Origin of the sequence: Streptomyces sp. P17 (genome assembly GCF_032436805.1) — a bacterium.
Classification (GTDB): Bacteria; Actinomycetota; Actinomycetes; order Streptomycetales; family Streptomycetaceae; genus Streptomyces.
This window is the reverse complement of record NZ_JAVRBF010000017.1, coordinates 1-57,277: the sequence shown is the minus strand read 5'-3', so window position 1 is coordinate 57,277 and position 57,277 is coordinate 1. Positions and strand designations below refer to the sequence as shown.

Below are 57,277 nucleotides of genomic sequence, written 5' to 3'. Positions count from 1 at the left end.
TTCGCCGCCCGCGCGCAACTGGACCGGGCACGCACCGAAGCGGACACCGCGCAGGCCCTCGCCGATGAGCAGGAGGCCGTGGTACGGCGGCTACGGGCGCACATCCAGGCCGGCCTGCCCGATCCCCCCTTCCCACCCACCGCCGCCGAGGCGCTCGCCGCGGCCGAGGCGGCCCTGCCGGAACTCCAGAGCAGGGCCGAGGAGCTGAACCGCCTGGCCGCCGGGGCCCAGGAGGAGCTGACCCGGGCGCTGGCCGAGGGCGAGGCACTGTTCCCCGAGAACAACACCGCGCCCATCGCGCTGCTGCCGGTGCGGGTCGAGACCATCTGGTGGGAGCCGAGGACCCTGCGGGTGCGGATCTACCCGGACGACATCCTGCTGTCCCGCTTCGAGGCCGCGCTCACCCCCGCCGAGGTCGCCGCCGGTACCGCGTACTGGCAGAACCCCGGCCCCGAGGCCTGGCATGACGTGCTCACGAAGCTGCGCCCGGCCCGCGCCTCCTGGGCGGTCCGCGCCTGCCGTCCCGGCGCCCCCGCGCCCGCCCTGCGGGCCGACGACCCGCAGGAGCAGCGTCCGCACGCGCTGGCGATGCCGAGGCGCTGGCGCTTCCTCGGGCTGTTCGAGGGCCAGGTGGTGGTCGACAAGCTGGGCCGACCGGTGCCCGACCCGCTGCCGATCGGCCTGCTGCGCGCCGAGGAGGAGGGCTGGGAGACCGACTGGTTCGAAGCGGTCAAGGCCGGCATGGGCATCGAGCTGATCGTCCCGCCCGAGAACACCGAGAACCTGGACCAGTTGCTGGTGGTCGGCGTACGCGACGACGCGCCCGTGGACGGCGCCGCCCGGCTTCGCGACCTGCTGCACGGCCACCGCTACGGCGGCGGCCTCGGCCTGCTGCCCTCCGGCACCGCCACCAACAACACCCCACGCTCCCGCTCGGGTTGGTCCTCGGCCCCCGCCTACCCCGGCCCGGACCCCGACCCGGAGGCGGGGGAACGGCCGGTCGCCGACACCCTCGCGACCGCGCTGGGCCTGCCGGACGCCGGGTTCCTGCGCGGCTGCCCCGGCGCCGACGATGCCGCGCCGTCCGCCGTCGCCGCCCTGACCCTGCTCACCTGGCCCACGCTCGGCAAGGGCTTCGCCGAGGCCGCGCTGACCACGATCGACCTGGGCACCAGACAGCCGAGCGGTGTCTCCCCCGAGGGGCCTTGGCGGGCTGTCCGTGAGCACATCGCCGAACACGTGCGCGGCCGCGGACCACTGCCGATGCTGCGCGTCGGCCGTCAGCCGTACGGCGTCCTGCCCGTGACCGCGCTGGACGACTGGCGCGCCGAACGCGCCGACGACGTCGACGGAGTGATCGCGCCCTGGCTGATGCGGATGCGGGCACGCTGGCGGGCCGTGGTGGAGCATCGGGTGCTGCACGACAACGGCGAGGAGGAGGTGACCATCCCGCGCGTCGAACCGGGCAAGCCCGTGGACCGGGTCGCGGTGGAGGCGTTGCAGCGGCTGCCCGTGGCCACCGGCCTGGCCATGATCCGGATGAGCGGGCCGGACCGCGCCGTGCCGTTCACCCCGCTCGACGCACCCCCCGCTGCACTCGGCCTGCCCGGTCTGCCGCCCGACGGCCTCGCCCGCTGGACGACGACCAGCAACGGCTGGACCTCGCTCGGCTGGAGCCTGGACGACGCGACCGGCGTCCCCGAGTTCGTCACCCGGCTGTCCCCGGACCCCGAGGCCTTTCCGGCCCGCGCGGCGGCCACGGCGGACTACCTGGGTGCCGTACGGGCCTTCCTGGCCGGGGAGTTGGCGGCCGAGGCGTACGACACGGAGTGGCCGGTGGAGCTGTTAACCGGCCGCGAGACGCCGCCTCGGCGCAGTACGTTCTTCGATCTTCCGGCCCTGGCCGAAGAGCCGGTCGGCGAGGAGCAGCAGCCTGGCGAGGGTGAGGAACCGGTCGAAGGTGAGGAACCGGCCGAGGGCGAGGGTGGATCCGGGGAAGTCCCCGATGACGAACGGGACATGAGCGGGGTGCTCGACGCGCTGCTGTTCCTGCCCAACTGGTCCACCTTCCTGGGCGACTTCGAGCCCGCCGGCGACCCCCTGCGTCAGGCCCTGGCCGTCACCGGCGACGTCGACCAGCTGGTCGCCGATGTGCTGGAGGGCCTGGACGAGAGCGAGCGCGCGGAACGCGTCGCGGCCGCCACCCGGGCCGCGGCCGCGCTGCCCCGGCTGGAGCAGGCCCTGCGGACCCTGGCCGCCGTACCGGTGTCCCGGCTCCCCGAGCTGCTGCTGGAGGTCATCGACGTCCACTCGCACCGCCTGGACGCCTGGATCACCTCACTGGCGTCGAAACGGCTGACCGAGCTGCGGGCGTCCGGCACGCGGGGCGTGCGCTTCGGCTGCTACGGGTGGGTGGAGGACCTGCGTCCCCCGGTGCCGAGGGAGCAGCTGGAGATCGAGCTGGACGACGTGGCCACGACCGTGGAGCTGTCCGCGAAGGACGGCTACATCCACGCGCCGTCGCTGCACCACGCGGCCACGGCGGCCGTCCTGCGGTCCGGCTTCCTCGGCAACCCCGACGAGCAGAGCTACGCGGTCAACCTCACCTCCCGCCGTGCCCGCGTCGCCCGCTGGCTGCTCGGCGGCGTACGGCAGGGGCAGAACCTGGGCTCCCTGCTGGGCTACCGGTTCGAACGCGCCCTGCACGAGGCCGAGTTGGACCACCTCATCGAGCGCTTCCGCCGCCAGTTCCCGCTGCCCGTCGTTCCCGAGACGGCGCCCGAGGGGACCGACGCGGACCTGTGGGCGCGCAGCGCGGAGGCGGTCTCCGCGCGCAACGTCGTCGACGGCATGGCCCTCGCCCGGGCCGGGGCCGGCGCCCCCGACCTGGCCAGCGTCATCGACCAGGCACCGGTGGTCGGCTCGGAGAGCGACCGGGCGGCGGTGACCCCGCTGCTGGACGACCTCGCCGACGCGCTCGACGCGGTGGGGGACCTCGTACTGGCCGAGAGCGTCCACCAGTTGGTGGGCGGGAACCCGATCCGCGCGGGCCTGACCGCCGACACCCTCGGGCGCGGTGAGGACGTGCCGGACACCTTCCGCGTCCTGCGCACCCCGCACCGGGCCCGCGCCCTGACCCACCGCACGGCCGCGCTGCTCCCGGCCGAACCGACCGCCCCGACCGGCTGGCCCGCCGACCCGCTCGCCGCGCTGCAACCCGCGCTGGAGGGCTGGGTCGCCCATCTCCTCGGCCCCGCAGCGGGCTGGACCCTCGCCGGCCGACTCGGCGACGGTCAGGCCGAGCCCCGCCCCTTCGAACTCACCGCCGACCGGCTGGGTCTGGGGGCCCTGAGCGCCGTACTGGACGCGGCTGCCGCCGAACCGGCCGCGCTGCGCAGGGCGGTTCAGGGCGCGATGGGCGTCCCGCCGGAGGCCCCCGTCGTGTTCACCGGACCCGGCTGGAGCGGACTGCACGGCAGGGCGGCCCGGATCCGGTCCTTGCTGTCGACCGCAGAGCCACTGCTGCCGTCGCACCTGCCCGACGGCGCGGGCGGCCGCTCGGTCGACACGACGAACCTGCGCACCCGCCTTGCCGCCTTCGCCGCGAGCCCGCTGCTCGCCGGGCACCCCGCCAAGGCCGAGGTGCTGCAGTTGGCAGGGGAGTCGGTCACACCGGAGACGACCGGCGCCTGGCTCGCGCGGGCCCGCACGGCGCTGTCCCCGGTGCTCGGCGCGGACCTCCCGCTGCTGCCCGCGCTCACCGCGACGACCCCGCCACCGGCGGGCCGCGACAACCTGCCCGGCGCCGACATCGAGGACTGGCTGCGGCGCAACGCGGCCGTACGCCCCACGGTGCGCACCCTGCACGAGACGCTGCTGCTGGCCGGGAACCGGGCCGGACGGGTGGAGCGACTGCGCGCTGCCCAGCATCCGACCACCGACGGCGACGCCTGGATCGGCGGTCCCTTCCCCGCCGGGCAGCGCCCGCCCGCCACGACCCACCTGGTCTGGCACGCACCGCAGGACATCGCGGCGGACACGGCCGTCACCGGAGTCGTCCTGGACGAGTGGATCGAACTCCTGCCCGGCTCCGACCAGCCGCCGCCGGGACCCGAGCCTGCGCCGGAGACCCAACTGACGGGCGTCGCCTTCCACTACGACCGCCCGGACGCCAAGGCCCCGCACAGTGTGCTCCTCGCGGTCCCCCCGGACCTGGACCGCGGGTGGACCTCCGACGGGCTGATGCAGGTGCTGCGGGAGACCCTGGAGCTGGCGAAGCTGCGCGCCGTCGACCACCAGGACCTGGGGGCGCTGAACTCGCTCCTGCCCGGCATCCGCATCGCCCAGCAGAGCGCGACCGGCCGGGCCCTGTCCCGGATCGAGACGAAACGGGACGACACCGACCCGGAGGGTCCCTTCCAGCTGGAGCCCCGGCACCGGGCAACCGACGTCGACGCGGGCCTCGCCGCCCGGGTGCACGACCCGCTGTGGCTGCTCACCCGGCAGTGGCAGTTCGGGGAGTTCGCTGCCCAGGACGCCGGATCCCCGGCCGTGGTGCGGATGAGCGGCAGCAGCGCGCCGGTCGACGCCTGGCGCCCGGGCGGGGCCACCGACTGGGTGCCGTACGACCTCGGCCAGGGCCCGCTGGACACCCAGATCGAGGACGAGCCCGTCCAGGTCGACGAGCGGTTGCGCGCCGAGGGCGGCGCGGCGTTGCTGCGCATGTCCGACGACGCCGGACTGCTCGCCGCCGCCCTGACGGCCCTGGCCCCGCACCGACTTCGGACCGGTCAGGAGCCGGACCTCGGCCTGATCGGCCTGCTCGACGGCGCTCTGCCCGACGCGGCATCGGTGGCGGCCGCGCTGGACGCGGGCACCTTCGACGCCGGCCCCGACCCGCGCCTCGGCGAGGTGGCCGCCCGCTGGCGGAACTGGTGGGCCGCCCAACTGGCCGAGCGCGGCCCGGACTGCTTCGACCCGCATCGCGGCGAGTACGCGGCCGAACTGTCCACCGGCGGCACGGTCCTGCGGGCCGAGGAGTACCAGGGCGACGGCCTGGACTGGTACTCCCTCGACGTGCACCCCGACCCTGACGCCGAGGCGGCACCGCCGGGACAGAGCCGGGCGTTCGCGGAGGAGGGCCTGCCCTCGACCGTGCGGTACGGCGGGCTGCCGGCCGACCGGTTCTGGGAGATGGAGGACGCCCGCGTCGACCTCAGCGCGGCGGACGTGTCCGCGCTGGACACCGGGCGGCTGCTGCTGATCTCGTTCGCCACGGTCTTCGGCAATGACTGGTTCCTGGTGCCGCTGGAGGTGCCGACCGCGTCACTGACCGTCCTGGACCGGCTCCTCGTACGGGACGTCTTCGGCCGCCACCACCTGGTCGAGCGGGCCGGCCGCGACGACCCGTCCTGGACGATGTTCACCCTGAGCAGCCCCAACCCGGATCACCCCGCCGCGTCCGGGCTGCTGATCCTGCCCTCCGAACGCGGCCAGCCGGGACAGCCCCTCGAACGGGTCCTCCTCGCCCGCGACGAACTGGCCAACCTCGCCTGGGCGGTTCAGCACCACTACACCGACCGCCGCGGCGAACCGGTCGACCGCCGCGACCGCTGGGCCCGCAACGCACCGCCCGAAACGGCCGTACCCGGACCCGATGCCGTGCCCGCGTACGCGGTCCAGTCCATCGTCCCCGACTACTGGTTCCCCCTGGTCCCCGAACCGGTGCGAGCCGGCCAGATCCGGTTCCGCCTGGCCACCCTCACCGGCCCCGGCCTCGACTCGCGCCCCGAGGGCCGTCTCATCACCCCCGGGCTGTGGCTGCACGAGGAGGAAGTACCGCGCGAGGGAGTCCTGGTGGCCCGCCGCCCCGTCCTGGCCCGCTGGTCCGACGGCACCTGGCACAGCTGGGTACGCAGGGAGAAGACCCCTGGCACGGGGGAGAGCGCGAGCGGCCTGGCGTTCGACACGGTACGGCCTACGGAGCCGTGGCCGTGACGAACGCACAGATGGTGGCTGGGGTCGCTCGGGCAAGTCGTTGATGCCGGTTGAGGCGTTGGGCGGTGGCAGCATCTTCGTGCGCGTGGCGATGATCCCGGTCACCGTCAACTGACATGCTCCCTCCGCGGCTTCCGACATTGGTTGCGCGCGGGGACGCACGACTCAAGTCGCGGCGGCAACGCAGCAAGGGCCCATCGCCCAGTACGGCCTAGGTGTGGGCGTTCGAGAATATGGCTCTCCACTGAGAGCCACCGCCGGCTGTCCACCGTGCGGGGCGCCGACTGGATCGTGGTGATGGCCGACGGCGCGGTCGAGGAGATCGGCACGCACGAGGAACTGCTGCAGCGCGGCGGCGCCTATACGGCGCTGCACAGCGGCCAGGTAGCCTGACGGACCGTTTCCGCCCGTTCGTTCGCAGCCTCGGTCAGGCCGCGCTGCTGCGCGGGACGCGGTGCGGGCAGCTGCGGTCGTGGTCGCTGCCGAGGCTCGTCCACCAGCGCTCGCAGCAGGCGCCGTCGAGTTCGGCGCGGACGATGTCCTCGGCGGCGTCCGGTTCTGGTCCGGAGGTCGCCGCCGCCCGCCCCGCCCACTCGGCCAGGGCCCGGCGCTGGTCGCCGATCACGCTCTCGCGCACCACGCCGATGACGGGGACGACGCCGGCGGCCGCGAACAGACACGCGGCCCACATCGGCCCGTACCGGTATTCGAGGACCGCGGTCCAGGAGAGCCCGGCGCTGGTGGCGACGTAGAGGCCGGCGAGGAGGCGGCTTGAGCAGTTCATGGGCGTACACCGTCCGTGCTGAAGGGGGATGCCCCTTGTCCAACGGCGCGCGGCGCCCGGGGACGCGGGTGATTTTCCACCCCGCCCCTTCGAACTGACGTCAGGAACCCGCCCCGGCGCCCGCCGCCTTGGTGTGGAAGGCCGCGCGATAGGCGTACGGGGTGGTGCCCGCCACCTTGCGGAAGCGCTCCCGGAACGCGGTGGGCGAGCCGAAACCGGACTGTTGTGCGATCCGTTCGACGGAGTGGTCGCTGTTCTCCAGCAGATACTGGGCCCGCCGCACCCGGGCCCGGAGCAGCCACTGCAGTGGAGTCGTGCCGGTCTGCTCGCGGAAGCGGCGGCTGAAGGTGCGCTCGCTCATCCCCGAGCGGGAGGCCATGGCCGCCAGGGTGATCTCGTCGGACAGATGGTCCTCGATCCAGTCCAGCAGCGGCTCCAGGGTCGAGCCCCGCGGCACGGGCGGATGCTCGTGCACGATGAACTGGGCCTGTCCGCCCTCCCGTTCGAGCGGCATCACGGACATCCGGGCCGCGTTCGCGGCGACGGCCGAGCCCAGGTCCCGGCGGATCATGTGCAGGCACATGTCCAGGGCGGCCGCGGCCCCGGCCGAGGTGAGGATCTGGCCGTTGTCGACGTACAGCACATCCGGTTCCACCTCGATCTGCGGATAGCTGCGGGCCAGCAGGCCGGCGGCGACCCAGTGGGTGGTGGCGCGCAGCCCGTCCAGCAGTCCGGCCTCCGCCAGCACGAACGCGCCCACGCACACCGACGCGATCCGGGTGCCGGCCTCGGCTGCCTGCCGCAGCGCGGCCACGACCCGGTCGGAGAGCGCCGGGGCTCCCTCGGCCCGGCCCGGCACGATGATCGTGTCCGCGTCCGCCAGGGCCTCCAGGCCCCGGTCCACCCTGAGGGCGAAGCCGCAGTCGGCGCGCACCTCCGGGGTCTCGGCGCACAGGCGGACCCGGTAGGCGGGGCGGCCGTCCGGCAGCCGCGTCCAGTCGAACACCTGCATGGGTGCCGCCATGTCGAACGGCACCACGTCGTCGAGGACCAGGATCGCCACCGTGTGCATGACGGCCACCATAGGCGGATTCCCGCCGATGGCACGAGCCCAGGTCAGCGGCCTGTCGTACGGGTACACGCAGGGCAGTGCTGTTGGCGAGAATCCGTTGGAAGCTGTCACTTCCGCCTCTGTGCGATCACCCGGGCGCCTCCTAGCGTGGCCGCGTACCCCGCACACCCGTGGACCAGAGGCGGACGCCCCCTGATGACGAAGTTCCTGCTGACCCTGCATGTCCTGGCCGCGATCGTGGCCATCGGCCCGGTCACCGTCGCGGCCAGCATGTTCCCGCCCGCGGCGCGCACCGCCCAGGAGGGCGGACTGAACACCGTCCGGCTGCTGCACCGGATCTGCCGGGTCTACTCCGGCATCGGGCTTACGGTGCCGCTGTTCGGCTTCGCCACCGCCGCCGCGATGGGTGTCCTCGGCGACGCATGGCTCACCACCTCCATCACCCTGACGGCTGTGGCGGCCGGCGTCCTGGTCGCGTTCGTCCTCCCCCGTCAGGATGAAATCCTTGAGCAGCTCGCCGCGGACCAGGCCGTGGAGCGGTCCGGGACGGTCCAACTCGCCATGTTCACCGGCATTTTCAACCTGTTGTGGGCGACCGTCACCGTCCTCATGATCGTGCGTCCGGGTTCCACGACAGGCGCCTGACCGTCGTCAAGCCCGATCCCGGAATTAGCACCCGCGTGTGCCCGGGCGCCTACACTCGGCGGTCGTGCCCATGTGGATGGGCCACGACACGAAAGGCGCGTTGACGGGTGTTCCAGGATTCCCCCATTTACGACCGACTGATCTCGGAGCGCGGCGACGTTCCCCTGCAGGTGCGCCGGGAGGCCGAACGCGTCAGCAGGGAACTGGAGTTCGTCATGCAGCCGCTGAACTCCTTCGGTGCCCCGCCCGTCGAGCGGCAGCCCCACCCGGGCGCCGGCTGGCAGCGCTCCGCCCTGCCGCCCGGAGGGCGGCTCTGACTCAGGAGACCGCCGAGTTCGCGCCGTTCAGCCGCGCGGGCCGGGGCGCGAGGGGCCGGGACAGCCACTCGGCGATGGTCCGCGCGATCGGCTGGCCCGTGTCCACCTCGATGAACCCGAACTGCCCCGACTGGTTGCACTCCAGGAACCACCAGGTGCCGTCGGCGTCCTCGACGAAGTCGAAGGCGCCGTAGGCCAGTTCGGCGCCCCGCAGGTAGGAGCGCACACTCTCGGCGATGCGCGGCGGCACCTCGGCCGGCTGCCAGGGCGCGGTGGTCGAGGCGAACCGGACGTCCACCTCGTCCGGGGGCGCGTCCGCCGGCACCGGCTTGCGAGCCGCCAGCAGCCGCTCGCCCACGACGGTGAGCCGGATGTCCGCCCGCTTGGCGACGCGCCGCTGAAGCAGGGTGGGTCCGAAGGCCACGGCGGAGAAGTCGGCGTCGGGGGCGACTCTGCTGGTCGGCACCGCCCGGGGCGGGTCCTGCGGATGGGCGCCGGAGACCGGCTTGACGACCAGGTCCGGGTAGCGGTCGGCGAACTCCCGGGCGGCCTGCGGAAACGTCGTGATCAGCGTGGCCGGCACCGGCAGCCCGCAGCTCTGGGCGAGACGCAGCTGCCAGGGCTTGTGCCGGGCCCGGTGTGCGGCGTCCGGGTCGTTCATCCACCGGGCGCCACTGGAACGGAGCATGCCGTACAGCGCGTGCGCGGACTCCTCCGTCAGCCAGGGGGACGGGCGCGCCGCACGGGACGCCGGGATCCCCGGCCGGCGCACCCACACCGAACGCAGCCCGTCGAGGCCCACCAGCCGCCCCCCGGACGACAGATGGCCGCGGAAGCCGCCGTGCACATACTCGCCGGACAATGCGGCCACACCGGTCAGGTCGGCGGGGTCGAGCCGGACCACCGGCACCGCGCAGGCGTTGAGGTGCGCCACCACCATGTCGGCGGTGACGTCCTCTTCAGTGGTCAGAATCAACACGGTCATCGTGGCGGGTTCCGCGTTCAGTCGTCGAAGTGCGTCTTCGACCCCGCCGTGGACGTGGTCGTCCCCAGCTCTCTGAGCAGAGCGTGGTCGCTGGCGGCGATCCGCCCGTCCAGGAGCACGTTCAACTGCAGTCCGGAATCGTAGGCATAGACAGCGGTGACCTCCGCATCCGCCGCCGGACGTGCGTAGTTGAGCGCGAACGGTTGCATCGTCTCTCCCTCGCCGGTGCTGCTTCGATCAAGCGGGACACCCACCCGGGGACGTCGCTTGGTCCGCCGACTTCCTTCGGCTTCCACTCACTTATACGAATCGAACGGGTGATTGGTTTCCTTACTCTGTGTAACCACCGCCGGGGCGAGGCCCCGACTGCCGCTCCCAGCAGGCCCGTTGGCCGACACCGGGATCAGGCGGCATCACCGCGTCGACCGACGCCCGAAGGCCCGGAAAGGGTTCCGGGACCACGCCGGTCGACGGACCCGCGCAGGGCGCGCAGGGCGAGCAGAAGTACGCCGATGTCGTCCAGGTACACCGGATCGGGCACTAGGGGGTGTTTTGAAAGTCCTGTGCGGTGCCCGCGGTGTTCGGTGCGTGCCCTCGGCGTGCCGGACGAAGGCCCTCGTACTGGACGTACTTGGGTCTTTGGCCGGTGCGGCGAGGGTGCGTGCCGGGCGCCGTGGGTGCTGTGCGGGACTTTCAAAACACCCCCTAGATCGGCCGGCAGTACGAAGTACGCCAGGGCGCCCCAGAACACCCAGCGCGGCCCGGTCGGCAGGCCCGCGCGACGCAGTGCGCGCCGGGTCCGCACCAGCCGGACCAGCACCGCTACGGTCACGGCCAGCAGGGCGGCCGCGAGGACCGCGGCGACGAGGATCACCGCTGTGGTCGAGTCCACCGACCCCTCCTCACCTCTCGGGCGTGCGCCGGGGGGTGCCCGCGCACACGCGTCTCTTGACGGATTCCCTGCTCCGGCGCGCGTATGGCCCGGGCGCGGCAACCGGAGCAATCGAACATCCGTCAGAACGGGGAAGGGGCGGGGTCTCATACCCCTGGCCCACCCGGGTGGCGGCCCGGGGCGGCAACGCCTAGTAATGGTCTCCGTACAGTCGCGTGTCGCTTCGGGGGCGCAGGAGCGGCCGCGCACCCTTCCCTGGAGCCGAGGATGACCACCCGCTCTTCATCACCCAGTTCGAACGACCCCGGCATACCCGCCACCGCAGGCGAGGAGCCCGAGCCCACGTACGACGACCCGGTCGGCGGCCTGGTGCACGCCGCCGTGGCCGACCGGCCCGTGGAGGAAGTCGCCCAGCTCATCACCTTGTTGGAACGCTCGCCCGAACACGCCCGGGCCACGGTCGAAGCCCTCCGGGCCGTCGGCGTGGACCGGACCGTGGAGGACGTCACCCGGCTGGTCGATCTGCTGACCCGGCCGCCGCGCACCGCCGACAGCGCGGACGAGACGATCCGCGCCGCAGCCGAACAGCGCTCGCTGGACGACGTGTCCCGGCTGGTCGCCCTGCTGCACCGCACCGACCTGGAGCCCCACTGCGGCCAGGAGGCGGTCCGCGCGGCCGCCACCGGACGTCCGGTGGAGGAGCTCGTCGAGCTGATCCGGCGGCTGTCCGAGGAGCGCGACCGCCCGCCGGCGACCGAGCCGCTTCCGGAGCCCGCCGGCGACGGCCTGGCCCCGGGGAGCGTGCCGGGCAAACAGGCGGCCCGCCCGCCCACCTGGCCCGGCCGGCTCACCGTCACCGCCCTCGTGGTCTGCGCGGTGGCCTACTTCCCGCTGCACCGGGACGGAGCCTCCCTGCGCGTCTACGGCCTCGCCCTCGGCATGTCGGTGGTGTGTCTCGCGGTGGCGCTGCTGCTGACGCTGCGGATCACCGCACCGGTCCTGGCGGGCGCGGTCCTGGTGCCGGCGGTGCTGGCGGCGGCCCAGCTCCTCGAAGGCCGGGTGCCCTCGGCGGGCCTGTCCCGGGCCCTGGACCTCACCCTCGCCCCGGCCTGGGCGGCCGGGCCCGCCGCCGTCTGCGCGTCCCTGGCGGCGCTGACGGCCCTGCTGGTGCATCTGGCGACGCCGACGCCGGTCAGGACACAGGCGGCGGCACCGGAACCGGAACCGGCCGCGGTCGGCCCCGCGACGGAGTGACCGTCAGCCGACGTCGGTCCGCCCCGAGGGCTGGTCGGGGTCGGTCCGGCGTCCCGGTGCCACGTCGGCGTCGGTCCGTCGCGAGGGTTCGTCGGGGTCGGTCCGGCGTCCCGGTGCCGCATCGGGGCCGGTCGGGGGCGGGGGTCCATCGGGGTCGGTCCGCCCCGAGGGCTGGTCGGGGTCGGTCCGGCGTGCCGACGGCTTCTCCTCCCGTGCGGCGTCCGTGCCCGGGCGCAGGGCCAGGGCGGTGTCCTTGAGCCGGCCGAACGTCCGGGTCAGATGCTGCAGTGGGGACTCGGGCTGCGGCCGGCGCTCGGGCAGGGCGCCGGCCGACTCGCGGTAGGCGGCCAGCGCCTCGTGGGCCTGCTCGGCGGCCTCCCGGTACAGGTCGCGGGACTTCGTCATCGCCTCCAGCGCGTCCGCGTACATGGCCACCAGGGCGCGCTCGCGGGCGAGTTCCTCTTCGAGGGTGAGCAGACGCCACTGCTCGCGCAGCGCGGTCACGGCCTCGTCGGCGCCCTCCGGCAGCGGTCGCGTCAGCGCCGCGAAACGGGTCACGGCGGCGATGAGCTCGGCCGGCTCGGAACCGTCGAGGAAGACGCTGCGCACGGAGAACCCGCTCGCGTCATAGTCCGCCGGGGCCGGGGAGCCCGGCAGCACCACGGCGCCGCCCCTCGGCACCTCCACACCGCAGTCCCGCAGCGCCCAGTTCACCACCCGCAGCTGCTGGGGGGCGGCGCGATGCTCCACCACCCGGTGCCGCAGGCTCGGCGGCAGCATCGTCGCGAGCGGCTTGCGCCCGCGCTGGTCGGTGGTCATCGCCTCGTGGACGACGACATGGATGGTCCAGCCGTCGCGGGCGGCGTCCTTGAGCAGGCGCCGTACCGCCTTGTCGTCCTCGGGGAGGGGGTTGAGGTCGCGCAGGCGTCCTTCCGTGACCGGTTCACGGTCCCAGTCGGCGTCCGCGTCCTGCGGCCAGAACACCGCGGCGGGCGACGGCCACCGGGGATCCCAGGGGCGTTCGGCCTCCGCCGCCAGCACCCACGCCCGTCCGTCGGAGACGGTCATCCTGGCCCGTACGGTCACCGTGTCCTCGACCCGCCAGCGGGCTTCGAACACCCGCGCGGTCTCGGTCTGGGCCTCGGCCGGTTCGTGGAAGTCGTCGATGCCGCCGTCGTCCCTGTGCCGTGTCAGACACTGCCGGACCACCTCCTCGGCGGCGGATCCGGCGTGGTGGCCGCGGGCCAGCCACACCGTGGGCGGAGTCGTGGAGCGGTCGGTCGGCGAGGTCGGCATGAGTCCCTGGGTGCGACGGGGGCAGGTGCTCGTCCCAGTATCGACGCCGCAGGCAGCCACGTGTCACCGGGGGGTCCGCACACGGGGTGTGCGCCGACCGCTCCGCACGAGTGCCGTTCACTCGTGGTCCGATCCGGCTCCGGTCATGAAAATGGCGGTGCGCAGGGCCCGCCCACCATCCGCATCGGGGCGGGCCCTGCGCACTTCGCGTCAGCCGTGGTACTTGATGTACCCGTTGCCGTCCGGGTCCGAGCCGCTCTTGGTGTAGGAGTGCGAGTCGGCCCCGGCGCCCGTGGGCTTGTACAGGTAGATCGAGTCCTTGTCGTTGTTCCAGATGAAGTTGCAGTTGTCGCGGTAGACGACGTTGTTCGCGTCGGAGTCGCTGCCGTGGCCGCCGCGCAGCTTTATCTGGTCACCGGGCTGCAGGTAGTGGTTGGAGGTGAACGTGAACCTGTTCCCGGCCTTGTCCTTGACGACGTACCCCTTGAGGTTGACCGTCCTGCTGGACGAGTAGTTCTTGATCTCCAGGTACTCGGCCTTGGTGTTCCCGGTGGTGCAGTTGTTGGAGTCGCTGCCCGGGGCGTCGTACTGGACGCCGCGGATCTTCAGTGCCGACGAGTACTCGGTGGCGTGGGCCGGCACGGCGGCGAGCGCGCCCAGGGCGCCCGCGGCGGTGGCCGTCGCGATGAGCAGGCGTATACGCATGACGAAGTCCCCCCTTGTGAAGGTTCGGTGAAGAGACCCGATCATATGCATGGGAGAGGGGAGTTGCGTGCCGCGGGGATTCGGCGCACTCGTCGAGGTCGGCGGGGCGCGCGCCGGGGACACGGTCGTCCTGACCGCCGCCTCCAGCGGCGTGGGCCTGGCGGCGATCCAGGTGGCCCGCCGTGTGGGCGCGGTGCCCGTCGCGACGACCCGCACCTCGGCCAAGCGGGAGGCGCTGCTGAAGGCGGGGGCTGCCGAGGTGATCGTCACCGAGGAGGAGGACGTCGTCGACCGGGTGCTCGCCGTCACCGGCGGCCGGGGCGCCGAGTTCGTCCTCGACGCCGTGGCCGGCCCCGGCATCATGGACCTGGCCCGGGTGGTCGCCCCCGGCGGGACCCTCTTCGTCTACGGCGCACCGAGCGGCGAGGCGACCCCGTACCCAGGGATCGAACTCGGCCTGCCCGCGCTGAACATGCGTACCTACACCGTCCTGGAGACGACCAGGGACCCGCTGCGGCTGCGGCTGCGCCGGGCCGAGGCGTTCGTCTCCTCCGGCCTGAGCGGCGGTGCCTTCTCTCCGGCCGTCGACCGGGTCTTTCCCCTGGACGAGGTCGTCGAGGCGCACCGCTATCTGGAGGCCGGCCACCAGGTCGGCAAGATCGTCGTCACGGTCGACCACTGACCGGCGCCGGGGCCGCCACCGGCCGTCGGCGTCGGGCGACGAGGCCGAGGCCGGCCGCGCCGAGCGCCCCGGCGGCCGCGAGGACGCCCATGGCGTCGGCCAGGGTGCCGACGGCCGCGGTGAGCGCCAGGACGACGAGCGGGCAGATGAACTGGCCGATGAAGAAGGAGCCGGTCCACAGTCCGGTGCCGCGGCCGCGGTCGGCGTAGTCGAGCCGGGACATGGCGAGGGTGAGCAGGCTCGGCAGCATGATGCCGCCGCCGAAGCAGTTGATGACGGCGCCGAGGGTCAGGACGACGGGGTCGGCGGCGAGCCAGATCACCGCGAACCCCAGTCCGCACAGGGCGAAGACGCCGGGCAGCCAGGCCTCCGGGCCGCGGCCGGACTTGGTGAAGACCCCGGCGCCCAGCACGGTGGCGGCGCTGGACGCGGCGATGGCCAGACCGATGGTGCCGGAGTCCTCCACGCCCATGTCGTCCAGGAGGAACGCCATCTCCACCTGGACGGTGTAGAAGAGGACGGCGCCGAAGACGGTCAGCGCGCACGTTCCGGCCAGCGGACGCCAGGGGAAGGGCCGCCGCACCGGGCCCGGCTCGCCGGACTTCGCGCCGGCCGGGGACTGCGGCAGGAAGGCCGCCATCGCGGGGGCGAGCAGCAGGGTCACCGCGTACGCCCAGAACGGCGCGCGCCATCCCGCCGAACCGGCCGCGCCGCCCAGCACGAAGAACGCCGTCGCCGAGATCGAGGCGCACATCGTCTGCAGGGCCAGGTAGCGGTCGCGCTGCCGGCCGGAGGAGTAGTCGCCGATCAGCGTGGTGCAGCAGGTCATGATTGCGGCCTCGACCACACCGACCAGCGCGCGGCTGGCGACGATGGCACCGAGGGAGTCCAGCCACAGCGGGGCCGTGCCGAGAAACGCGTACAGCACGGTGGCGATGACGAGGAGGCGTTTGCGGCCCAGCCGGTCGACGACCACGCCCGCGAAGGGGGCCAGCAACGCGAGTGACAGGGCGGGGATCGTCAGGGCCATCGGCACCAGCGCGTCGGCGCCGGGGACGTCGGAGAAGTGGTCGCGCATCTGCGGCAGGACCGGGGCGATGAGCACGGCGCCGAGGATGGGCAGACAGCTGCCGGCCATGAGCAGGGTGATGCGCAGACGGTGGCCGGGGACGGATTCGGTTGCGGGCATGCGGGAACTCCACCTGGCGGAGGGGGGATGGCACAGACACGGCGCACACGTCGAGCGGAACGGCTCCGGCGCCTGGTGGAGACGACTATCGGCCACCCGCCGGGTGCTGCCTAGCCCCCGCCCGATCGCGATCGCGGATGCCGATCATTCATCCCCTGGATGCCCCAGGCCCGCGCCCACGCGCGCCGCGGTTTCCCGCAGCCAGATGTGCGCCGCGTCATGCGTGTGCACGGGATGCCACCACATCGCCTCCTGGAGGGGCACCGCCTCGTACGGCGGATCCATGACGCGTACGGCGGCCACCCCGCTCAGCAGATCGGCCAGGCTCCGCTGCACCAGGGCGATCCGGTGGGTGCCCGCGACCAGGAAGGGCAGCACCTGGAAGCTGTCGACGGAGACCTCGGCATGCGGGTCGATGCCCAGCATGCTCAACTGCCGTGCGGCGGGCGCGTCGTAGGTGCGCTGGTAGATGACCCAGGGCAGGCGGGCCAGGTCCGCCATGGTCAGCCGGTCGCCGACCTCGTCGTTGGAGTCGGCGACGAGGAAGGCCCAGCGGTCGGTGAACAGATCGACGGCGGGGAAACCGCTGATGATGCCGTGCGGCATCAGCAACCCGTCGACCGCGCTGAGCGCCGTCGCGGTCTCCTCGGTGGCATCGGCCGGGGTCCGCTGGAACCGCAGCCGCACCCCAGGGGCCTCGGCGTGCACGGTCCGGGCGAGTTCGGCGCCGAAGACGGCGATCGCGTAGTCGGAGGCGAGCAGGGTGAACTCGTGCTCCTCGCTGCCCGGGACGAACTCCGCCCGGCTGCTGAAGACCCGCTCCAGCAGATCGCAGGCGGTGGCGGTGCGGTCGAGCAAGGCCCGCCCGAGAGCGGTGAGTTCGTACTGTCCGCCGACGCGGGAGAGCAGCTCGTCGTCGAAGTGGCGGCGCAGCCGGGCCAGGGCCGCGCTCATCGCGGGCTGGCTGAGTCCGATGCGCTGCCCGGCCCGGGTGACGTTGCGTTCCTCCAGCAGGGCGCGCAGGGACAGGACGAGATTGAGATCGAGGCCCGACAGATGCACGGCGCTCCCCGGTGCTATTCGTGCTGTGGATGATCCTCATCAGAAGAATCGATTTCCCAGATTACGGGATGTGGGGCCAGATTGGGTCCACCGCAATCTGGAGGACATGCCCGTGAAACCCGCCGCCCCTTCCGCGTCCTTCTCCGGACCCTTCGCCCTCGGCACCTTTTCCGCCCCTGACCAGGCCCCCTTCCCCGGCCTCGTGACGCCCGAGAGCCGCGTGCTGGACCTTCGTGCGCCACTCGGCGACCCTCTCCTGACGACCCGGCGGATCTGCGAGCGCTGGGTGGAGTTGCTGCCCCGGCTGCACGAGCTGGCCCGCGACGCGGCCGGCGACTGGCAGCCCCTGGACGCACTGGGCGTCCACGCCCCCGTAGAGCCCCGCCAGGTCTTCCAGTCCGGCGCCAACTACCGGCAGCATGTGATCGACCTGGAGGTCGCCCACCGCGCGCCCGACGATCCGCGCACGGTGGCGGAGGCCCGCGCAGAGGTCGCCGCGATCATGGACCGGCGGGCCGCCGAGGACCTGCCGTACGTCTTCATCGGCCTGCCGAGCGCCCTCACCGGCCCCTACGACGATGTCGTCCTGCCCGCCTGGGCCGAACAGCCCGACTGGGAGCTGGAGTTGGCGGCGGTCATCGCCAAGCCCGCCCACCGGGTCCCCGTCGAGGAGGCCCTGGACCATGTCGCCGGGTACACCATCGCCAACGACCTCACCGACCGCGCCACCGTCTTCCGCCGGGACATGAATGCCATCGGCACCGACTGGCTGCGCAGCAAGAACGCGCCCGGCTTCACCCCGCTCGGCCCGTGGATCGTCCCGGCCGGGTCGATCGCGGACCCGGCGGACCTGCGCGTCACGCTGAAGCTGAACGGCGAGACCATGCAGGACGAGTCCACCAAGGACATGATCTTCGGCGTGGCGCGCATGGTGTCGTACGCCTCGCAGAGTGCCCAACTCCTCCCCGGTGACCTGGTGTTGACGGGCAGCCCGGCCGGCAACGGCATGCACTGGGGGCGGCTGCTGCGCGAGGGCGACGTCATGGACGGCTCCATCACCGGGCTCGGCGCCCAGCGCACACGCTGCGTGGGGGAGACGGAGTGAACCGCCAGGACCCCGAGGGCGCCATCGCCGAGGCCGCCAAGGCGTACTCCAACTGGGGGCGCTGGGGCGAGGACGACGTCCTCGGCACCCTGAACTTCCTCGACGAGGCCAAGCGGCGTGAGGGTGCCGCGCTGGTCCGGCGGGGCGTGAGCTTCTCGCTGGCGCAGCGCTTCGACATGAACGGACCGCAGAAGGGCTGGCGGCGCCGCACCAACCCCGTGCACACCATGCTGGACACCGGCACCGACGCGGCTCTCGGCAACCAGGGCTTCCCCCATGGGCTCGGCGGCGCCGACGACGTGATCGCCATGCCGCTGCAGTGCTCCACCCAGTGGGACGGCCTCGGGCACATCTTCGACCACGGCAAGGCATGGAACGGACGGGACGCCGCACGCACCGTCACCTCCGACGGCGACCTCGTCACCGGCATCGAGCACATGGCGCGGTACGTCGCCGGCCGCGGCGTCCTCCTGGACGTGGGCCGGGTCATCGGCGACCAGGGCGAGTTGCCCGACGGCTTCGCCATCACCGAGGAGCACCTCGCCGCGACCGCCGAGGCGCACGGCGTCACCGTCGGCCGCGGCGACCTCGTCGTCGTACGCACCGGGCGGCTGGCCCGCGCCCGGCGCGAGGGCTGGGGCGAGTACGCGGGCGGCGACTCGCCCGGCCTGTCCTTCACCACGGCCGGCTGGCTGCACCGCACCGAGATCGCGGCCGTCGCCACCGACACCTGGGGATTCGAGGTGCGGCCCAACGAGTTCGAGCGGGCCTTCCAGCCGCTGCACCAGGTCGCCATCCCCAACATGGGCCTGCTCATCGGGGAGATGTGGGACCCCGACGCGCTCGCGCAGGACTGCGCCGACGACGGCGTGTACGAGTTCTGGCTCACCGCCGCGCCCCTGCCCATCACCTCAGCCGTCGGCTCACCCGTCAACCCGGTCGCCGTCAAGTGACCCGTCCAACGAAGGAGTTGGCCATGGGAAGAGAGAAAACCGTGCTCGTCGTCGGAGGCGGCACGTCCGGCAACGCCATGACCGTACTGCTGCGCCGGGCCGGCATCGCCGTGGACCTCGTCGAGGCCCAGCCGGACTGGAACGTACGCGGCTCCGGCATCACCCTCCAGGGCAACGCCCTGCGCGTGCTGCGCGAGCTCGGCGTCTGGGACGAGATCCGCGCCCACGGCTTCTGCTTCGACTCCCTGGGCCTGACCGCGCCCGACGGCACCGTGCTGCACACCAGCGAGGACCTCCGCACCGGCGGCGACGACCTCCCGGCCACCCTCGGCATGCAGCGCCCGGTCCTGCAGCGCATCCTCACCGACGCCGTCCGGGCCGGCGGCGCCCGGGTCCGGCTCGGCACCACCGCCGAGATCCTCACCCAGGACGACAAGGGCGTCACCGTCCGCCTCAGCGACGGCACCGAGCGCCGCTACGACCTCGTCGTGGCCGCCGACGGTCTGAACTCCGCGACCCGCGCCGCCATCGGCATCGACGACAAACCCGCCCCCACCGGCATGGCCATCTGGCGCGTCCCGGCACCCCGCCCGGCCGGAGTGGACCGCACCGACCTCGCCCACGGCGGCCCCTGCTACATCGCGGGCTACACCCCCACCAGCGACGACACCGTCTACGCCTACCTCGTCGAGGCCAACCGCGACCGCGCCACCATCCCGCCCGAGTCCTACGCACAGGAGATGCGCCGACTCGCCGAGGGCTACGGCGGCGCCTGGACGGAGATCCGGGAGTCCATCACCGACCCCGCGCAGGTCAACTACACCTGGTTCGACCGGCTGCTCGTCGAAGGCTCCTGGCACCGGGGCAGGGTCGTCCTCGTCGGCGACGCCGCCCACTGCTGCCCGCCCACGATGGCCCAGGGCGCGGCGATGTCCCTGGAGGACGCCTGGGTGCTGGCCCAGCTGCTCACCGGCGGCGCGGACTGGGACGAGGAACTCCTCAGGAGCTACTACGAGCGGCGCATCGACCGGGTCCGTACGGTCGTCGAGGCGTCCGTACGGATCGGGCAGTGGCAGCTCGACGGCGTCCGCGGGGACCTGCCCGGGCTCATGGGCGCCACCATGGCCGTACTCAGGGAACTGCCGTGAGGGCCTCCACCGTCGATGTGCACGCGCACCTCCTGCTGCCGCAGGTCGACGTCCTCGTCGCGGACCTCCCCGGCTTCGCCGAGGCCAAGGCGCTGGACGCCCGCCGCAATGGTGCCGCCTCCCTGGCCGTCAGCGGCCCCATGGTCGCCGCGCGCATCCCGCGCCTGACCGATGTCGGCGCCCGGCTGGCCGCGATGGACGCGCAGGGCGTCGACATCCAGCTCGTCAGCCCCTCCCCGTCGCACTACCACCCCTGGGCCGACGAGGACACGGCGGAGAAGCTGTACCGGCTCGCGGGCGAGGCGACGGCCGCGCACTGCGCCCAGGCCCCGCAGCGGCTGCACGGTCTCGGACTCGCGCCCCTGCAACACCCGGAGCAGGCCGTACGCGCCCTGGACCAGGGGCTGTCGGGTGTCGAGATCTCCAGTCACGCACCCGGACGGGAGCTGTCGGACCCGGCGTACGAGCCGCTGTGGGCACGCGCCGAGGAGACGGGGGCCATCCTCTTCCTGCACCCCTTCGGCTGCACCCTCGACGAGCGTCTTGACCGCTGGTACCTGTCCAACACGGTCGGCCAGCCGGTGGAGAACGCGGTCGCGCTCTCCCACCTGATCTTCTCCGGAGTGCTGGACCGGCACCCGCAGTTGAAGCTGATCGCCGCGCACGGCGGCGGCTACCTTCCCACCCACATCGGCCGCTCGGACCACGCCTGGCGGGCCCGCCCCGATGCCCGCGGCTGCGCACGGGAGCCGAGCAGCTATCTGCGGCAGCTCTACTTCGACTCCCTCGTCCACGATCCGTACGCACTGCGGGAGTTGGTCCGGGCCGCGGGCGCCGACCGGGTGCTGCTCGGCTCCGACTTCCCCTTCGACATGGGCACCGAGGACCCGCTGGACGCCCTGCGCGCCGCACGCCTGTCCGCGGCCGACTTCGACGCCGTACGAGGCGGCAACGCGGCCGCCCTCCTCCGGAAGGACTGACCACCATGCGTCTGCTCACCCATCTGCGGCACGTCGACCTCGCCGTGCCCGACTACGACAAGCAACTCGACTTCTACGCCGGCGTCTGGGGCCTGACCAAGGTCGCCGAGGACTCCGGAATCTCCTTCCTGGCCGCCGAGGGCTCCCCGGAGCAGTACGTCGTACGGCTGCGCAAGTCCGGCGAGAAGCGGCTCGACCTGGTCTCCTACGGCGCCGCGTCCGCCGCCGACGTGGACACCCTGGCCGAGCAACTCGCCGCCTCCGGGGTGCGGTTGATCTCACAGCCCGGTAAGGCCGACACCCCCGGCGGCGGATACGGCTTCCGCTTCTTCGACGTCGACGGACGCACCATCGAGGTCCTGGCCGATGTCGAGGTCCGGCGGCACCGCAGGATCGAGGAGAAGGAGTCGATCCCGGTCAAGCTGTCGCACGTGGTCCTCAACTCCCCGGATCTGAACCGCACTCGGGAGTGGTACGAGCGCCACCTCGGCTTCCGTCTCTCCGACACGCTCAGCTCGCCGCACATGGGCGAGGTCATGCACTTCATGCGGATCAGCAACCAGCACCACTCCATGGCCATCGCCCAGGGCCCGCACACCTCCCTGCACCATGTCTCGTTCGAGATGCGCGGCCTGGACGAGTACATGCGCGGCTCCGGACGCGTGATGCGCTCCGGCGCGCGGAAGATCTGGGGCCCGGGCCGGCACATGGCGGGCGACAACACCTTCACCTACTTCCTCGACCCGCACGGCAACACGGTGGAGTACACGACCGAACTGGAGCTGCTGGACGAGGACACCTGGCACCCCAGCGTCTACGACTTCTCCAAGCCCGAGGTCACCGACCAGTGGGGCACCGCCAACCCGATGAACGAACTGGTCGCCAAGGAGTCGTTCAACGACGTCGACCGCGGCTGCTTCGTCGCACCGCCGGTGTGAGGCCCCGATGCGCATAGCCACCTACTTGCACGCAGGCCGTCGCTTCCATGGGGTCGTCGAGGGCGGCGCGGTCCGCGCCCTGCCCGACGGCACCTCACCCGTGGAAGCGGCCCACGGGGTACGGCCCGTGGGCCCGCCCGTGCCCCTGGCGGACGTACATCTGCTGGCGCCGCTGGAGCCGCCGACGATCCGGGACTTCGTCACCTTCGAGGAACACGTCGAAGGCGTACGGCGCTCCGTGGACGGCGCCGGTGGCGTGCCCGAAGCCTGGTACGACGCCCCGACCTTCTACTTCACCAACCCCTACGCGGTCATCGGCCCGTACGACGCCGTGCCCGTGCCGCCGGGGTCGCGGCTGCTGGACTTCGAACTGGAGGTCGCCGCCGTCATCGGCCGCGAGGGGCGCGACCTCACCCCGGAGCAGGCCCGCGACCACATCGTCGGCTACACGATCCTCAACGACTGGTCCGCGCGCGATCTCCAGTCCCGGGAGATGCAGGTCCGGCTCGGCCCCTGCAAGGGCAAGGACACGGCCGCCACGCTGGGACCGTACCTGGTCACCGCCGACGAACTGGAGCCGTACCGGGACGCCGACGGCTTCCTGAGGCTCGGGCTCACCGCCGCGGTGAACGGTGAGATCGTCGGCAAGGACCTGCTGTCCCATATGAGTTGGACCTTCGAGGAGATGGCGGCCTACGCCTCGCGCGGCACCGTCGTACGCCCCGGCGACGTCCTCGGCTCGGGCACCTGCGGCAACGGGGGCTGTCTGGCGGAGCTGTGGGGGGTGCGGGGCGAGCAGTCTCCGCCGCCGCTTCGGCCAGGGGACACGGTCACGCTCACGGTCGAGGGCATCGGGACGCTCTCCAACACCGTGGTCGAGGGCGTCGATCCGGTGCCGTTGCCCGCAGCGCGGCGCCGCAGCCGGGAGCGGCCGTGACCGGCCTGTCCGGCAAGGTCGTGGTGGTCACCGGCGCCGCGCGCGGTCAGGGCGCCGCCGAGGCGGACGCCCTGGCCCGGGCGGGCGCGCAGGTCATCGCCACGGACGCGGAACCCGTCGGTGACTGCCGCCGCCTCGATGTCACCAGCGCGCACGACTGGGCCCGACTGGCCTCGGAACTGGCGGAGTCGTACGGGCAGGTGCACGGGCTGGTCAACAACGCGGGCATCACCTGGCGCGCCCGTCTCGCCGACGTACGCCCCGACGACTTCGCCCGCGTCCACGCGGTCAACGTCACCGGCCCGCTGCTCGGCATCCAGCACCTCGCCCCGCTGATGCCGCCCGGTGCGTCGATCGTGAACGTCGGCTCGTCCGCCGCGCTCACCGGCCACTACCCGGTGGCGTACACGGCCAGCAAATGGGCGCTGCGGGGCCTGTCGAAAGCGGCGGCCACGGAGCTGGGCCCGCGCGGCATCCGCGTGAACACGATCCACCCCGGCTACATCGACACCGACATGACCGCCTCCGCCGCACCCGCCTTCCGTGCGGCGAACCTCCGCGAGACCCCGCTCGGCCGCACCGGCACGGCCCACGAGGTCGCCCCGCTGGTGGTGTTCCTGCTCTCCGACGCCGCTTCCTTCATCACCGGCGCCGAGATCCCGGTCGACGGCGGCCTCACCGCACATGGCGGCGCCAAGTCGATCTCCGACGCGCTTCAGTAACGCTGCGCCTTGGCGATCTCGGCCGTCAGCTTCGGCTCGGGCGGCTTGCGGCTGATGGCGAGAGGCTGGGCCCGCTCGCCGGGCTCCAGGTCCTCCGCGCCGACGTAACGGGTTTCCACGACCTGGCCGTCGGAGTCGCTGAAGTCGACCTGGACGGCGTAGGAGGCCGTCCGGTCCGTGCTGTTGGTGATGTTGACGACGACGGCGAGCAGTCCGTCCGTCTGGGCCCGGGGCTTGCCGGTGAGCGAGACGTCGGCCGTGGCGTTGCCCCGGCCCTCCACGTCGTCCAACTGCTCCTTGGCGGCGGCATTGGCACGCGCCACTTCCGCGGAGACGGAGGCCTCGAACTCGGAGGCGCGCGCCGAGGCGGACGACGCCGCGGCCGAGAGGGACTCCTTGACGGACTCGGCGAGCGAGGCCACGGCGGAGGGCGCGGTGCCCGTGAAGCCGGTGGTCTTCGGCGACCTGGGTGTCTCGGTGCCCGCGGAACCGCCGTCGTCGTCCGAGCCGCACGCCACGAGCGCGGCCGCGCCCAGCACGGCCACGAGCAACCCGGTCAACGCCCGGGTCACGGGCTGCCTTGTCGTTCGCAGGGGGCCTGTGCCCATGACCGGTGATCCTTCCCGCCGGACTCTCGTACCCCCTGCCACATCGTGCACGACGGGTAGTCGACCAGCCACTCGGGGTGGCATCGGTACCGGGCGTCTCAGCACTCCGGGAACGGCCGCGTCCCGCCCATCGGCAGCTGCCGCGCCGCCTCGGCCTCCTCCGGCCGCACCGACTCCGCGAGGGCTTCGACGAGTGGCCGGCCCGCAAGGACCGCGGCGCGGGCGGCGGACTCCCAGCCCGGCTGCTCCCGGCAGGCCGCCTTGTACCGGGGGCCGGCCGCCGCGGCGGAGGTGGGGCTCAGCAGACTTCCCATGGGCGGCACTCTCTCATCGGACGCCGAAGGGCCCGGAGCGAATATGCGGACGCTGTCGTCCGCATATTCGCTCCGGGCCCTTCTGGCGGTCCGGATCAGGCGCCGCTCTCGCGGAGCATGTCCTCGCGCTCGACGATCTTCACGCGCTCACGGCCCTGCGGCTCGCCCAGCGCCTTCTCGGCGGCGTCCAGCTTGTACCAGCCCTCCCACGTGGTGAAGCGGATCTCGCGCTCGGTGAGGAACGCCTCCACCGCCTCGGGGGCGGGCGCGTCCGGCGTCTGCAGACGGCCGTTCGCGAAGTCGTCCAGCAGGTTGGCCACCGTCTCGTTGGCGTCGCCCTTGGTGTGGCCGATCAGGCCCACCGGGCCGCGCCGGATCCAGCCGGTGACATACGTCGACGTCAGGTGCTCGCCGGTCTCCTGCATGACCCGGCCGCCCTCGTCCGGGACGGTGCCCGAGTCGAGGTCCCAGGGCAGCTTGGGCAGCTTGTCGGAGAGGTAGCCGACGGCGCGGTAGACCGCGCTGACGTCCCAGTCCTTGAACTCGCCGGTGCCCTTGACGTTGCCGGTGCCGTCCAGCTCCGTGCGCTCGGTGCGCAGGCCCACGACCTTGCCGTCCTCGCCGAGGATCTCCACCGGTGACTCGAAGAAGTGCAGGAACAGCTTGTGCGGGCGGTCGCCGACATCGCGGATCGCCCAGTTCTCCAGCGTCTTGGCGACCATGTCGACCTGCTTGTTGGAGCGGCGCTGCTCGATGGAGCCCTCGTCGTAGTCGATGTCCTCGGGGTTGACGATGACCTCGATGGTGGGGGAGTGGTCCAGCTCCCGCAGCTCCATCGGGGAGAACTTCGCCTGCGCGGGGCCACGGCGGCCGAAGACGTGGATCTCCACGGCCTTGTTGGCCTTCAGGCCCTCGTAGACGTTCGGCGGGATCTCGGTCGGCAGCAGCTCGTCCGCGGTCTTGGCGAGAATCCGGGAGATGTCCAGCGCCACGTTGCCCACGCCCAGGACGGCGACCTTCTCCGCCTCCAGCGGCCAGGTGCGCGGCACGTCCGGGTGGCCGTCGTACCAGGACGCGAAGTCCGCGGCGCCGTAGGAGCCGTCGAGTTCGACGCCGGGTATCTTCAGCTCGCGGTCGGCCATGGCGCCGGTGGAGAAGACCACCGCGTCGTAGAAGGCGCGCAGATCGTCCAGGTGCACGTCGGCGCCGTAGTTCACATTGCCGAAGAGGCGGACCTGCGGCTTGTCGAGCACCTGGTGCAGGGCCGTGATGATGCCCTTGATGCGGGGGTGGTCGGGGGCGACGCCGTAACGGATCAGGCCGAACGGGGCCGGCATGCGCTCGAAGATGTCGATGGAGACACCGGGCTCGGCGGCCACATCGGACTTGAGCAGCGCGTCGGCGGCGTAGATCCCGGCGGGGCCGGCTCCGACAATGGCTACCCGCAGGGGGCGGGGCATGATCAGGTTCCCTTCGAGCGATGACAAGCAACTCGACGGGAAGCCTAAGCTAAGGCAACCCTAAGTCGGTACGCGGGTCCGGTCTATGAGCTCATAAGCCTGGGTTATGGCTTCTCAAAGCCGGCACGGGGGTCCGGGGTGCGGGACCCCCGTGCGGTTGCGCTCAGCCGATGTGGTAGCTGTCGCCGTACACCTTCCAGTCCAGCGGCGGTACGAGGTCGAGGTTGCCCGCGCGCAGGAAGACCCGCTGGGCCGTGTCGACCCTGCTGGTGTCGCTGTGCGCCTCCTCCTGCTTCATCGCCCGCACCCGGGCGTCGAGGAAGGCGTGCAGGTAGCGCACCTCGTCACCGCCCTGGGCCGGCGGCCGCGCGCTCTGCAGCGCACGCCTGCGGATGCTGCCGAAGCTCGCGCTGTCGGAGCCGTTGCCGTGCATGACCAGGGCGTCGTAGTACGCGAACTGCCCGAGCACCCGCAGTCCGTCCGCCTTGCCCTGCCGTACGGCCGGGTTGAAGTACACCCGGTCGCGTTCGTCGTTCTGCGCCTGCTGGAAGGCACGGTCCTGCGCGGCCCCGCGCCAGTCCCGGGGGAAGTACGGGTCGAGCCCTTCGTGCGAGTCGGAGCCGTCGACCTCCCGCAGGGCGGGCAGGTACCCGGCGAGCACATTGCCCGGCTTGCGGTCGGTGTAGAGCTCCACGAGGTCGAGCATGTCGCCGGTGCCGGAGCAGAAGCCGATGATCCCGGCGGTGTAGCCGCGGCCGTCCCCGATGTCCTCGATGTACTTGTACTGCGCCTTCCAGTCCAGCGAGGAGTTCTCCGCACTGGAGACGAGCTTCATGGCGATCTCCTTCTTCGCCGGGTCGTCGAGTCCGGGCGCGCGGACGGCACCGGCGTACGGAGCGTTCAGCAGGGGGATCGCGGTGGCCGAGACGCCGATGATGGCGAGCAGGGTACGGCGCGTGGGGTGCCTCACGGGTGCTCCAAGTGGTGGTGGGGGGTGGGTGGTTGGAGGTTCGTGGCACTGATAGGAAGGTTTACTATCAGATGTGGTCGCCGTTGCCCACCCCTCGCGTCACGGGCGACTCACGGCAGCGGCTGCTCCGCCCAGATCACCTTGCCGGCCGGTGTGTAGCGGGTGCCCCAGCGCTCGGAGAGCTGCGCGACGAGGAACAGGCCGCGCCCGCCCTCGTCCGTCATCGCCGCGTACCGCAGATGCGGTGAGGTGTTGCTGCTGTCGTACACCTCGCAGATCAGCGTCCGGTCACGCAGCACCCGCACCCGGATGGGGTCGCCGCCGTACCGGATGGCGTTGGTGACCAGCTCGCTCAGGATCAGCTCCGTCGTGAACGTCAGGTCGTCCAGGTCCCAGCGGGCGAGCTGACGGCTGAGCGAGGCACGCACCTTGCCGACCGCCGCCGGGTCCGACGGCACCTGCCACTCGGCGATCCGGTCGGCGGGCAGCGCCCGGGTCCTGGCGACGAGCAGGGCGATGTCGTCGCTGGGACGGTCCGCGAGCCGGGCGTCCAGCACGGTCTGGCAGGTCTCCTCCGGTGAGTCTCCCGCCCGCGCCAGAGCCGCGCGCAGCAGTTCGAGGCCCTCGTCGATGTCCCGGACCCGGTCCTCGACGAGCCCGTCGGTGTACAGCACCAGCCGGCTGCCCTCCTCCAGGTCCAGCTCGGCCGTCTCGAAGGGCAGTCCGCCGAGGCCCAGCGGGGGACCCGCGGGCACGTCGGGGAAGTCGACCGTGCCGTCCGGGCGGATCAGGGCGGGCGGCGGATGGCCGGCCCGGGCGAGGGTGCAGCGCCGGGAGACCGGGTCGTAGACCGCGTACAGACAGGTCGCGCCGGTCACCGGGGCGGTGCTGCCCTCCGCCGCCTCGTCCTGGTCGATCCGGGCCACCAACTCGTCCAGCAGGGCGAGGAGTTCCTCCGGCGGCAGATCCAGCGCGGAGAAATTGTGCACCGCGGTGCGCAGCCGGCCCATCGTGGCCGCCGCGTGCAGCCCGTGCCCGACGACATCCCCCACGACCAGGGCGACCCGCGCGCCGGACAGCGGCAGTACGTCGAACCAGTCGCCCCCGACCCCGGCCTGCGCCGGCAGATACCGGTACGCGATCTCCAGGGTGTTCTGCTCGGGCAGGGTGCGCGGCAGCAGACTGCGCTGGAGGGTCACCGCCATGCTGTGCTCGCGGGTGTAACGGCGGGCGTTGTCGATGGAGACCGCCGCCCGCGCGACCAGTTCCTCGGCGAGCTCCAGCTCCTCGTCGTCGAAGGGCTCCGGCTTCTGCGACCGCCAGAAACACACCACGCCCAGCACCAGCGCCCCGGCGCGCAGCGGCACGGCGATCAGCGAGTGGATGCCGTACTCCACGATCTGCGCGGAGCGCTCCACATCCTGCGCCTGCCAGCCGGGCGCCTCGGCGAGCCGCGGCTCCAGCACCGCCTGTTCGTCGTGCAGCGCCCGCGCCTGGGGCGAGGACTCCACGAACGCGATCTGCTCGCCCACCGGGTACAGCGGCGCGTCCTTGCGGATGCCGCTCATCGCCGTGCGTCGCAGCGGGGTCACCGTCTCCGCCTGGCCGCCGCTGAGGACGGCGCCGAACAGGTCCACGGTGACGAAGTCCGCGAAACGCGGCACGGCCAGCTCGGCCAGCTCCTCGGCGGTACGGGTGACGTCCAGGCTGGTGCCGATGCCCACGCCGGCGTCGTAGAGCATGCTCAGCCGCTCCCGGGCCGCCTCGGCCCTGCCGGACAGGGCCCGCAGCTCGGTGGAGTCGCGGAGGGTGGCCACGCTGCCGGGCGGTCCGCCGCGCAGGTTCGTGGGCCGCTGGTTCACGGCCAGCAGCCGGTCCTTGACCCGGTGTACCTCGTCGGTGGCGACCCGGCCGGAATCCAGCAGTTCGGCGGTGTCGGGGGCGAGCCCGAGGTCGGCCACCTGGCGGCCCTCCGCGTCGGGCGGCAGTTCGAGCAGGCGGTGCGCCTCGTCGTTGGCGAGCAGCAGCCGGCCCTCGTCGCCGACGATGATCACGCCCTCGCGGACGGAGTGCAGCACCGCGTCGTGGTGCTCGTACATACGGGTCATCTCGTGCGGGCCCAGGCCATGTGTCTGGCGCAGCAGACGTCTGCTCACCAGGGCCGTGCCGCCGGTCGCCAGGCCGAGCGCGGCCGCGGCCGCGCTCAGCAGGAGCGGCAGCTGCTGGTCGGCGGTGCCGCCGACGGTCGCCGTGGTGATCCCGGCCGACACCAGGCCGACGACGTCGCCGTCCGGCTCCTTGACCGGCACGACGGCCTGCACCAGCGGGCCGATCGTGCCGATGATCTCCTCGGTCACGACCTTGCCCTGCAGCGCGGGTTCGATCGTGCCGACGAACTGCTTGCCGATGCGGTCCGGCTTGGGGTGGCTGTAGCGGATGCCGTCGGTGTTCATGACGACGATGAAGTCCACCTTGGTCGCCTTGCGGGCAGCCTCGGCACGCGGCTGGAACACCGACGCGGGGTCGGGGTCGTCGAGGGCCTCACGGGTGCCGGGCGCGTTGGCGAAGGACTCGGCGACCGCGACGGAGCGGTTGCGGGCCTCGCGGGTGCTGTCGTGCCGTACCTGGAGCACCAGCGCGACCACCGCGGCCACGATCAGCAGCACCACGATGACGGCCTGGAAGAGGAACACCTGGCCCGCCACGCTGCGTCCGCTCAGGGGCGACCGAGGCCGCCGGCCGTGCGGCGTCCTGGGACGTTCGGCGCCCGCTGCGCGGTCCGCGCGCACTCCGCGGGCGCGGTCGGGCGCCCGATGGGGGCGCGGACCGCTGCGGCGACGGAGCGACCGGGCCCCGGATCGACCCGAGAGTCGGACCATGAGCCATGTCTACACCGCCGGCCCCCGGGAGGCGAGAGGCGTCACACCCCGTGACAGGCACTCGCCGTTCCCATCATGCGTCACGCCGGGGCGCCGAGCGCCGGGTGGCGAGCAGCAGGGCGATGTCGTCGGGCCGGTCCGCGGTGTGCCGGGCGGTCGCGGTGAGCCGGTCGGCGATCTTGGCCAGGGACTGTCCGCCGGGCCGCCCCAATGGCGCACCGGACCTCGCCAACGCCACCCGCAGCCCGCCGATGCCGTCGTCGATGTCCCCGCCCGGCCGCTCCACCAGCCCGTCGGTGTAGAGGGCGAGGACCGCTCCGGGGTCGATGACCAGCTCCGTCACCGGGTACTGCGCCTGCGGGTCCACGCCGAGCACGACTCCGCCGGGCAGGTGGACGACGTGCGTACCGCCGTCAGGGCGGCGCAGCAGGGGCGGCAGATGCCCGGCCCGCGCTGCCTGGGCCACTCCGGTGACGGGGTCGAGGCGGATGTAGCAGCAGCTCGCGAACTGCCCGGCGTCGATGTCGATGAGCAGCCGGTTGGTGCTGCTCAGCACCTCGTCCGGCGGCCGGTCGCCGAGCGCGAACGCCCGTACGGCGGTGCGCAGCTGGCCCATCGTGGCCGCCGCCTGCACCCCGTGCCCCTGGACGTCGCCGATGACCAGTGCCAGGCCGTCCCCGGCGGCGACGACGTCGTACCAGTCCCCGCCGACCTCCATGCCCTGCGTCGCGGGCAGATAGCGTCCGGCGGTCTCCAACAGCGGATGCCCGGAAAGGCGCCGGGGGAGCAGGGCCTGCTGGAGGCCCCGGGCGAGCGCCGCCTCGCTCTCGTAGCGCTGCGCCTTCTCCATCGCGTGCGCGATCAGCCCGGCCAGCGCGGTGAGCGCGGACCGCTCCTCGGTGCTGAAGCTGCGGGGCCGGTCGAAGCCGAGGATGCAGGAGCCGACCGGCCGTCCGGAGGCGATCAACGGGAGAAAGGCGCGGGCGCCTTCCGTGGCGTCCAGGGCGATGCCGGGGTAGGCGTCCATGAGCTGCTGCATGGAGTCGAAGAACAGCGGGCGGCCGTTGGTCAGCGTCTCCACGCCGGGCAGCCGCGCGTCCAGACCCACGCCCTCGAAGGGGGCGAGGAAGCCCGGCGGGAAGCCGCTCTCCCAGGCCAGGAACAGATGCCGCTCCTGCAACAGGTAGATCGCCAGCCGGCGCCCGCCGAACGCGGGCAGCAGCTCCCGCATGACCACCGCGGACACCTGGCGGGCGGTGACCGCCTCGGTGAGCGCGATGGCGAGGACGATCGGCCGGTACAGCGGCGCCATCGACGGGCCCGCGGCCACCTCGGCGCGGCCGTGCGCGTCTTCGGCCGGGGGACCGGACGGCGCCTCGGCCACCCGGTGGGCGGGACGGACCGTGCAGGTCAGCAGGTCCGGGCCCGGATGGAGCGAGAGGGCCAGCCAGTCGCCGTCGTACGGGTCGTCCGCGTGGGCGCCGGGCCGGCCGACGTGGAAGTGCAGCGGCTCGGGCGACAGCAGCGCCCCGCGCAGATGGTCCCCGCAGGCGGGCTGGTTCAGCCACGGCACGGCGTCCCACAGGGGGCGGCCGAGCAATTGCGGGCGGGGCCGCTCCAGGAGTTCGGCGGCGCGCGGATTGGCGTAGACGACGGTGCCCAGCCGGTCCAGCGCGAACACGCCCTCCGGCAGCAGATCGGCCGCGGTGTCGGCCGCCGCGCCCGGTCCGGGATCGAGGACGACGCCATGGACGGCCCGCGCCCCGGAGGCGTCCTGCGGTCGGTCGTACGACCCCCAGAGCTCGACGAGCCGCAGCGCCCCGTCGGCGCCGCGCAGGTACAGCGGCAGCGGCGGAGGCCGGCCGGCGGCCGTGTCCCGCAGGGCGGCCAGCAGCGGCTGCGTGCCCTCGGGGGCCACGGCCTCGGCGAAGGCCTGCTCGCTTCCCGCGCACTCCTCGGCGGTCGCTCCCAGCACCCCGCGCAGCCGGTCGTCCAGGGTCACGGCGCCGGTGGCGGGATCCCAGGCGAAGGACCCGGCCCGTCCGGGGGCGCGCAGGGCGGGCGGTCGTACACACAGGGGTCCGCCCTCCCACCGCAGGGCGCTGTCCTCCACGGTCCGCAGCTGCCGTGCCAGCTCCTCGGCGAGCCCAGCCAGCCGCTCCCGCTCGGGCAGCAGCTCGGTGGCGTCCGCCGCGGAAGGGCGCAGCACGGTCAGTACGCCGTAGGCCGTCGAGTCGGTCGCGACCGGCACGTACAGCGAGCCGAACTGGAACGGCAGACCGGCCGCGAACTGGGGGTAGCGGCGCATCGTCTCGGTGGCGTTGGCGAGGACCACCTCGACGCCAAGACGGTGCGCGTCGGCGACCGGGAACGGGGAGTCCACATGCAGCCGCCACCAGGGCTCGAACAGGGGGCCCGGCAGCCCGACGAGCACCGACAGGCGCAGCAGTCCGGGCGTGCGGGAGCGCAGATAGACCCCGGCCGCGTGACCGCCGGCCGCTCTGATCGCCTCCAGCGAGGCGTCGATCAGCAACGCCGTCGGCCGCCCGGGGGTCCGCTGCGCGTCCTCGGCGCTCCCAGTCATCGGCCCCTACCTCGTCCGTGCGCCGTCCCAGGGGGCGACACAGCAAGAATGCGCCACGAAGCACGCCGGGCGCACCCGGGCGGCACGAAGCTCAGTGGGGAATCGCTTCGAGCACCTGGAAATGGGTGGGGGTGAGCGGATCGCTCACGCGGACCAGATCGAGCCCCGCGGAGGCCCGCAGGCGGGCGTACTGCGTCCGGGTGCGTTCCCGGCCGCCGACCATCAGCAGCATGTTCAGGTCGCTCAGTACGGCGCTCAGCCGCGCGGCGGGTCCGTCCTCGTCCGGCAGACCGGCTCGACCAGCAGCAGCCTGGCGTGGTCCGGGTGCGTGCCGGTGGCCCGCGCCAACTCCGCGCAGTTCTTGGGGCCTTCGGCCAGGACGTCGGCGAGGCCCGGGCGGGCGGCGACGCCGACCGCCCGGGAGGCCCTGTGGCCCTGGATGAGTTGCAGGGCCCGGAGCTGGTCCTCGACCCGGGCCTGTGGGACGCCGGGTGTCTCGCTGTCGGTCACTGCTGTGCCTGCCTTCCGGGCCGACCGCTGTCACCGGGGTACGGGGGCCACGGCTGAGGGCGTCGCTGCGACCGGTGACGATGGCAGCCGCCGCTCGCGCACGCGTGGAGGCGGCGTCAGGTGTGCCGCGGGCGCCCCAGGACCGTGTACAGGCCCGCCGACACCGCCATGCCCACGGGCAGCGCGAGATCGAGGCCGCCGAGGGCCTCGGCGACCGGGCCGGTGTACAGGGTGTTCACGCACAGGGCCGCCGCCGTGACGCCCGCTGCCAGCGCGAGGGCACCGGCCGTGTTGACGCCGGCGGTGTACCAGAACGGGCCGTCCCGCGTCTCGTCCATCAGGGCACGGCCGTCGTAGCGGTTGCGGCGCAGGGCGATGTCGGTGGCGTAGACGGCCACGGCGGGGCCGAGGAGGACCACGGTGAGCTGGAGGACGTTGCTGACGGTGTCGAGGAAGTCGGAGACGAGCAGCCCGTACAGGGTGAGGCCGACCGCGGCGGTTCCGTCGGCGATGACGCTGAGGGAGCGGCGGATGCGGATGCCGACGGCCTGGAGGGCGAGGCCCGCGCTGTAGGCGGTCAGGGCGTTGATGGCGATCGTGCCGAGCACGAGCGCGAGCAGGAACACGGGGTCGAACCAGCCGGGCAGGATCTGCTGGAGTCCGGACTGAGGGTCCGTCATGTCGACCGCGGTCGCGGCGAAGGCGCCGAGGGAACAGACGACGACACTGGGCAGGAAGCCACCCAGTGCGGTCCAGCCGATGATCGCCTTCGCGGGGGTCGTACGGGGCAGGTAGCGGGAGAAGTCGGCGCTGGTGGTGTACGACAGCGGCCCGGCGCCGATCAGGGTGACCCCGGCGAGCAGGACGGCCCACAGGTCGAGGCCGGTGAGCGGTTCGGCCGGGGTGTAGGAGAAGTCCGTGTGCCGGAGCACGCCGACCGCGACGACCGCGAACACGGCGGTGAGGGCCAGGGTGATCGGCAGATACAGCTTCATGATCAGGGCGTGGCCGTAGACGCCGATGGTCAGGGTGAGCGCGGCGATGACCAGCACGACGACGACCTGCACGCTCGTACTCGCGCTGACGCCGGTCTTCTCGACGAGGGCGAAGGCGGCGGTCGAGGCGGCGGCCAGGTTCAGCGCGAAGTAGCAGACGGAGATCATCCAGCCCACGACCGCGTTGTTGACGCGGTTGCCGCGGACTCCGAACATCGCGCGGGTGATCACCTCGCTGGGCGCGCCCGCGACAGGCCCGGGTATGGACAGCAGCCCGGTGAGCACCCAGAACAGGTTGCCCGCCACGATCACCGCGAGCGCCTGCCACAGGGTGAGGCCCATCAGGATCAGCGCGCCGCCGATGACGAGGCTCAGATAGTTGACGTTCGCGGCCGCCCACACGGAGAACAACTGCCGGGGATGTCCGTGCCGTTCGCTGTCGGGGATGTGGTCGATGCCGTGGGCCTCGATACGGCCCGCCCCGCCCGACGGAGTCCCGACCCCTTGCTGCGGGTCGTCAATCGTGGACGCCATGCCGCCCCTCCGGATGCTGGTAACCCACCTGCTTGCTTATTGGTCGCACACTCAATAGCATGGAATCCATGCCGTCAAGCGTCCCGAACAAACGAATCCGCAAATCTCCTGCCGCCAGACGTGCGGAAATCGTTGCCGCCGCCGCTTCCGTGGCCCTGGCCGAAGGTCTGGAGTGCATCACCCTGCGGCGTATCGCCGAGGAGCTTGCCGTCCGGCCGGGACTGATCAGCCACTACTTCCCGGCGGTGGACGATCTGGTCGCCGAGGCCTACGGCACCGCGGTCGCCTCCGAACTCGACGAACTCCTCCCGGCCGACCGCGCCGACACCACGCCCACGCGGCAGCTGGCGCGGTTCTTCGCGCGGGCGAGCGGCCGGTCGTACGACGACATCAGCCGGCTGTGGCTCAACGCCCGGCACCTCAGCCGCTACCGGCCGACGCTGCGGGAGAGAGTCGCCGTCCAGGAGGCAGCCTGGCGCGACCGGCTCGAAGGGCTCATCCGCGACGGTGCCGAGCGGGGCGAGTTCCGCACCGACGACGCGCTGCTGGCGGCCGTGCGGATCCTGGTCGTCCTCGACGGCCTCGGCATGCTCGTCAACAGCGTCGACACCGCCGAGGACCCGCCGGAGATCCGGCTCATGCCCGCCCTCACCGCGGAACGCGAACTCGGCCTGCCGCCCGGCACCCTGACCGCCCCCAACTGACCCGCCACCAAGGAGAGTTCCGCGTGCGCACCTCCCTCATCCTGCTGTCGGCCCGGCTGCTCGACCCGGTCACCGGCCAGTACCTGCCGCACACCGCGCTCGCCGCGGCCGACGGACGTATCACCGCTCTCGGGGACGACCCGCAGATCCGTGCGCTCGCGGACGCCTCGACCACGGTGATCGACCTCAAGGGCGCGGTGGTGACCCCCGGTCTGGTCGACGGCCATATCCACCCCGTCTCCGGCGCCGAACTCACCCACGGCCTGGACCTGTCGGCCTGCGCCGACGTGGCGCAGGTGCGCGAGGTGCTCGCCCGCGCGGTGCGCGAACTCGCCCCCGGCGCCTGGCTGCACGGCTGGGGCCTGGACCCCAACGTCTTCGCCGGCCGCCCCGTCGAGACCGCCCCCTTCGACGCCGTACTCGACGGCGTACCCGCCCTGCTGCTGCTCTTCGACGCGCACTCCATGCTGGCCAGCCGGCGCGCGCTGGAGCTCGCCGGCGTCGACGGGCCGCGCTCCTTCGACCAGGCCACCGCGGAGGTGGTGTGCGACGCCGACGGCCGCCCCACCGGACTGCTGCTGGAGGACGCCGCCTGCGAACTGGTCGAGCGCGTCGCCCCGCAGCCCACCCGCGAGGAGCGCCGCGAGCGGCTCGCCGCCGCGCTGCGCGCCATGGCCGCGGCGGGCCTGACCGGCGGCCACGCCATGGACGCGAACGGCGACAGCCTCGCCTTCTACGCCGAACTCGACGCGGCCGGACAGCTCCCGCTGCGCCTGCGCGTCGCTCCGTGGTGCCAGCCCGGCACCGACGCCGACGGGGTACGCGCGCTCATCGCGGGGCAGGGCGAGGGCGGCCGGCTCTGGCGGACCGCCGGCGTGAAGATCTTCATGGACGGCACCATCGACAACGGCACCGCCTGGCTGGAACAGCCCGACTGCCACGGCGAGTCCCGGCACGCCTTCTGGCCGGACCCCGAGGAGTACACCCGCGTCGTCGGCCAACTGCACCGCGCGGGCGTGCCGGTGGCGACCCACGCCATCGGGGACGCGGCCGTACGGCATGTGCTGGACGCGGTGGAGAAGGCCCGGGCCGAGGGCGGGCCTGCGGTACGGCACCGGATCGAGCACATCGAGACCGTCCCCGACGACACCCTGCGAAGGTTCGCCGGACTCGGCGTCGTCGCCTCCATGCAGCCCACCCACTGCTGCGACTTCACCCGCGCCGACCACACCGACAACTGGTCGCGCCGCCTGGGCGAGGAGCGCGCCTCCCGCGCCTGGCGCTGCCGTGATCTGCACGACGCCGGTGCCGTGGTCGTCCTCGGCTCAGACTGGCCCATCGCCCCCTATCCGCCGCTCGGTGTCATGGCGGGCGCCCGCCACCGCCGCCCCAGCCGCGACCTGACCCGCCCGCCGCACGGCCCGGACCAGGCGCTCACCGCCCTGGAGGCACTCCAGGGCATGACGGTCAACGCCGCCCACGCGGCGGGCGAGGAGCACGAGGCCGGACGTCTCCAGGTGGGCCACCGCGCCGACCTGACCGTCTTCGCCGGCGATCCGCTGACCACCGCCGCCACCGAACTGCCGGACCTGCCAGTCCTGTTGACCGTGGTGGACGCGGTGCCGACCCACCGCGACCCCGCCCTCTGACGTGAACAGCTGGTGAGGTGCGGCAACTGGCCGCCGCAGCACTGGCGTTGAGGGAGCCTGCGGAGTGCGGCATTCCGCTGGGAGTGCCCTGGTGGTCTCCGGGCGTAGTACGGCCGAGTACTCACTGCGACAGGGGAATCGAGGGCGTGGACGTCCTTCTACTCCGTGAAGCCACGGCGCTGTGGTCGACGCGGCGCCGCGTCGTGCGCGCCGCGAAGAGGCTGGGGCTGCGTCCGGACCTCGGGCTGCAGGCCGTGGTCGCCCAAGTCGCGCAGTTACGGGGACAGCCGATCGACATCGTCACCGAACCCCTGCCCCGGGCGACGACCGGACTGTGCTGCTTCGGCGAGCGGCGCGACACCATCGTGGTGCCCGGCTGAGTCGTGGCCGTGGCAGGTGCCCAGTCCGCCGAGCCCCAAGTCCTGGAAGGTGATCGTCCTTTGCTCAGCGCTCGGAAGGAGTGGGGCGGACGTTCTGTGCTTGCGGTCCCTTTTCGCCCTGGATGACGCGGAGTTGGACGCGTTGTCCCGTCTCCAGGGTCCGGAAGCCCGGCACGTCGATGGCGGAATAGTGGACGAAGACGTCCGGGCCGTTGTCCAGGGCGATGAACCCGTATCCTTTTTCCGCGTTGAACCACTTGACCGTCCCCTTGCCTTCCTGTTGGTGGTCGGTGACCGGTGAGAAGGCCGGATTCCGTAGGAAGAGGCCGGGGGTGTTGACGTCGTAGTGCTGGTGGAGGCGGACGTTCCCAGCACGCTTGCGGGCACGGATCCAGCTGGCGATGTCCTCCAGGCTCAGGAACTCCGGGCCACCGCGGACGCCTGAGGTGAGGAGCGTGGCGAGCTCTTTCGCGAAGGTGTGAGGAGGGTTCCTCGCCTCCCGATGCGAGGTCAGCAGTGCGCGGTATCCACGAGGTGTGGTGCGGGGCGCGAACCACTCCCAGATTCTGTCCGGGTGTTGGGTGTCGGCGTCGAGGACGAGAACCTTGAACAGGGCCGGGCTGTCGTCCATCAGCGACCGAAGCCGCCTGATGGAGAGAGCGGATTCGCCGGGACGGTCGCGACTGGTGGCGGAGAAGGTGAGGAAGGCGTCGTCGGGCGTTTCGAGCACGTGGCCCGCGTAGTAGAGGAAGAGCGTGTGCTCGGCCTGCCGGGCCACGCGGGACAATGTCGGGCGGAAAGATTCCCGGAACTGGCGGTTCAAGACGACAGCGATGCTGTCGGCATCGAAGATGCCGTTCCCTCCGCTCTGTCCCAACGCGGACGCCAGGGCATGTGCCGCGTCGGCGGCACCCGGCAGTTCCGGGAACTCCTCATAGTCGTCCACGCCGATGAGGACGGCACGTGAGTGCGTGGGGTCGAGGAGGTCGGGGTTCGACGGCCGCTCGAGCGTTCGTACGGCGGTCTGGGCGGGGGGAGTGATGCGTGAGGCGTTGAGCAGACCGGCCTCCTCATCGATGAATGACACTGCACCGATCACTGTCCCGCGCAGGTCTACGACCGCCGCCCCGGGGGCGGGCCATGGCGCGGAGACGATCGGCTGAAGCGCGTAGTCATCCCCAGCGGCGCTCATGACCAGGCAGCGGAGCCCGGCCATTTCGGACGGTAGCTCCCTGTCGAGTCCTACAACGAGGACGTACTCTCCGACCGAGGGGACGACGGTGGACTGCACACGCGTCAGGCGCGGCCGGGCTGGCCATGAGGACGGCCCGGTGGACAGGAAGACCAGACCCGTTCCCCCATCCTCAGGCAGGATCCGTGCAGGCAGGACGATGTCGCCGCGCCACGGCCGCACTCGCAGGAGCCTGTCGCTCGGCAACTCTCCTCTCACGCGCGAGTACTCATTTCTGGACATGACCACGAGCCCGTCGTCCGAGAGCCGGATACCCGAGCCCAACTCAGTACCTGGGATCCAGACCTGCACCAGCCGTTGCCCGGCATCCTTGATGAGCTCTCGGATGACAGCAGCGGACTCGGAGGAGATGTCCGCGAACGCGAAGGAGTTGTCGAGGTACTGAGCGGCCTCGTCCAGCCCTCTCACCCGTGCGGAGCGGGCAAGTACCCGCAGCGAGGGCGGGTCGGCGTAGCGGGCGAGCACCGTCCAGAGCTCCTCCGGGGGGTCGATGTTTGGGAACTTCGCCAGATCGACCTGCTGCACGAAGTCACTGAGCTGGTACTGCTCCGGGTCGCGCGAGGTCCGGATCATGATCAGTGGTTCCCCGACGATCGGCCTGCACGCATAGGCCAAGGCTTTCGACACCGCGTCGTACGACAGGTCATGCCGGTAGTGATCGGGAAGGTAGACGTTCGTCGCGGCTGCCAGCAATCTGCGCGACAGGGCGGGGCCGTGGCCCAGGCGGCGGATGTCCAGTGCCGCCCGGAGCATGCTCCTCGCGACCGGCGGTGACTCGTACACGCGCCTGATCGCTTCGGAGTCCGTGACCCAGGGGGAGACCCGCACCACATCGATACGATCGAGCAGGAGGCGGAAGTTGATGGCCTCCTCCGACTCATCGGTCAGGAGCGAGTCCATGGCGGCGGTGGTGAGTTCGCCCAGGACCACCACCGGTCCCTCCGCCGGAGGGGGCATCAGATCGAGCAACGCGGTCGGCACGTACGGAGCAGGACCGGCAGAGGCGAAGGCGAACCTATGGAAGTCGTTGAGAACCACGACCGAGCGCGGAGGCAACAGGGCTGACCTGGAGGCAAGTTCGTCCGTGTCTCTCGGTGACCACCACGTCCAGTCGTCCGGCAGCGCGGAGACGGCGCGCAGGATGGCCGATGTCTTTCCCGCCCCGGTTGCGCCGACCACCAGCGTGAACGAGCTGTGCCCCTCCAGGGCGCGTGAGATCACCTCGCGCAGGAGATCATCCGCGCTGCGCACCACATAGGACTCAACGGGCGCCACCCCCGGCACAAGATCCCCGATCCGCTGCCACCGCGCCTCCGGCGCCGATACCGCGTCCCCCGCACCACCCCCGTCCCCCGCACCACCCCCGTCCCCCGCACCACCCCCGTCCCCCGCACCACCCCCGTCCCCCGCACCACCCCCGTCTCCCGCACCAACGCCGTCCCCGGCACCGACCCGCACCGCGAACGGCGACGCCTGCGAGGCCAGCCCCCGACTGCCGCCGTCACCGCCCCCCACACTTCGCCCCGCGAGAAAGTCCCCGCCACTACTGGCCCCCCGCTCACTGACCCCCGCCCCCATCTCCCGCCGCACCACTTCCTGCACCGAAGTGATGGCATCCCGCCGCTGCCCACCCAGCAGTGCCTCCCGGACCCCGGGCCGGAAGTCGAACGGCACCCTGTCCGGGTCCTCCGCCCCCTCCCGTCCCCAAGGCGTGAAGAGTCCGCCAAGAGCAACCTCCGCCAGATGCCCGTGCTCCGACTCGGGCAGCATGATGTGGCGGACGAGGTTCATCACCGGGAGGCTCAGCGGTACGGCGGACAGATACCCCGCCAGCCGCTGCGCGAGCGGAGACGCGCCGGCCCTGAATCGCCGTAGGATCTCGTCGACTTGGTCGGTCGCCGTTTCCTGAGCAGGAGCGGTCGGCACCACCTCTGCCGCACGCGGAATGGTCAGGCACGGCACCCGCGTCCACTGCCCGTTCCCCGCGACCAGCTTCGCCAGGACCGACACGGAAGCGGCCTCGGCCTCCACCACCGGAATCGTGATGACCTGCCGGGCTGATTGCCGCCGAGGGTTTCTGTGGCGGCTCCGCGTGGCCGGGCCCAGCCGCCATGACGTATTGGGCGAGGCAGGTCCGACCGTCCGCACCAGCACCGGCTGCGGTCGCACCGCACCTCGGTCCCACAACCGGCGCGGCAACACATTGAGCAGGGCCACCGGACCGTGTGCGGACCACTGCCGCAGCATCCGCGCGACTGAGGGCGCGGCCCACCCGCTCGCCACGGTGTCCGTCACCACCAGAACCAGCCGGTGGCCCGACGGGTCGGACACCTCCTGCACGCTGCGTGGCTCCGCGTCGGGGGTGCGGGCGACGGACAGCTCGCCGGCCACCTCCGTCCCCCGCAGGTACCACGTGCGCACGTCCCGAAAGATGCCGGTCTGCACGAACACGCGCCGCAGCTCACCCACCAGGTCATGCCACAGCAGCATCGAATGGTGGGCGTCCACGACGAGCGCGAGGTCCAGCCAGCGGCCTCGGCGCGGACGCAACACGGGCGTCGGAAGGCGCTGTTCGACGGTTCTGCGGACCGTGAGTTCCTCATCGAGCTCGACGTCGTTCGAGCTGTCCTGTGCGCGCCCCGTGCTCCGGCCCAGTGGCCGCAACGCCCGCATCAGCGCCAGCGGATCGCGCAGGGACGGGGCGCGGCGGACGCGGACCAGGTCGAGGCCGCCGCGCGCCGGGCCGGATGTGTCGGTGACATCGCAGGCGTTGAAGTACTCCTCGACCGGCTCGGAGCCCACCCCGTCCGGGCCCGCGACCGGCGGCTCGGGCAGCGTCGGCACCTCGGACTGGTCGTCGGGGTCCGGCAGTTCGCGTACTGCGGGCTCCCCGGAGCCGTCCCCGATCCGCGCGGCCAGCCAGAGGATATCCGCCAGCTCCTCGGGCCCGGCCTTCGCGCCGGACTCCTTCAGAGCGTGGAACAGCTCCTCGATCACGCCAACGGGCCCGTCAGCCGTTGCAGCACGGTCTCCACGAACTTCGTACGCTCGTCCGTCCCGGACCATGCGCCGCTGAGCCGGAGTTGGACGGCATTGAGCAGTTGGTCGGTCGCCAGGTCGCCTTCCGTCCGGCGCGTGATGAACTCCTCGACGAGGTCGCTGTAGCTGTCGTGGCCGGTCGTCTCGTCGAGCTTGAGCCGCTTGCGGACGATCTGCGTCAGCTTCTGCCGGGTCGGCGGCTCGACATGCAGCCGGATGCAGCGGCGCAGGAAGGGCGGCGGGAAGTCGCGTTCACCGTTGCTGGTCAGCACGACGATCGGGAAGGCCCGGCACTGGACACGGCCGCGTTCGACGGTGACGCGCAGTTCCGGATCGTCCTGCGTGCCGATCCTGACCTTCGGCTGCCGCGCGGCGATCCGCGCCAGCTCAGGGATCTCGAAGGAGCCCTCCTCGAACACCGTGAGCAGATCGCCCGGCAGGTCGATGTCGCTCTTGTCGATCTCGTCGACGAGCAGGACCCGGGGCCGTTCCTGCGGCAGCAGCGCCGTGCCGAGCGGCCCGAGCCGAAGATACGGCGCGATGGCGCTGCCCGACGAACGGGGCCGTCCCCGCTCCCGGCGGCCCGGCGCGCCACGGCTCGTCTCCAGGTGCCGCAGGTTCGCGTCGTGCAGTCGGCCGATCGCGTCGTACTGGTAGAGCCCGTCCCGCAGGGAACTGCGGCTCGTCACCGGCCAGTGCAGTACAGGACCGAGTTCCAGGTCGGCGGCGATGCTGTGGGCCAGCGTCGACTTGCCCACCCCCGGCTTGCCGGTGACGAGCAGTGGGCGGCGCAGATACAGGGCCGTGTTGACGGCGTCCACCTCCGCCTGGTCGGGCACGTATCCGGTGCCGCGCTCGTACGTCTCGTCCCAGGCGGGCCCGGAGGTGGTGGGCGGGGTGTATTCGGGATCGGGTTCGCCCTTGTACTCACGCCAGGGCGGCCGGTGTTCGTCGAGCCGGGCGCGCATCTCCTCGACCGTGCCGGTACCCCGGTAGATCCACCAGTCCTTGGCGGCGTCCATCCCGATTCCTTCCACTGATGATTGACTCACGAGGACAGCGACCGCCTTTCGGGAATCCGCCCCGGGTCGTCCCAGAGCAGGGCGAGCGGGCGACGTTTGACCCGGGCACGTCTGAGCGCGGCAGGCAGTGACTCCACGTCGAGCACGGCCGGTGGGGTCGCCCCCAGCGCCGTACGAATGGATTCGTCCGTGTCGGGGGAGGGTCGGCGCCAGACCGCGATCGGTATCCCGCCGTCCAGGACGGCGCCCAACGCGTCCATGACCCGGGGTCCGGTCACTTCGGCCAGTACGCAGACGGGCGGCTCGTCCAGTTGCAGTTCGTCGGCCAGATCGTCTGACACATCGTCGTCCCGGAGGTCGTGGACGGCGTCCGGGTGCTGGCCGCCGTGGGTCTCGTACCACTCCCACTTGGTCCGCCACGGAGCTTCGGCCAGTCCCTGGCGTTCCTCCGGACAGCGCAGTACGACCTGGTACCGGCCGCCGAGTGCGTATGTCTTGGTACGGCGCCCCGTGGGCACCTGCCAGGTCTCGAAGGGCACTTCCAGCAAGTCGTAAGGGATGTGGAATTCGATCCGTCCCGGGTTGCGCGCGGCGTTGGCCACGAGGTGGTCACCCAGTGTCAGTCGTACGGCTTCCAGGTCCATGGGCCGCTCGTAGTCGCCTACGTTCTCGAAGTCGCCCTGGTGGGACCACAGTTGCAGCCAGAAGAGATCGTCCCCTTCGGGCGTGAGCCGGACGTGGAGTGCGGGAAGCTCGGCGGCTCGCGCGGGAGGAGCGGGGATGGGGCCGGCGCCGAGGCGTTCGCGGGTGCGGTCCACCCAGTCGTTCGCGGCGGCGGCCCAGTCGGCGCGCTGGGAGCGGGACGCCAGGTGCCGTATGAAGGGCAGCGCGAGCGGGATGTTGCTGCTTGTTCCTTGGCGGCTGTCGAGGTCACGCACGATCTCCGTCAGGTGGTGCCGTGAGGGCAGCGAGTGCTCGGCGGGTGCGGCGCAGCGCGCCACCTCGAAGGCCCAGCGATAGGCCTCGTAGGTGTACGGCGGCATCGGGCAGCCGGTCAGCAGGTGCCCGAGTTCCGTCCAGGCGAGCTGGTCGAGTTCGGGCGCGCCGCAAACCGTGCCGTCGTCCGACCAGCGGTCTCCGTGGAGGGACGATCCGTTCCAGCCCGTGGCGATCTCGAACTGCGGCTCCTGCCAGGCCGTGCCGTTCTGCTTCATGACCGCGAAGTCGCTCTGGACTTCCCGGGCGATCTCGACCAGCCGCTGCGTCGCCTGCGCCAGGGGCCTGTCCTCCAGGTGCCTGAGCAGGGTGTCCGTGAACTGGCCCGCCTCCAGTTCGGCCCGGTTCCTCGCGGTCTCGCCGGGGCGTGCCGCGTACAGCGTGAATTGGCTATGCCCGGGGGTGTGTTGGCCGGCCTGGTACTCGACCTTGACGAAGCCCAGGCGCTTCGCCCGCCGTGTGTCGATCCGGCAGGAGTCGCCGATGGTGACCAGACGCCGGAAACGCCCTCCGCTCACCTTGTCCGAGGCCCACCAGCGCAGCGCCGAGGTCAGGTTGAGGTGGGTGGTGTGACCGGCGGTGGCGTCGGCGTAGGGGAGGAGCAGCTGGTGGGTGGGGTCGAGGAAGCCGTGTCCGGCCCAGTAGATCCACAGCAGGTCGCCGTCGCGGTGGGGGAGGTCCTTGAAGAGCGCGTCCTCGACGTTCTCTCGCGTGGCGGGCTTGGACTCCACGCCGGCCTCGTTGCGGGCCAGGGGCGACAGGAGCAGCCGTACGTTGCTCTTCGGGACGCCGGCTGTGCCGGTGAGCCAGTCGGCGAAGCGGGTGGCGTCGCGGGCGGGTCCGTTCAGGTTCATGGGCGGTTGGATCGCGTAGGACTCGATGCCGACGACGAGGGCGAAGGTCCGCTCGGGCGCAGCGGCCAAGTCGGTCACCTCAGCGCCTCCGCGATCCGGTCGAACACCGGGTCGAGCCTCCAGTAGGCGCTGTGGGAGACGGGGAAGGGCTGGCGGCTGCGCACCTCGTGGTCGGTGACCCGGCCGTCGCCCGCGAAGACGGGCTCGGCGAGGTAGGCGAGCAGGTCCTTGCGGTCGTAGATGTTGAGCCAGTCGGGGAAGCCGTACGGCAGGGCGGCGCCGGGCCGGAGGCCGGCGAGGGCGCCGAGTTCGTGGAGGAAGGGGGCCTGCGAGCCGACGGTGACCAAGAGCCGTACGGGCAGGGGTGGTTGGCGTACGGCCGCCAGGGCCAGGGTGTCCACCAGGGCGATGCCGCCGAGGCTGTGGCCGATGAGGACCGGCGGCTCGGGGCTGCTGCCGATGACCTGCTCCAGGTGGGCGCGCAGCGGCTCGCCGCGCGACTGGTAACGGAGGATGTCGCCGACCTCCGAGGCCTTGTCGTGGGTGAAGTCGCCGCGCCAGCGGTCCCGTGCGGCCTGCGTGGTCATCCGCTGGGCCAGCTTGAACAGCACGCCCAGCGTCCCTGTCACCACGCCGCGGCCGGTGCCGCCGAGCCGGTCGCTGAGCCTGTCCACGATCCGGTCCCGCTCGTCGCCGGTGCACAGCGTGGTGTCCCGGGCCTCGGCGAGCAGGACGGCGACGACGGCACGGCTGGTGAGCAGGACGAGCTCGGCGGCGACGGCGTCGTCCTCGGCGGCGAGGCACGCGTCGTGGAACTCCTCGGAGTCCGCCACGGCGTCCAGGGCGTGCCGGTAGCCGTCGATCAGCCCGGTCTCCCGGAGCAGGACGGCCAGTTCCTCGTCCGGTTCGAGGGCGCGAGGCAGTGCGCGCAGAAGGTCTCGCACTGCCTCCCCGGCGGACTGCACCCCGGGGAATGCGAACCCGCCCCCGTCACCGGCGCCGGTACCGAGCTCGGCGAGAACCCGGAGCTCGCAGAACGGATCGGTGAGGAGCAGCAGCCACTCGGCGGTCTCGGGGTCGTCGTCGAGGTCCGCCGCCGCGAGCGGCCGTGTCCCCGGCACGGACGCACCACCGGCACTGAGCGTCGCGCCGAACTCGTCCCCCCAGTAGCACGGTTCGACCTCCGCCCCCGGGAACCGCTTCAGCAACCCCGCGCCCACCAGCCGGAACAGCTCATCGAACCGCTCACGACGGACTCCGGTCCCATGAACAAAGACGAACCTCATGCGTCCCCCGCCCCCAACGTGCTTGTGCGGTAGGAGAATAGTCCTCACCGACGGCCCGTCGCAGCCAGGACGGCAGGCCGCGACGGGCGAGGCGGAGGTGTCGGTCAGACCTCGGCCGTCAGGGCGGCCAGGGGAATCCCGCACGCGGCGGAGAAGCCCTGCGAAGTCATCCCGTGCGCCGAGTTGTTCCTCGCCGGCATGTCGGCGAAGGCGATGACCGCGGTGAGTTGGACCATCGCCGCCGGGCCGAGTCGGTCCAGCAGGCCCGCGTACAGCTCGTCGGTGACCGTCGGCGGAGTGTTCGTCATGGCCTCGGGGTATTCCAGCACGTCCCGCTCCAGCGGCGTGGACACCTCCCACCCCCGCCGGCGCGGCACCTGGCTCGCCTTGGTGAGGTCGAGGTTCTTGATCAGCGCCTGGAAGGAGTTGATGCCGAGGCACCGGCGGCAGCCGACCTGCGCGTTCACCCTGGCCCGGCCCGACCGAGCCGGTCTTGGACGGCCGCGGGACCTCGGCGGTGGAATCGCGGCATGACGGACGAACAGCTCCCCGACCCCGCCGTACAGCTCTCAGGCGCCCAGGAGGTCGCCCCCGACCTGCTCGTGATCCCGAACCGACGAGTCCAACTGGTGCCCAACATGGGCATCATCGGCGGCACCCAGTCCGTGCTCGTCGTCGAGACGGGCATCGGCACCGCCAACGCCGAGCAGGTCCTCGCCCTCGCCTCCGAGGTGGCGCGCGGCCGTCGCCTGTTCCTGACCACGACCCACTTCCATCCCGAACACGCCTTCGGCGCGCACGTCTTCGCCGACCGGGCCACGGATCTGGTCAACCGCGCCCAGGCGGACGACCTCAAGGCGAAGGGACCCGGCTGCCTGGAGATGTTCCGCGGCTTCGGCGGGCCGGTCGCGCAGCGGCTGGACGGCGCTCGCGTGCCACCCCCGATGTCGTCTACGACGACGTCCACGACCTCGACCTCGGCGGCCGGACCGTACGCCTGCGCCCCACCGGCCGCGGCCACACCAAGGGCGACCAGGTGGTCGAAGTCCCGGACGCGGGCGCCCTGTTCACCGGCGACCTGGCCGAGACCGGGCAGTTCGCCATCTTCCCGTGGTTCCCGCCGTACGACCGGGATGTCTCCGGTGTGCGCTGGCTGGCCGTGATGGACCGGCTGGCCGGCAGCGGGCCGCGGATCGTGGTTCCCGGACACGGCGACCTCGGCGGCCCGGAGGTGCTCGACGATGTCCGCGACTACCTGCGCGAACTGCGCGACGAGACCTGGCGGCGGCGGGACAGCGCGATGGGCGAGGCGGAGATCGTCGCCGACGTCCGGGCGCTGCTCGTCGAGCGGCATCCGGAGTGGGCAGGCCGGGACTGGATCGAGCGGGGGGTGGGGTGCCTGTGTGGGGAGCATGCCGCGTGACTTGCTCGGATCGCTCCCTGTCGCGAGGGCGAGCTGTGATGACCGGACAGCCCCGCCCCCCGGCGGGAACGGCCCCTTCGGCGCTCGACAGGTTGAGGGGTCAGGCGATGCGATGCACGAGCTGGTTCGTCAGCTCGTAACGTGCCCCGACGATGGCGAGTTCACCGGCCGACACCTTGGCCGCCAGGTCCGGTTCCGCGGTGAGGCGGTCGCGGACCAGCCGTATGTTGGCGTCGATGGTCGCGTCGATGCGCGCGTCGCCCTCCTTGGTGTGGTCGACGGCCGGGGCGATCTGATCGGCGAGGTACTGGATGTGGGCGGGCAGCCTCTCGCCGCTCTCCTCGGATTCGACGGCGGCCCGCACGGCACCGCACGACTGATGCCCGAGGACCAGTACCAGGGGTATGCCGAGTTCGAGGACGCCGTACGCGACGCTGCCGAGCACCGCCTCGTCCAGGACCTCACCGGCGCTGCGGACGGTCATCAGGTCACCGAGGCCCTGGTCGAAGACGAGCTCCGGGGAGACACGGGAGTCGATGCATCCGAGCACGACGGCGAAGGGATGCTGACCGGAGACCAGTTCCTGACGAGTCGTACAGGTCTCGTCCGGGTGCTTCTCTCGGAAGGTGCGCCATCGCGCGTTGCCCGCGGCCAGTTCGCGCAGGGCCTCGTCGGGCGTGGCCGGCCGGGGCCGCGGGTTCGGCGCGGCTGTCGCGGGGGAGGCCCCGACGCTGAGGGCGGCGCCGAGGGCGGCGGCTCCGGTGAGCGCGCCGCGCAGAAGGGAGCGGCGGGCACGCTTGGACTCGGCGGGTCGCAGGGCGCCCGCGGGAGAATCAGGATTCACGGACAGAACGTACGGCCGGGAATGCGAACGCCTGTCCGTCCAACGTAATCGTGGACGGGATGTGGACTGCCCATGGTCAAGTGTTGATCGTCTCTTGGCGCGGGCTGTCAGGTGCTCGCCGGTCCGCTCAGGCGAGCGGCGATGGCGCGCGCGCAATCCAGGGACTCGGTGTGCGTCGTCTCCACCTCCAGGTCGTAGACGACGCCCTTGTGCACCACGTCCGCCTGCAGCTCGGCCATCCCCGGGGTGCGGTCCCCGCGCGCGATCTCCCGGCCCGCCGCGACCGCGCGCTCGCACCGGACGCCGACCCACAGCACGCCGACTCCGGCCAACGCCTGCTGCCACCGCTGCTGGGACGCCCCGCCACCGAGGAAGACATCGTCCACGACGATCCGGGCGCCCGCACGGGCCATCGCCACGATGCCCTCCACCCAGGCAGCCTGCAGCGCCATGAAGTCGGCCCCGACACTCACGCCGCCGTCCGCGGCGAACGTGATCCCCTCGTCCGACGCCTGCATCTTCGCGGGCAGCGCGTCCACGAACGAGTCGACCCCGAACGCCAGCCAGGGATCGGGCAGTACGGCCTGCAGACACCGTACGATCCCGGTCTTCCCCGAGCTGGAGCCACCGTTGAGAATGATCACCTGAGTCGTCACCGCGCCACAGTAGGGCGGCCGGCGAAGGGCATGAAACGAATTTCGGCCCGAGAACGCCTGGTGGGCCGCGAACTCGGCTCGGAACCGGACCATGAGCCGGCGGGAAGCCTGCGCAACACACGGATGCTGGACGCGCGGGCGCCGGCGGAGACGGTGCGGGTGGCGACCGGCCCGGGCTGTGGTGGACATCGCTCGGGAGGTGGTGGCGGCCACGGGGTGGGCTGGTTCCCCCTCCGCCCGTGCCGCCGGGGGAATGATCACGGGCCCGCTGCGGTTGATCTGCCAGGAAGCAAGATGACGCATCAACCACGCCCTCGTTCCCCATGCCGCAGGCCCGCTCGCCGACCATGAAGGTGCCCCCTGTGCTTGTCGCCCCCCCCAGACTGATCGCCACTGACCTGGACGGCACCCTCCTGCGCACCGAGGGAACACTCTCGTCGCGCACCCGGGGCGCTCTCGCCGCGGTGGAAGAGGCCGGAATCCGCGTCGTGCTCGTCACCGGCCGTCCGTCACGATCGGTGCATGCGCTGCTGGAGACCATCGGGCCGCACTACGTCATCGCCGCCAACGGCGCCGCCGTACACGCCCCCGACGGATCCCTGGAGCATGTGTCACCGATCCCGCCCCTCGCGGCCGCCCAACTCGTGGCCCGCGTGCGCGCCGCGGTCCCCGGTGTCTCCTTCTCCGTCGAGTACGACCGGGACTTCGGCCACGAACCCGCCTATCCGACCTGGTCGTTCGGCGACGGTGCCGTCGAACTCGTCGGCACGGCCGAGGCGCTGGTGACCCGTACTCCGGCCAGGCCGCTGCTGAAGATCCTCGCCCACCATCCGACACTCCCGCTCGACGACTTCTACGAGCGATCCCTGCGCGCCGCGGGCCCGGGCGCCGAGACCACCCACTCCACTGGACTGTCCCTCGTGGAGTTCAGCGCACCCGGCGTCACCAAGGCGACCACCCTGATCGACTGGAGCGGCCGGATCGGCATCGCCGGCCATGAGATCGCCGCGTTCGGCGACATGCCCAACGACCTGCCCATGCTCACCGCGGTGGGCCACTCCTACGCCATGGCCAACGCCCACCCGGACGTCCTGGCCACCGCACGTCACCGCACCTCCTCCAACGACGAGGACGGCGTCGCCGAAGTGCTTGAGGGGTTCGCCGACGCGCTCGTCCCGTGAAAGGGAACCCATTGATCCCGGTGAACAACCCCGTGGGACATGTGGTGTTCCAGGCCGGACGCGGAGACGTCGACACCGTTGTCGTCAAGGGCCGTGTGCTCGGACACCGGGGTGAACTGATCGAGGTCGACCTTCCGCGGGCCCGTCGGCTGGCCGAGGCGTCGCGCGACCATCTGCGGACCGCGGTGGGGGAGGCGGCGTGGCAGCGCCTCATCGGTCCACCGCGTCCCTAGGACGGTTCCACGATCACCCGCAGCGGCGCCCGGAAGGAGAGCAGACCGAGCATCGGATCGTCGGCCGTCGTCGTCAGCCGTACCCCTGGCAGGCGGCGGGCCGCCGCCTGGAGGGCCACCGCCGCCTCCGTGCGGGCGAGTGACGCGCCCGGGCAGCGGTGGCGGCCGACGCCGAAGGCCAGGTGCCGGCGGATGTTCGCCCGGTGCGGGCACATACGCTCCGGGGAGTCGAAGACCTCCGGGTCCGATCCGCTGCCCAGGAGCATCAGGAGCAGGTGCGCCCCCTCCGGCAGGGCCACTCCGCCCAGCTCGACCGGGCGTGCGGTGACCCGGCGCCACGTGGTCACCGGCGGCTCACGCCGGAGCACCTCCTCCACCCACGCCTGCGCCAGGCCGTCGTCCTCGGACGCGACGCGGGACCACATCCCGGGCTCGGTCAGAGCATGGCGCAGCACGGTGGCGATGAGCTGGCCGGTGGTGGACTGGCCGGCGATGAAGACGAAGAAGCAGGCGGCGACGGCGGTCTGCACGTCGAGGCGTTCGCCGTCGGGTGTGCGGTGGTCGGTCAGGGCTGCCACGAAGGAGCCGGGCCGGGCGTTGCCGTCCGCCACGGTCTCGGTCAGCCACCGGTGGAACTCGCCCACCAGCTCCGCCAGTTCACGCTGACGCTCCGGCGTGGGCCGGCCCCAGAACAGCTCCAGAGAGGCGTCGCTCCAGCGGATCAGCGTCGCCGTGGGGACACCGTCGATGCCCAGCAGTTCCATCAGCACCCGGCACGGCAGGACCTGGGCGAAGGAGGTGAACAGATCGCGCCTGCCCGAGGCGTGCACGCCGTCGAGCAGTTCGTCGGCGATCCGCTCGATCACGGGTACGGCGGCGGCCACGCGCTGGGCGTTGAAGAACCGGGTGACCACGCGCCGCAGTCCGGGGTGGGTGTCGGTGCCGTTGTTGGCCAGGGCGGGCGGGAGGTCGAAGCCCGCCCGGGCGAGCAACCGGAGCGCGCCGAACGGCAGGGGGGTGACGGCGTGCTGGGCGTTGTCCGGCAGGAAGTCGTCGGGGCTGAGCAGCACATGGTGCACGTCCTGGTAGCGGCTGACCAGCCACAGCCCGGTACCGGGATCGAAATGCACCGGCGCCTGCTCACGCAACGACTCCAGCCACGGGTACGGATCGCGAGTGAAGTCGTCGCCGAACAGGTCGAGCGCGGTGAGATCGGGTGCCGATGCGCCCAGAGGCGGGGAAGTCACGGCCGGGACGCTAACACGGGCCTGATCTGCGAGGTCACCGACCCCAGCAACACCCAGCCCCGGCTGCGGCGGGCCCGCAGCACCGACGAGGGCGGCCGCGGCCTGTTCCTGGTGGCGCAATTGACCACCCGCTGGGGCTGCCGCCACGGCCGGACGGGCAAGACCATCTGGGCCGAGCAGCCCCTGACGGCCACGCTCGGGTGAGCCGGCGGCCGCGCCTTGGGTGCCGGCGGCCGCGCCTTAGGTGATGAGTCAACCACGACTACACTTTCGCCATGACTGAGACGGTGCGTTGGCTGACGGCGGACGAGCAGCATGCCTGGCGGTGCTTCGTGCGGCTGCAGGAGAGGCTCGGCGGCCGGCTGGCGCGCCGGATGCAGGCGGAGTCGAAGCTGTCGGCCGCCGACTTCCAGGTGCTGGTCCAGCTGACCGAGGTACCCGAGGGGCGGCAGCGGTTCCTGGATCTTTCCCACGCGCTCGAATGGGAGAAGAGCCGGATGTCGCATCACATCGCCCGGATGGCCAAGCGCGGACTTGTGGCGCGCGAGGAGTGTCCCGAGGACGGGCGCGGCGCGTTCGTGGTGATCACGCCGGCCGGCCGGGAGGCGATCGAAGCGGCCGCCCCGCTCCATGTCGAGGCGGTGCGCTCCCTGTTCCTCGACCATGTCACCCCGGCGGAACTCAGGACGCTGGCCCGGATCTCCGAGCGGGTCGTCGCGCACCTGGACGAAGACCTGGTGTGAACCCACCCTGACGCTGACGGGCGTACCACTGGAATAGCCGGGACCGGACCCGCGTTACGACGCTATGGTTGATGTGTCAACCTCATGGAAAGGCTGATCACGATGCAGTTCGGCATCTTCACCGTCGGCGACGTCGCCACCGACCCGACGACCGGCCGTACCCCGACGGAGCACGAGCGGATCAAGGCGATGGGCCATCGCGCAGAAGGCCGAGGAGGTGGGCCTGGACGCCTTCGCGACCGGTGAGCACCACAACGGGCCGTTCGTGCCGTCGTCGCCGACCACGATGCTGGGCTGGATCGCCGCACGCACCGAGCGCATCATCCTGTCCACCTCGACCACGCTGATCACCACCAACGACCCGGTGAAGATCGCCGAGGACTATGCGATGCTCCAGCATCTGGCCGACGGCCGGGTGGACCTGATGATGGGCCGCGGCAACACCGGCCCGGTCTATCCGTGGTTCGGCAAGGACATCCGCGACGGCATCAGTCTCGCCATCGAGAACTACGCGCTGCTGCACCGGCTGTGGCGCGAGGACGTCGTGAACTGGGAGGGCAGGTTCCGCACCCCGCTCCAGGGCTTCACCTCCACGCCCCGCCCGCTGGACGGCATACCGCCCTTCGTCTGGCACGGCTCCATCCGCTCCCCGGAGATCGCGGAGCAGGCCGCGTTCTACGGCGACGGCTTCTTCCACAACAACATCTTCTGGCCGAAGGAACACACCAGGAAGCTGATCGACCTCTACCGGCAGCGGTACGCGCACTACGGCCACGGCACACCCGAGCAGGCGATCGTCGGACTCGGCGGCCATGTCTACATGCGCCGCAACTCCCAGGACGCCATCCGCGAGTTCCGCCCGTTCTTCGACCACTCCCCGGTGATGGGCGGCGGCATCTCCATGGAGGAGTACATGGAACAGACCCCGCTGACCGTGGGCACCCCCGAGCAGGTCATCGAGAAGACGCTCACCTTCCGCGAGCACTTCGGCGACTACCAGCGGCAGTTGTTCCTGGTGGACGGCGGAGGGGTCCCGCTGAAGACGGCGCTGGAGCAGATCGACCTGCTGGGCGAGGAGGTGGTCCCCGTGCTGCGCAAGGAGTTCGCCGACACCAGGCCGGCCGAGGTGCCCGACGCCCCCACCCACGCGTCACGGCTCGCCGCGATCGGAAGCGAGGACTGAGGACACCAGGCCGGCCGAGGTGCCCGACGCCCTCACCCACGCGTCGCGGCTCGCCGCGCTCGGAAGCGAGGACTGAGGAATGACGACGGAGAACGTCCACGACTACGCCGCGCACGACGGAGTCGCGCCCGACCGCTGGGCCAGCGCCCTGCACCTGTTCGACAACGGCGTCGGCGTCCCGCGCGAGGAGAGCGTTCTCGAACGCTGGGAGAGGGCCCGACTCCTCTTCGGGGCCAAGGACTACATCGGCGCCGCCCGCCTTCTCGCCGGCATCGTCGGGGAGGTCCCCGAGCAGACCGGCCCCCGTCTGCTGCTGGCCCGCGCCTACTACCACTCCGCCCAACTGCGCCGCGCCGAAAACCAGTTGCGCCGCATCATCGACCGCGACCCGGTCGAGCACTACGCCCACCTGATGCTGGGCCGCACCCTGGAACGCCAGGGCCGCCACGACGAGGCGTCACCCTGGCTGCGGAGCCCGGGGGTGCGCCGGATCCGGAAGAACCACACGAGGAACATGCCCGCGCAGACGAGGTAGGCACCCCCCTGGAACTGCCCGGCCCTCTCGTACAGCATCAACGCGGCGTGGAATTCCGCCTGCGGCGCGGTGAGGAAGGCGGAGTCACCATCGATGAGGGCATACAGCTCAACGCCCACCGATACGGCGAACGCAGCGCTGAGGGCCGCCCCGCGAGCAATACCGAGACGGCGATGAGCATCCACCGGGACGGACGTGAAGGCCCTGGGGGAACGCCGCCTGCGGACGCGGATGCTCGAAAACGGTCATAACGGCGGCCCCCCCGCGAGGAATAAGAAAAGGTAATGCCCGCGGAAGATCGCGTGCGGAGGCAGAAAACTGCCACGGATCAGACCGCGTCGATCAGGTACACGGCGATGATCTCCGATGGCCGGAAAATCAGCGGATGTATGTTTCAAGTGTCGTCGTAAAGCGCGGAGGCACGCATGGGCATACGGGACCGGATCGCCGACGAGCTCAAGGCCACCGTGCACGGCGGCGACCTCAAACTGGAGCGCTACGCGCAGCCGCCCGGAGATCCCGGACTCTTCGGCATCGCCCCGGACAGCCCGGCATGGCGGGTGCACGGCCATCCCACCGGAATGCTCACCGGCGGCTTCGCGGCGCTCATGCTCCAGTCCCTGCACCCGCTGGCGATGGCCGGCGTCGACCAGCACTCCGACTTCCGCACCGACCCCGTCGGCCGCCTCACCCGCACCGCGCGGTTCATCACCACAACCACCTTCGGCTCGCAGCAGCCGGCACGGGAGGTGATCGACGTCGTACGGCGGATCCACACCCACGTCCATGGGACGGCACCGGACGGACGGCCCTACCGCGCGGACGACCCGGAGCTGCTGACCTGGGTGCACACCGCCGAGGTGTACAGCTTCCTGACGGGCTACCAGGTACACGCACCGCGCAAGTCCCGTCTCACCCGGGCCGAATGCGACACCTACTACGCGCAGGTCGCCCCCGTCGCCGAGGCGCTGGGAGCCGTGGAGGTCCCGCGCACGGCACACGAGGTCACACGCTACCTGGCTCGCCTGCGGCCCGAACTCCACGTCACCCCGGCCGCGTTGGAGGCCATGCGGTTCCTGCGCGGCTTCGGCCGCAACCGGCGGGAACGGATCGTCGCGCGCCTGTTGATGAACGCCTCGCTGGGACTGCTGCCGAGCTGGGCGAGGGCCGAACTCGGCATCCAGCGGCCCGCCGTGGTGCGCTCCGCCTGGGACCGGCCGCTGGCCACCGCGGTCGGCCGTGGGCTGGAGTGGGCCCGCGGCCCGTCCCCGATCCACGCAGCCGCCCGCGCCCGTCTGACCACGGCCGCACCGGAAGCGCAGACGGGGCCGCTGCGCTGACCGCCTCAATTGTCGGACCAGGGTCCGCCCCTTCGCCGCACCCATCCCACTCCGAGGGCGATCGCGCCGACGATGGTCACGACGATCGCCCCGAGGACCGCCGTCACCGCGGCAGCGATCACGAAGATCGCCCACCAAGGCCCTTCGGATTCCACAGCCTACCTCCAGCCGATCAAGACGCCGGGCCCTCGGGAGTGGTTGCGCAGGTCCCGCAACCGGTCGCCGGAGCGCCGTACTGTGGCCACGATCGCCCGACCGTCGACCATCGGAGGCATCGGCACCATGGACGAGCGGCCACCTTTCGCCGGCGACTCGCTCAGCGAGGCGGCGGACGTCTTCCGAGCGTGCGCTGGTGCACTCGTGAGCGGATTCTGCTGCTGTCCGGCGACCACACGCAGGCAATGCTGTCGGTGCACGACGCCGATGCGTTCGAACGTGCCGAGTGGCGGGCCTTCGACGGCACCGACCCCGCGTGCGCCGGCAGGCCGCACGCGTTCGACGCGCTGCCCTACCTGTGGCAGCTCGACCGGAAGGGCCCGGGCTTCGCCACGTCATGGACGTACAACGGGACCATCGTGTCGGGCAGTTGGGACCACGCGGTCACGGGCCTTGAGCTCATGCTCGCCGCATGGGTGGAGCAGTACCCCCTCCAGGCGCCGGGAGATTGGACCGGCTTCAACCTGTGGACCGCCCGGGACTGGGGACGCAGCATGATCGTGTCGTACTCCCCGGACAACCATGGGCAAGAACTGGCCGTCTCCATCGACGACCGGGGCGCCGAACAGACCGAGGAGCGAGAGGCCGAGATGCGCGAGCGCGGCTGGCGCATCCCGGACCACCATCAGCGGTGGCGCACCGCCCTGCCGGAGACAGACCCGGACGCACCCCGGATCATCGCCGAGCTCACCATCGCCGAGTGCCGTGCCCGCAAGGCCACGTGCCCGGACGAACTGCACGCGCACGACATCAGCGCGGGTGACCACGGCGACCTGTGGCTCACCGGTCTGGGCCTTCCGACCCGCCCGTCACGCGGCGAGCACTTCTGAGCCCGGCGCCACGCCCCCAGGGTTGGACAATCACGGAGTGCTGCTGACATGGATCGCCGAGGTGGCGGACGAACCGCTGGTCCTGGAACCGACCGACCGGCAGGTGGAGTGCGACACCAACACCTGGCGGCTGGGCGCGACCGAAGAGGACCGGCAGGCCTTGTCCGTGGCCGAGGTGGTCGCCGCGTTTGAGCGGACTGCCGAGGGCATCCGGCGCCGTATCCGCGAGATGGGCCACGCCGGGGTGGCGACGTTCTACGCGTGGCACGACATGCAGGCCGGTCAGCTCCGTTGCTCAACCGGCTCGGTGGCCGCGGACGAGCTGCCGTTCGGCGGCGCCTACGTGCCGCACGACGACCTCCGCCCGCTCATCGAGGGCTTCCTCAAGGACCGGCAGCCAGGGCTGATTCCCTGGTCCGACCTGGAAGACGGCCACGACCCGGCGGCCGAGCCGGAGATCGCACCGTTTCCCGTGTGGGTGCGCAGCGTCGGGAACGGCGCGTAGGGCGTGACCCTTTGGGGGGCGGTGGTCCGAACGTTCTGCCCTCGACCGGCGTCGTAGCAGCAGTAACCGTGTCGAAGGGACCGCCGCCATGAACCCACGCGCCCGCGCTGTCTCCGCCGCCGTACTGGTGGGGGCTCTCCTGTCCGTGACCGTCGCCTGCGGCAGCGAGGACGAGAGCAACGGCCGTCCGGCCCAGGGCGAGGCGGTCTGGAAAGAGCCCGCCGCGTACACCTACACACTGGAGTCGACGCAGGGAGAACGCTCACTGATCGGCACGTTCCGGATAACGGTCCGGGACGGCGCCGTGACCAGGGCGGTCGGACTCGACGACAGCGCGCGACGCCTGGTCGACCGGTCTCCCGAGCAAGTCCCCACGATCGGCGACCTGCTGGAGGAAATGAACCAGGCCCGAAAGGAGAACGCGGACAAGGCGGAGGCCGAGTACGCCGACGACGGCCACCCGGAGCGGATCACCCTCGACTGGCTGGAGAACGCCATCGACGACGAGGCGTTGTACGTCATCAGCGACTACGAGCCTGCCGACAAGTAGGCGGGGGAGTTAGCGCTAGTACTACAGGGCTAGATCTTGATCATCTGGAGCCGTAGCCGCCTTCGGAAATGGTGCCGTCGCGCCTCCGCCTG

General features: G+C 71.9%; 49 protein-coding genes and 6 pseudogenes (1 of these 55 cut by a window edge). 28 read left to right on the top strand and 27 right to left on the bottom strand.

Translation table 11 applies throughout. The features are described from left to right. Positions 1-5,997, top strand: the 3' portion of a protein-coding gene (locus RMT89_RS13605) for a hypothetical protein (protein WP_315883985.1). Its footprint begins 12 nt before the window's first position; only the last 5,997 of its 6,009 coding nucleotides appear in the window; the start codon falls outside the window, past its left edge; its stop codon occupies positions 5,995-5,997. 258 nt (positions 5,998-6,255) lie between these two features. After that, a pseudogene (locus RMT89_RS13600) lies at positions 6,256-6,390 on the top strand (ABC transporter ATP-binding protein); the annotation flags it as partial. A gap of 34 nt (positions 6,391-6,424) precedes the next feature. Here RMT89_RS13600 and RMT89_RS13595 read toward each other — a convergent pair. Together RMT89_RS13595 and RMT89_RS13590 are read right to left on the bottom strand one after the other, a co-directional pair. Further along, positions 6,425-6,781 carry a hypothetical protein gene (locus RMT89_RS13595; protein WP_315883984.1) on the bottom strand — a complete coding sequence of 119 codons (357 nt, stop codon included), beginning with the start codon at positions 6,779-6,781 and terminating at the stop codon, positions 6,425-6,427. Between the two features lie 100 nt (positions 6,782-6,881). After that, a complete protein-coding gene (locus tag RMT89_RS13590) occupies positions 6,882-7,853 on the bottom strand; it encodes a helix-turn-helix domain-containing protein (RefSeq protein WP_315883983.1) in 972 nt (323 codons plus the stop codon). Positions 7,854-8,048: 195 nt separating this feature from the next. Here RMT89_RS13590 and RMT89_RS13585 point away from each other — a divergent pair, with 195 nt between their 5' ends. Further along, complete coding sequence (locus RMT89_RS13585) at positions 8,049-8,498, top strand: hypothetical protein (protein WP_315883982.1); 450 nt, start codon at positions 8,049-8,051, stop codon at positions 8,496-8,498. Between the two features lie 107 nt (positions 8,499-8,605). Continuing rightward, complete coding sequence (locus RMT89_RS13580; RefSeq protein WP_315883981.1) at positions 8,606-8,815, top strand: hypothetical protein; 210 nt, start codon at positions 8,606-8,608, stop codon at positions 8,813-8,815. 1 nt (position 8,816) lies between these two features. Here RMT89_RS13580 and tgmB read toward each other — a convergent pair whose 3' ends face one another. The 3 genes and pseudogenes from tgmB to RMT89_RS13565 form a co-directional block, all read right to left on the bottom strand. Beyond that, complete coding sequence (gene tgmB / locus RMT89_RS13575; protein ID WP_315883980.1) at positions 8,817-9,800, bottom strand: ATP-grasp ribosomal peptide maturase; 984 nt, start codon at positions 9,798-9,800, stop codon at positions 8,817-8,819. 17 nt (positions 9,801-9,817) lie between these two features. After that, the gene (tgmA, locus tag RMT89_RS13570; protein WP_315883979.1) at positions 9,818-10,009 is read right to left on the bottom strand and encodes a putative ATP-grasp-modified RiPP; all 192 of its coding nucleotides are present in this window, start codon (positions 10,007-10,009) and stop codon (positions 9,818-9,820) included. A 500-nt stretch (positions 10,010-10,509) separates the two neighbouring features. Continuing rightward, positions 10,510-10,692 (bottom strand): annotated as a pseudogene (locus RMT89_RS13565) (hypothetical protein); the annotation flags it as partial. A 267-nt stretch (positions 10,693-10,959) separates the two neighbouring features. Here RMT89_RS13565 and RMT89_RS13560 point away from each other — a divergent pair. After that, positions 10,960-11,946, top strand: a complete 987-nt coding sequence (locus RMT89_RS13560) for a hypothetical protein (RefSeq protein ID WP_315883978.1) — start codon at positions 10,960-10,962, stop codon at positions 11,944-11,946. 3 nt (positions 11,947-11,949) lie between these two features. Here RMT89_RS13560 and RMT89_RS13555 read toward each other — a convergent pair whose 3' ends face one another. After that, positions 11,950-13,242: a hypothetical protein gene (locus tag RMT89_RS13555; protein WP_315883977.1), complete on the bottom strand. Its 1,293-nt coding sequence runs from the start codon at positions 13,240-13,242 to the stop codon at positions 11,950-11,952. Positions 13,243-13,452: 210 nt separating this feature from the next. After that, positions 13,453-13,947, bottom strand: a complete 495-nt coding sequence (locus RMT89_RS13550) for a lamin tail domain-containing protein (RefSeq protein WP_315883976.1) — start codon at positions 13,945-13,947, stop codon at positions 13,453-13,455. A 67-nt stretch (positions 13,948-14,014) separates the two neighbouring features. On the opposite strand from RMT89_RS13550, the gene RMT89_RS13545 reads away from it, so the two are divergent. Continuing rightward, positions 14,015-14,629 carry a zinc-binding dehydrogenase gene (locus tag RMT89_RS13545; RefSeq protein WP_315883975.1) on the top strand — a complete coding sequence of 205 codons (615 nt, stop codon included), beginning with the start codon at positions 14,015-14,017 and terminating at the stop codon, positions 14,627-14,629. On the opposite strand, the gene RMT89_RS13540 is transcribed toward RMT89_RS13545, so the two are convergent. Both RMT89_RS13540 and RMT89_RS13535 read right to left on the bottom strand, forming a co-directional pair. After that, entirely contained in the window at positions 14,613-15,818 is a 1,206-nt protein-coding gene (locus RMT89_RS13540) for an MFS transporter (RefSeq protein ID WP_315883974.1), read from the bottom strand. The genes RMT89_RS13545 and RMT89_RS13540 overlap by 17 nt on opposite strands. A gap of 144 nt (positions 15,819-15,962) precedes the next feature. After that, complete coding sequence (locus RMT89_RS13535; protein ID WP_315883973.1) at positions 15,963-16,880, bottom strand: LysR family transcriptional regulator; 918 nt, start codon at positions 16,878-16,880, stop codon at positions 15,963-15,965. Positions 16,881-16,986: 106 nt separating this feature from the next. Between RMT89_RS13535 and RMT89_RS13530 the strand changes: the two genes are divergently transcribed. From RMT89_RS13530 to RMT89_RS13500, 7 genes are read left to right on the top strand one after another with little or no spacing between them, the layout of a single operon-like run. Further along, positions 16,987-17,985, top strand: a complete 999-nt coding sequence (locus RMT89_RS13530) for a fumarylacetoacetate hydrolase family protein (protein ID WP_315883972.1) — start codon at positions 16,987-16,989, stop codon at positions 17,983-17,985. Further along, entirely contained in the window at positions 17,982-18,938 is a 957-nt protein-coding gene (locus RMT89_RS13525; RefSeq protein WP_315883971.1) for a cyclase family protein, read from the top strand. The genes RMT89_RS13530 and RMT89_RS13525 overlap by 4 nt, the downstream gene beginning before the upstream one ends. 23 nt (positions 18,939-18,961) lie before the next feature. Then, the gene (locus RMT89_RS13520) at positions 18,962-20,086 is read left to right on the top strand and encodes an FAD-dependent oxidoreductase (protein ID WP_315883970.1); all 1,125 of its coding nucleotides are present in this window, start codon (positions 18,962-18,964) and stop codon (positions 20,084-20,086) included. Beyond that, on the top strand, positions 20,083-21,066 hold the full coding sequence (locus RMT89_RS13515) for an amidohydrolase family protein (RefSeq protein WP_315883969.1): 984 nt from the start codon (positions 20,083-20,085) through the stop codon (positions 21,064-21,066). Before RMT89_RS13520 ends, RMT89_RS13515 begins: the two co-directional genes overlap by 4 nt. A 5-nt stretch (positions 21,067-21,071) precedes the next feature. Then, positions 21,072-22,004, top strand: a complete 933-nt coding sequence (locus tag RMT89_RS13510; RefSeq protein ID WP_315883968.1) for a VOC family protein — start codon at positions 21,072-21,074, stop codon at positions 22,002-22,004. A gap of 7 nt (positions 22,005-22,011) precedes the next feature. After that, positions 22,012-22,941 carry a fumarylacetoacetate hydrolase family protein gene (locus tag RMT89_RS13505; protein WP_315883967.1) on the top strand — a complete coding sequence of 310 codons (930 nt, stop codon included), beginning with the start codon at positions 22,012-22,014 and terminating at the stop codon, positions 22,939-22,941. Beyond that, on the top strand, positions 22,938-23,663 hold the full coding sequence (locus RMT89_RS13500; RefSeq protein WP_315883966.1) for an SDR family oxidoreductase: 726 nt from the start codon (positions 22,938-22,940) through the stop codon (positions 23,661-23,663). Before RMT89_RS13505 ends, RMT89_RS13500 begins: the two co-directional genes overlap by 4 nt. Here the strand turns inward: RMT89_RS13500 and RMT89_RS13495 are convergent. The 9 genes from RMT89_RS13495 to RMT89_RS13455 form a co-directional block, all read right to left on the bottom strand. Then, positions 23,657-24,271, bottom strand: coding sequence for an FxLYD domain-containing protein (locus RMT89_RS13495; protein ID WP_315883965.1), 615 nt, complete (start codon positions 24,269-24,271; stop codon positions 23,657-23,659). The two genes, RMT89_RS13500 and RMT89_RS13495, sit on opposite strands and share 7 nt — an antisense overlap. Before the next feature lie 98 nt (positions 24,272-24,369). Then, the gene (locus tag RMT89_RS13490) at positions 24,370-24,585 is read right to left on the bottom strand and encodes a hypothetical protein (RefSeq protein ID WP_315883964.1); all 216 of its coding nucleotides are present in this window, start codon (positions 24,583-24,585) and stop codon (positions 24,370-24,372) included. 95 nt (positions 24,586-24,680) lie between these two features. Continuing rightward, positions 24,681-26,045: an FAD-dependent oxidoreductase gene (locus tag RMT89_RS13485; protein WP_315883963.1), complete on the bottom strand. Its 1,365-nt coding sequence runs from the start codon at positions 26,043-26,045 to the stop codon at positions 24,681-24,683. 163 nt (positions 26,046-26,208) lie between these two features. Then, positions 26,209-27,015, bottom strand: coding sequence for a chitosanase (locus RMT89_RS13480; protein WP_315883962.1), 807 nt, complete (start codon positions 27,013-27,015; stop codon positions 26,209-26,211). Between the two features lie 110 nt (positions 27,016-27,125). Beyond that, a complete protein-coding gene (locus RMT89_RS13475; protein ID WP_315883961.1) occupies positions 27,126-29,894 on the bottom strand; it encodes a SpoIIE family protein phosphatase in 2,769 nt (922 codons plus the stop codon). 73 nt (positions 29,895-29,967) lie between these two features. Beyond that, positions 29,968-32,478: a SpoIIE family protein phosphatase gene (locus RMT89_RS13470; protein WP_315883960.1), complete on the bottom strand. Its 2,511-nt coding sequence runs from the start codon at positions 32,476-32,478 to the stop codon at positions 29,968-29,970. Between the two features lie 91 nt (positions 32,479-32,569). Further along, entirely contained in the window at positions 32,570-32,710 is a 141-nt protein-coding gene (locus RMT89_RS13465) for a hypothetical protein (protein ID WP_315883959.1), read from the bottom strand. A 23-nt stretch (positions 32,711-32,733) separates the two neighbouring features. Next, positions 32,734-32,988 (bottom strand): hypothetical protein, encoded by a 255-nt coding sequence (locus RMT89_RS13460; protein WP_315883958.1) that lies wholly within the window; start codon positions 32,986-32,988, stop codon positions 32,734-32,736. A 116-nt stretch (positions 32,989-33,104) separates the two neighbouring features. Next, a complete protein-coding gene (locus RMT89_RS13455; RefSeq protein WP_315883957.1) occupies positions 33,105-34,517 on the bottom strand; it encodes a cytosine permease in 1,413 nt (470 codons plus the stop codon). A 68-nt stretch (positions 34,518-34,585) separates the two neighbouring features. Between RMT89_RS13455 and RMT89_RS13450 the strand changes: the two genes are divergently transcribed. The 3 genes from RMT89_RS13450 to RMT89_RS13440 all read left to right on the top strand — a co-directional run bounded on the left by RMT89_RS13450 (position 34,586) and on the right by RMT89_RS13440 (position 37,250). After that, positions 34,586-35,221, top strand: a complete 636-nt coding sequence (locus RMT89_RS13450; protein ID WP_315883956.1) for a TetR family transcriptional regulator C-terminal domain-containing protein — start codon at positions 34,586-34,588, stop codon at positions 35,219-35,221. A 23-nt stretch (positions 35,222-35,244) separates the two neighbouring features. Next, positions 35,245-36,870: an amidohydrolase gene (locus tag RMT89_RS13445; protein ID WP_315883955.1), complete on the top strand. Its 1,626-nt coding sequence runs from the start codon at positions 35,245-35,247 to the stop codon at positions 36,868-36,870. A 146-nt stretch (positions 36,871-37,016) separates the two neighbouring features. Continuing rightward, entirely contained in the window at positions 37,017-37,250 is a 234-nt protein-coding gene (locus RMT89_RS13440) for a hypothetical protein (RefSeq protein WP_315883954.1), read from the top strand. 64 nt (positions 37,251-37,314) lie between these two features. On the opposite strand, the gene RMT89_RS13435 is transcribed toward RMT89_RS13440, so the two are convergent. From RMT89_RS13435 to RMT89_RS13415, 5 genes and pseudogenes are all read right to left on the bottom strand, one after another. Beyond that, on the bottom strand, positions 37,315-41,499 hold the full coding sequence (locus RMT89_RS13435; protein ID WP_315883953.1) for a cold-shock protein: 4,185 nt from the start codon (positions 41,497-41,499) through the stop codon (positions 37,315-37,317). Beyond that, positions 41,496-42,563, bottom strand: a complete 1,068-nt coding sequence (locus RMT89_RS13430; RefSeq protein WP_315883952.1) for a MoxR family ATPase — start codon at positions 42,561-42,563, stop codon at positions 41,496-41,498. The genes RMT89_RS13435 and RMT89_RS13430 overlap by 4 nt, the downstream gene beginning before the upstream one ends. Before the next feature lie 26 nt (positions 42,564-42,589). Further along, complete coding sequence (locus tag RMT89_RS13425) at positions 42,590-44,491, bottom strand: caspase family protein (protein ID WP_315883951.1); 1,902 nt, start codon at positions 44,489-44,491, stop codon at positions 42,590-42,592. Next, positions 44,488-45,699: a hypothetical protein gene (locus tag RMT89_RS13420; RefSeq protein WP_315883950.1), complete on the bottom strand. Its 1,212-nt coding sequence runs from the start codon at positions 45,697-45,699 to the stop codon at positions 44,488-44,490. Before RMT89_RS13420 ends, RMT89_RS13425 begins: the two co-directional genes overlap by 4 nt. 104 nt (positions 45,700-45,803) lie before the next feature. After that, positions 45,804-46,166 (bottom strand): annotated as a pseudogene (locus RMT89_RS13415) (carboxymuconolactone decarboxylase family protein); the annotation flags it as partial. Positions 46,167-46,216: 50 nt separating this feature from the next. Here RMT89_RS13415 and RMT89_RS13410 point away from each other — a divergent pair. Beyond that, positions 46,217-47,122 carry an MBL fold metallo-hydrolase gene (locus tag RMT89_RS13410; RefSeq protein ID WP_315883949.1) on the top strand — a complete coding sequence of 302 codons (906 nt, stop codon included), beginning with the start codon at positions 46,217-46,219 and terminating at the stop codon, positions 47,120-47,122. 100 nt (positions 47,123-47,222) lie between these two features. On the opposite strand, the gene RMT89_RS13405 is transcribed toward RMT89_RS13410, so the two are convergent. Continuing rightward, a complete protein-coding gene (locus RMT89_RS13405) occupies positions 47,223-47,966 on the bottom strand; it encodes a carbonic anhydrase (RefSeq protein ID WP_315883948.1) in 744 nt (247 codons plus the stop codon). A gap of 107 nt (positions 47,967-48,073) precedes the next feature. Beyond that, positions 48,074-48,622, bottom strand: coding sequence for a chloramphenicol phosphotransferase CPT (gene cpt / locus RMT89_RS13400; protein WP_315883947.1), 549 nt, complete (start codon positions 48,620-48,622; stop codon positions 48,074-48,076). Positions 48,623-48,664: 42 nt separating this feature from the next. Here cpt and RMT89_RS13395 point away from each other — a divergent pair. The 3 genes and pseudogenes from RMT89_RS13395 to RMT89_RS13385 all read left to right on the top strand — a co-directional run. Further along, positions 48,665-48,920 (top strand): annotated as a pseudogene (locus tag RMT89_RS13395) (hypothetical protein); the annotation flags it as partial. 64 nt (positions 48,921-48,984) lie between these two features. Then, positions 48,985-49,803, top strand: a complete 819-nt coding sequence (locus tag RMT89_RS13390) for a Cof-type HAD-IIB family hydrolase (protein WP_315883946.1) — start codon at positions 48,985-48,987, stop codon at positions 49,801-49,803. Positions 49,804-49,823: 20 nt separating this feature from the next. Continuing rightward, positions 49,824-50,036 carry a hypothetical protein gene (locus tag RMT89_RS13385; protein WP_315883945.1) on the top strand — a complete coding sequence of 71 codons (213 nt, stop codon included), beginning with the start codon at positions 49,824-49,826 and terminating at the stop codon, positions 50,034-50,036. On the opposite strand, the gene RMT89_RS13380 is transcribed toward RMT89_RS13385, so the two are convergent. After that, a complete protein-coding gene (locus RMT89_RS13380; RefSeq protein ID WP_315883944.1) occupies positions 50,033-51,283 on the bottom strand; it encodes a cytochrome P450 in 1,251 nt (416 codons plus the stop codon). The two genes, RMT89_RS13385 and RMT89_RS13380, sit on opposite strands and share 4 nt — an antisense overlap. Positions 51,284-51,304: 21 nt before the next feature. On the opposite strand from RMT89_RS13380, the pseudogene RMT89_RS13375 reads away from it, so the two are divergent. The 5 genes and pseudogenes from RMT89_RS13375 to RMT89_RS13355 all read left to right on the top strand — a co-directional run. Continuing rightward, positions 51,305-51,487, top strand: a pseudogene (locus tag RMT89_RS13375) (ATP-binding protein); the annotation flags it as partial. 71 nt (positions 51,488-51,558) lie between these two features. After that, positions 51,559-52,026 (top strand): MarR family winged helix-turn-helix transcriptional regulator, encoded by a 468-nt coding sequence (locus RMT89_RS13370; RefSeq protein ID WP_315883943.1) that lies wholly within the window; start codon positions 51,559-51,561, stop codon positions 52,024-52,026. A 102-nt stretch (positions 52,027-52,128) separates the two neighbouring features. Continuing rightward, positions 52,129-53,209 (top strand): annotated as a pseudogene (locus RMT89_RS13365) (LLM class flavin-dependent oxidoreductase). Between the two features lie 79 nt (positions 53,210-53,288). Continuing rightward, positions 53,289-53,744: a tetratricopeptide repeat protein gene (locus tag RMT89_RS13360; RefSeq protein WP_315883942.1), complete on the top strand. Its 456-nt coding sequence runs from the start codon at positions 53,289-53,291 to the stop codon at positions 53,742-53,744. Positions 53,745-54,169: 425 nt separating this feature from the next. Then, positions 54,170-55,084 carry an oxygenase MpaB family protein gene (locus tag RMT89_RS13355; RefSeq protein ID WP_315883941.1) on the top strand — a complete coding sequence of 305 codons (915 nt, stop codon included), beginning with the start codon at positions 54,170-54,172 and terminating at the stop codon, positions 55,082-55,084. Positions 55,085-55,089: 5 nt separating this feature from the next. On the opposite strand, the gene RMT89_RS13350 is transcribed toward RMT89_RS13355, so the two are convergent. Then, positions 55,090-55,239: a hypothetical protein gene (locus RMT89_RS13350; RefSeq protein WP_315883940.1), complete on the bottom strand. Its 150-nt coding sequence runs from the start codon at positions 55,237-55,239 to the stop codon at positions 55,090-55,092. A gap of 189 nt (positions 55,240-55,428) precedes the next feature. Here RMT89_RS13350 and RMT89_RS13345 point away from each other — a divergent pair, with 189 nt between their 5' ends. The 3 genes from RMT89_RS13345 (at position 55,429) to RMT89_RS13335 (ending at position 57,185) form a co-directional block, all read left to right on the top strand. Beyond that, positions 55,429-56,130: a hypothetical protein gene (locus RMT89_RS13345; RefSeq protein WP_315883939.1), complete on the top strand. Its 702-nt coding sequence runs from the start codon at positions 55,429-55,431 to the stop codon at positions 56,128-56,130. A gap of 37 nt (positions 56,131-56,167) precedes the next feature. After that, positions 56,168-56,635: a hypothetical protein gene (locus tag RMT89_RS13340; RefSeq protein ID WP_315883938.1), complete on the top strand. Its 468-nt coding sequence runs from the start codon at positions 56,168-56,170 to the stop codon at positions 56,633-56,635. Between the two features lie 88 nt (positions 56,636-56,723). Then, positions 56,724-57,185 carry a DUF6174 domain-containing protein gene (locus tag RMT89_RS13335; protein WP_315883937.1) on the top strand — a complete coding sequence of 154 codons (462 nt, stop codon included), beginning with the start codon at positions 56,724-56,726 and terminating at the stop codon, positions 57,183-57,185. Positions 57,186-57,277 lie beyond the last annotated feature (92 nt).

What these genes read in the sequence shown, in the direction of transcription:
- RMT89_RS13595 (WP_315883984.1), bottom strand. Translation starts at nt 6,781, where the DNA reads ATGAACTGCTCAAGCCGCCTCCTCGCCGGCCTCTACGTCGCCACCAGC.
- RMT89_RS13590 (WP_315883983.1), bottom strand. Translation starts at nt 7,853, where the DNA reads ATGCACACGGTGGCGATCCTGGTCCTCGACGACGTGGTGCCGTTCGAC.
- RMT89_RS13585 (WP_315883982.1), top strand. Translation starts at nt 8,049, where the DNA reads ATGACGAAGTTCCTGCTGACCCTGCATGTCCTGGCCGCGATCGTGGCC.
- tgmB (WP_315883980.1), bottom strand. Translation starts at nt 9,800, where the DNA reads ATGACCGTGTTGATTCTGACCACTGAAGAGGACGTCACCGCCGACATG.
- tgmA (WP_315883979.1), bottom strand. Translation starts at nt 10,009, where the DNA reads ATGCAACCGTTCGCGCTCAACTACGCACGTCCGGCGGCGGATGCGGAG.
- RMT89_RS13560 (WP_315883978.1), top strand. Translation starts at nt 10,960, where the DNA reads ATGACCACCCGCTCTTCATCACCCAGTTCGAACGACCCCGGCATACCC.
- RMT89_RS13555 (WP_315883977.1), bottom strand. Translation starts at nt 13,242, where the DNA reads ATGCCGACCTCGCCGACCGACCGCTCCACGACTCCGCCCACGGTGTGG.
- RMT89_RS13550 (WP_315883976.1), bottom strand. Translation starts at nt 13,947, where the DNA reads ATGCGTATACGCCTGCTCATCGCGACGGCCACCGCCGCGGGCGCCCTG.
- RMT89_RS13540 (WP_315883974.1), bottom strand. Translation starts at nt 15,818, where the DNA reads ATGCCCGCAACCGAATCCGTCCCCGGCCACCGTCTGCGCATCACCCTG.
- RMT89_RS13530 (WP_315883972.1), top strand. Translation starts at nt 16,987, where the DNA reads ATGCCCGTGAAACCCGCCGCCCCTTCCGCGTCCTTCTCCGGACCCTTC.
- RMT89_RS13520 (WP_315883970.1), top strand. Translation starts at nt 18,962, where the DNA reads ATGGGAAGAGAGAAAACCGTGCTCGTCGTCGGAGGCGGCACGTCCGGC.
- RMT89_RS13510 (WP_315883968.1), top strand. Translation starts at nt 21,072, where the DNA reads ATGCGTCTGCTCACCCATCTGCGGCACGTCGACCTCGCCGTGCCCGAC.
- RMT89_RS13505 (WP_315883967.1), top strand. Translation starts at nt 22,012, where the DNA reads ATGCGCATAGCCACCTACTTGCACGCAGGCCGTCGCTTCCATGGGGTC.
- RMT89_RS13495 (WP_315883965.1), bottom strand. Translation starts at nt 24,271, where the DNA reads ATGGGCACAGGCCCCCTGCGAACGACAAGGCAGCCCGTGACCCGGGCG.
- RMT89_RS13490 (WP_315883964.1), bottom strand. Translation starts at nt 24,585, where the DNA reads ATGGGAAGTCTGCTGAGCCCCACCTCCGCCGCGGCGGCCGGCCCCCGG.
- RMT89_RS13485 (WP_315883963.1), bottom strand. Translation starts at nt 26,045, where the DNA reads ATGCCCCGCCCCCTGCGGGTAGCCATTGTCGGAGCCGGCCCCGCCGGG.
- RMT89_RS13475 (WP_315883961.1), bottom strand. Translation starts at nt 29,894, where the DNA reads ATGGTCCGACTCTCGGGTCGATCCGGGGCCCGGTCGCTCCGTCGCCGC.
- RMT89_RS13470 (WP_315883960.1), bottom strand. Translation starts at nt 32,478, where the DNA reads ATGACTGGGAGCGCCGAGGACGCGCAGCGGACCCCCGGGCGGCCGACG.
- RMT89_RS13465 (WP_315883959.1), bottom strand. Translation starts at nt 32,710, where the DNA reads ATGCTGCTGATGGTCGGCGGCCGGGAACGCACCCGGACGCAGTACGCC.
- RMT89_RS13455 (WP_315883957.1), bottom strand. Translation starts at nt 34,517, where the DNA reads ATGGCGTCCACGATTGACGACCCGCAGCAAGGGGTCGGGACTCCGTCG.
- RMT89_RS13450 (WP_315883956.1), top strand. Translation starts at nt 34,586, where the DNA reads ATGCCGTCAAGCGTCCCGAACAAACGAATCCGCAAATCTCCTGCCGCC.
- RMT89_RS13430 (WP_315883952.1), bottom strand. Translation starts at nt 42,563, where the DNA reads ATGGACGCCGCCAAGGACTGGTGGATCTACCGGGGTACCGGCACGGTC.
- RMT89_RS13420 (WP_315883950.1), bottom strand. Translation starts at nt 45,699, where the DNA reads ATGAGGTTCGTCTTTGTTCATGGGACCGGAGTCCGTCGTGAGCGGTTC.
- RMT89_RS13370 (WP_315883943.1), top strand. Translation starts at nt 51,559, where the DNA reads ATGACTGAGACGGTGCGTTGGCTGACGGCGGACGAGCAGCATGCCTGG.
- RMT89_RS13360 (WP_315883942.1), top strand. Translation starts at nt 53,289, where the DNA reads ATGACGACGGAGAACGTCCACGACTACGCCGCGCACGACGGAGTCGCG.
- RMT89_RS13355 (WP_315883941.1), top strand. Translation starts at nt 54,170, where the DNA reads ATGGGCATACGGGACCGGATCGCCGACGAGCTCAAGGCCACCGTGCAC.
- RMT89_RS13335 (WP_315883937.1), top strand. Translation starts at nt 56,724, where the DNA reads ATGAACCCACGCGCCCGCGCTGTCTCCGCCGCCGTACTGGTGGGGGCT.